Origin of the sequence: Microbacterium sp. NPDC055910 (genome assembly GCF_042271185.1) — a bacterium.
Classification (GTDB): Bacteria; Actinomycetota; Actinomycetes; order Actinomycetales; family Microbacteriaceae; genus Microbacterium.
On sequence record NZ_JBHJZS010000002.1, the window covers coordinates 1 to 50506 of the forward strand.

Below are 50506 nucleotides of genomic sequence, written 5' to 3' on the forward strand. Positions count from 1 at the left end.
GCGGCCGAGACTGGGGGTTTCACCCGCAGTCTCGGCGCTCCGTTGCAGTCTCGCGGACGATCAGGGCTTGATGATCGGGATGGCCGAGGTCTCGACGGCGACCTTGCGGCGGTGCAGGGCGCGCTGCTCGGGCAGCGAGATGTCGAAGACGACGGCGAGCAGGCGGATCACCGCCGTCACGACCATTCCGGCGATGGATGCTGCGATGAGCGGCGCGCCGAGCGCATGCGCCCCCGCGAGCACGACGCATCCGGCTCCGGCGGCCACGGCGTACAGCGACCCCACGTGCATGATCGCAACCGGCAGGCCCATGATCATGTCGCGCAGGATGCCGCCGCCCACCGCCGCGCACACCCCGACGAAGATGGCGGGGATCTCGGGAAAGCCGAGCGCGAGCGCCTTGCTCGTGCCGAGCGCCCCGAACATGCCGATCACGAGGGCGTCGAGCCCGACGATCACCCGGTTCAGCCGCTGGAAGATGCCGGCGAGGAGCATGCCGACCAACGCGGCCCCCGTCGCTGTGATCAGGTACCAGTTGCTCTGCAGCGTCGCCGGCGGGACGTTCAGGAGCATGTCGCGGATGAGACCGCCGCCCATGCCCATCACGATGCCGATGATGGCCACGCCGAGCAGGTCGAGGCGGCGCTGGCCGCGGAAGCCCGAGGCGAACAGGGCGCCCTGAACGCCTCCAAGACCCACGGCGGTGAGGTCTGCCCAGAGCGGGATCACGAAGAGCGGCTCGTTCACGCGTCCATTCTCTCGCCTGGACGGGATAATCGAGTGGTGCCCACCTACCGCGACGAGGTCGTGATCCTGCGCACCCACAAACTGGGTGAAGCAGACCGCATCCTCACGATGCTCAGCCGCCGCCACGGCAAGATCCGCGCGGTCGCGAAGGGTGTCCGGCGCACGTCGTCGCGGTTCGGAGCACGTCTCGAGCCCTTCATGGTCGCCGATGTGCAGCTCTACCAGGGCCGGTCGCTCGACATCGTGCAGCAGGCCGAGTCGCTCGGATCCTACGGCGCCGACATCGCCGCTCACTACGACCGTTACACATCCGCCCACGCGATGGTCGAGGCCGCCGACCGGCTCAACGAGGCCGACGCGACACGCCAGCAGTACCTGCTCCTCGTCGGTGGCCTGCGCGCGCTCGCGCGCGGCGAGCATGCTCCGCGCAGCATCCTGGATTCGTACCTGCTGCGCGCGATGGCTCTGTCCGGGTGGGCGCCGGGTCTGTCGGAGTGCGCTCGATGCGGCAGACCGGGCCCGCACGACGCCTTCGTCGCTCAGGCGGGCGGCACGGTGTGCACCGGGTGCGCTCCCGTCGGCTCGGCCCGTATCGGCTCGGCGACCTCCTCCCTCCTGCGGTCGCTCATGGCGGGGGAGTGGGAAGCGGTGGATGCCGCGACGCCGGCCTCGACCGCCGCGGCGTCCGGCCTCATCGCGGCGTACGCGCAGTGGCATCTCGAGCGCGGCATCCGCTCGCTCGCGCATGTCAGCTCGGAGGGAGCCCGATGAGCCCGAAGCCGTTCACGCACCGCGACGCCGTGGCGTATCGTCCGCTGGATTGGACCGGACAGCATCCGCCCGAGTTCCCGAAGGGCGCCGTGCCGAAGCATGTCGCGATCGTCATGGACGGCAACGGCCGGTGGGCGAACCGGCGCGGCCTCACCCGCGTCGAAGGGCACAAGGCGGGCGAGGCGGCTCTGCTCGACGTCGTCGCCGGCGCCGTGCAGGCGGGCGTCACGCATCTGTCGGTGTACGCCTTCTCGACCGAGAACTGGTCGCGCTCGCCCGACGAGGTGCGCTTTCTCATGGGGTTCAATCGCGATGTGCTGCACCGACGCCGCGACCAGCTCAACGAGTGGGGGGTGCGCGTACGGTGGGCGGGCCGCAAGCCGCGCCTGTGGGGCTCGGTCATCAAGGAGCTGCAGTTCGCCGAGCAGCTCACCCGCGACAACGACGTGCTCACCCTCACGATGTGCGTCAACTACGGCGGGAGGATCGAGCTCGTCGACGCGATGCGATCGATCGCGCAGGACGTCGATGCGGGGCGCCTGCGTCCGTCAGCCGTCACCGAACGTCTGATCCGCAGCCGTCTCTATCAGCCGGATATGCCGGACGTCGATCTCTTCATCCGCTCGAGCGGCGAGCAGCGCACGTCGAACTTCCTGCTGTGGGAGTCCGCGTACGCGGAGTTCGTGTTCCTCGACACACTGTGGCCCGATTTCTCGCGCACCGACCTGTGGCAGGCGATCGGCCTGTATCTCGACCGCGACCGTCGCTTCGGTGGCGCCGTCGACACCCCGCGAGATTCCCAGAAGCATTCGCCGGAATAGACGCCGCACGGGCGCCGTTGCACCGTGCTGTGAGTGAATCCATCAAGATCGACGTCTGGTCCGACATCGCGTGCCCCTGGTGCTACATCGGAAAACGCAACCTCGAGAACGGTCTCGCGGCGACCGCCGCCGACGACGACGCGCCGCGAGTCGAGGTGACCTTCCACTCGTACGAGCTCTCGCCCGACACCCCCGTCGACTTCGACGGTGACGAGGTCGACTTCCTCGCGAATCACAAGGGGATGCCGGCCGACCAGGTGCGTCAGATGCTCGATCGCGTGACCGGTGTGGCCTCCGAGGTCGGACTCGAGTACCGCTTCGACCTGCTCCAGCACACCAATACGCTCAAGGCGCACGAACTGCTGCACTTCGCCAAGGAGCAGGGCCGTCAGCCCGAGCTCGCCGAACGGCTGATGGCCGCGTACTTCACCGAGGGCCGGCACGTGGGGCGCGAGGACGAGCTCGTCTCGCTCGCCGCCGATGCGGGTCTCGACGCGGATGCCGCCCGCGAGGCGCTCGAGTCGGAACGGTTCGCCGAGGCCGTGCGGGCCGACAAGGCTCAGGCTGCCGCCTACGGCATCACCGGCGTGCCCTTCTTCGTCATCGACGGCAAGTACGGCATATCGGGGGCGCAGCCGGCCGAGGCGTTCAGCCAGATCGTCCGCCAGGTGTGGACCGAGTCCCGCGGCGGCGCACCCGTCGCGGGCGCCTGATCAGCGCGGCAGGTTCTCTTCGATCACGGCCACGACGGCCGGGTCGTCGGGCTTCGTGGTCGGGCGGAACCGGTGCACGTCGCCCGAGGGCGTGATGACGAACTTCTCGAAGTTCCAGGCGATGCGCCCCTTCTTGCCCTCGAGGTCGCGCGCCGCTTTGAGCGCCTGGTAGAGGGGTGCGGCATTCTTGCCGTTCACCTTCACCTTGTCGTGCACGGGGAATGTGACGCCCCACGTGGTCGCGCAGTAGTCGAGGATCTCGTCCATCGACCCCGTTTCCTGCCCCATGAACTGGTTGCACGGAAAGCCGACGACGGTGAACCCTCGGTCGCCGTAGGCCTTCTGCAGCTGCTCGAGCTGCGCGTACTGCGGGGTCAGCCCGCACTTCGATGCGACGTTGACGACCATGACGACGTCTCCCTCGTACTCCGCGAGCGTCGAGGTGCCGCCGTCGGCGGTCTGGAAGGGGATGTCGCGCAGGTCAGGCGTGGTCTCATCGGTCATATCCCCAGGCTAGAGCCTGACCGAGCAGCGGGATCGAAAGGGATGGGAGAATGGTCGACGTGACGACTGCCCTCGCTCCCGCACGGACGCTGCGCATCGGGCCCATCGAGCTCGATGCGCCCGTCGTGCTCGCGCCCATGGCGGGGATCACCAACACCGCCTTCCGGCGCCTGTGCCGCGAGTACGGTGCGGGGCTGTACGTCAGCGAGATGATCACGACGCGAGCGCTCGTCGAGCGCAACGCCGTGACGATGCGCCTCATCACGCACCACGAGTCGGAGACGCCGCGCTCGATCCAGCTCTACGGTGTGGACCCCGCGACGACCGAAGCCGCCGTGCGCCTGCTCGTCGACGAAGACCGGGCCGACCACATCGACCTGAACTTCGGATGCCCCGTGCCCAAGGTCACCCGCAGGGGCGGGGGAGCGGCTCTCCCGTGGAAGCTCGGCCTGTTCCGCGACATCGTTACGCGCGCCGTGCGCGCCGCGGGCGATGTGCCGTTGACGGTCAAGATGCGCAAGGGCATCGACGCCGATCACCTGACGTATCTCGACGCGGGCCGCATCGCCGAAGACGCGGGTGTCGCTGCCGTCGCCCTGCACGCGCGGACGGCGTCGGAGTTCTACTCGGGTCAGGCCGACTGGTCGGCCATCGCGGCGCTCAAGCAGGCCGTCACGAGCGTGCCGGTGCTCGGCAACGGCGACATCTGGTCGGCCGACGACGCGGCGCGCATGATGGTCGAGACCGGATGCGACGGGGTTGTCGTCGGACGCGGCTGCCTCGGGCGGCCGTGGCTGTTCGGAGACCTCGCGCGCACGCTCGGCACCCCCGATGCCGCGGCGGGTGACCCGGTCGATGCGACGCTCGCGTTCGTCGCGCGCGCCTTCCGCCGTCACGCCGAACTGCTCGTCGACTTCTTCGATGACGAAGGCCGAGGCTGCCGCGACATGCGCAAGCACGTCGCGTGGTATTTCAAGGGCTACCCCGTCGGCGGTGAGACCCGGGCGGCGCTCGCAGCCGCCTCGACGCTCGCCGAGATCGACGACCTGCTGGCCACGCTCGACCTGACCGCACCGTACCCCGGCGCGGGGGCCGAGGGTCAGCGCGGTCGCGCCGGTTCGCCCAAGCGACCCGCGCTGCCCCAGGGCTGGCTCGACTCGCGCGAGCTCGGCTCGGCTGCGACCAGCGCCCTCGCCGAAGCGGAGCTCGACCACAGTGGCGGGTGAACGGACCCCGGTCGAGCCTCTCGCGCGACCGCTGGGGTACGACGACCGCGACGCCGAACGCCTCTTCACCGAACGCCACCGGTCGCTGCGCGACGATTTCGCGCGCGATCGTGCCCGCGTGCTGCATTCCGCGGCCCTGCGACGGCTCGCGGCCAAGACGCAGGTGCTGAGTCCCGCGAGCCCGGCCGACTTCGCGCGCAACCGGCTGACGCATTCGCTCGAGGTCGCGCAGGTCGGGCGCGAGCTCGCGACGGCGCTGCAGCTGTCGCCCGACGTCGTCGACACCGCGTGTCTCAGCCATGACCTCGGGCATCCGCCGTTCGGACACAACGGCGAACGCGCGCTCAACGACTGGGCAGAGGACATCGGCGGCTTCGAGGGCAACGCGCAGACACTGCGCATCCTGACGCGTCTCGAGCCGAAGACGATCGACGCCGACGGAACGACGTTCGGCCTCAACCTGACGCGTGCCAGTCTCGACGCGACGTGCAAGTACCCGTGGACGGCCGCGCACCCCCTGCCCGATCCCGGCGGCCGGCTGAAGTTCGGCGTGTATCCCGACGACGAGCCCGTCTTCCACTGGATGCGCGCCGACGCCCCCGGCCGCGTGCGCTGCATCGAGGCCGAGGTCATGGACCTCTCCGACGACATCGCCTACTCGGTGCACGACTTCGAGGACGCCATCGTCAACGGATACCTCCGCCCCGACTGGCTCGCCGATGCCACGCAGCACGAGGCGCTGCTGAACGGCATCCAGGCGTGGGTGGGCTTCGACTTTCCCCGCGATGCGCTCGCGGACGCGCTGTACCGACTCATGCGGATGCCGGAGTGGATCACGTCGTTCGACGGCACGCGCGGCGACCTGGCCCGGCTGAAGAACCTCACCTCCGACCTCATCGGCCGGTTCGCGCGCGCCGCGACGGCGGCGACGCGCGACGCGTACTCGGCCAGCGCCCTGACCCGCTACCGTGCGCACGTCATCGTTCCCCCCGTCGTCGAGGCCGAGATGGCGGTGCTCAAGGGCATCATCGGCACCGCGGTCGTGTCGATCGAGGGGCGCAAGGAGCTCTACCGAGAGCAGCGGCGCGTGCTGAAGCGGCTGGCGACGGCGCTGTGGGATTCGCCGGACGCGCTCGACGCCCTGCACGCGGCCGACTTCGCCGCCTGCGACACGGATGCCGCCCGGCGACGGGTCGTCGTCGACCAGGTCGCGAGCCTCACCGACCAGCTCGCGATCGCCTGGCATGGGCGTCTCGTCGGAGACGTCGATGCGGCATCCATCGGAGTGTGGGCGCCCGGTGCGAACGCGCCGTCGACGCGCGCCGAGGCGACCTGATGGCGGGACGCATCCGTCAAGCCGACGTCGACGAGGTCAAGGCCCGCACCAACATCGCCGACATCATCGGAGAACGCGTCGCCCTCAAGAACGCGGGCGTGGGGGCGATGAAGGGGCTCTGCCCCTTCCACGACGAGCGCAGCCCCAGCTTCAACGTGCGCCCGCAGGCGGGCTTCTACCACTGCTTCGGATGCGGCGAGTCGGGCGACGTCTACTCGTTCCTGCGCGCCATGGACCATGTGTCGTTCCAAGAGGCCGTCGAGCGGCTCGCGGGGCGCATCGGCTTCACCCTGCACTACGAAGACGGCGGTGCCGCCCCCGAGACGAGTGGCCGCGCACGCCTGTATGCCGCCAATGCCGCGGCGGCCGAGTTCTTCCGCGAGCAGCTCATGACGCCCGAGGCCGAGACCGCACGCCGGTTCCTCGGAGAGCGGGGCTTCGACGCGGGAGCGGCGGCGCATTTCGGGGTGGGCTACGCGCCACGGGGCTGGTCAGGCGTCATCGCGGCGCTGCGACCCCAGGGGTACACCGACGAGATCCTGAGCCAAGCGGGCCTCGTCTCGCAAGGACAGCGCGGTGTCTACGACCGATTCCGCGGGCGCTTGGTGTGGCCCATTCGCGACGTGACGGGGCAGGTCATCGGCTTCGGGGCGCGGCGACTGTTCGACGACGACAAGGGGCCCAAGTACCTCAACACCCCCGAGACGACGATCTACAAGAAGGCGCAGGTGCTCTACGGTCTCGACCTCGCCAAGCGCGACATCTCGCGCCAGCACCGTGTCGTCGTGGTCGAGGGCTACACGGACGTCATGGCATGCCACCTCGCCGGCATCACGACCGCGGTCGCCACGTGCGGCACGGCGTTCGGCACCGACCACATCACGGTGCTGCGCCGCGTCATGGGCGACGATTCGACCGCCGGCGAAGTCGTCTTCACGTTCGATCCGGATGCCGCCGGCCAGAAGGCGGCGCTGCGCGCCTTCGCCGACGCGAAGCGCTTCAACGCGCAGACCTACGTCGCGACCGGACCGGAAGGGCTCGATCCGTGCGATCTGCGCCTCGAGCGCGGTGACGGTGCGGTGCGCGCCCTCATCGAGCGCAAGACGCCCATGGTCGAGTTCGTGCTGGACCAGCGCATCGGCGGCTTCGATCTCGCCGCCGTCGAAGGTCGCGTCGGAGCACTGCGCGCCGCCGCACCGGTCGTGGCGGACCTGCGCGACGCGCTGCTGCAACCGGAGTACATCCGCGTGCTCGCGCGGCGCCTGGGGATGGACACGGAAGACGTGCGCCGTGAGGTGGAACGCGCGGGTCGGAGCGCACGACGCGGCGAGGAACAGGTCGCGACGCGCGCGGGTGGCCGACCCGACGCCGAGCCGCCCGTCGAGCGCGTGACGATCGCCTCGCTCCCGCGTGTGAAGGACGTCACGCTCGAACGCGACGCGCTGATGGGCTTCCTGCAGTTCGGCCACCGCCTCGACGAAGCGCTCGTCGCACGGGCGACGGCGCTGGAGTTCCGGCATCCGGCGCTGGATGCGGTGCGGCAGGCGATCGCGTCGGCACCGGATCGACAGCGGATCGGATGGGCTGCCGAAGCCGTCGCCGCCGTGCGCGAGCCGTATCGCTCACTCGGGGCCGAGCTTCTCGCCGCCGACTTTCCCGCGCTCGACGACGACGTGGCCGTCGCCTCGGCCGCCGACCTCGCGCGTCGCCTCATCGGCCGCGCGCTGGAGTCGGAGAAGAGCGAGCAGCTCGGCGCGATCCAGCGTGTGCCGCCGGACTCCGAGGCCGGTCGGGTGATCCGGCTGCGACTGCGCGAGATCGATGCGGAGCGCCGCCGGCTCGCAGAGGAGTCCTGACCTCTCAGTCGTGTCCGCTGGCCGCTCGCGCGCGCAGCGGGCAAGATGGCGTCATGAGCTCCCACCGAGAAGCCGACGTCGCCATCAGGGCCGGCGATCTCTCGATCGCCCAGGCAGGCCGACTCGGCTCGGAGCGGCTCGTCGACGGGGTCTCGTTCACTCTGCAGCACGGCAGCACTCTCGCGCTCATGGGGCCGACCGGCTCGGGCAAGTCCAGTGTGCTCGGAGTGCTGGCCGTCGATTCCGCAACGGGATTGGCGATCGTCGGGGGCGACGCCTGGATCGACGGCATCTCGGTTCGTCGCCCCGGTCGTTCGCAGCGGCTGCTCGACTACATGACGGGATATCTGCCGCAGTCAGCCGGCGCGGGGCTGCCCGCCCGCCACACGGTCGCCGAGGTGATCGGCGAGCCGATCACGAGCCGTGACCGGCACATCAACCAGCGCGCCCTCGCCGTGCGGGTCGCCGCGCTGCTGGACGAACTCATGCTCCCGCTCGGAGCCGCCGGCAAGTACCCCTATGAGCTCAGCGCCGGAATGCGCCAGCGCGTGGCGTTCGCGCGCGCCCTCGTGCTGCAGCCCAAGGTGCTGCTGGCCGACGAGCCGTTCGCCAATATGGACGTCGAGGTGCGCGTCGCGGCGCGCGAGGCCATCATGCGCCGTCGTGACGAGTACGGCATGTCCACGCTCGTCGTGACGAACGAACCGGATGTCGCGACGGAACTGCGTGCCGATGTGCTCGTGCTGCACTCGGGTCACCCCGTCGCATACGGACCGAGCCCGGACGATCTGCTGTGGACGCCGGGCATCGAATCCGATCGGCGATTGATCGCCACCTGATGTCAGAATCGGGCCCGGAGTTTTGGTAAGCTATCGGAAGTGCCTCGCGAAAGCGGGGCTCTTCCTCGGTAGCTCAATTGGCAGAGCAATCGGCTGTTAACCGATAGGTTCTTGGTTCGAGTCCAAGCCGGGGAGCGAGGACCTTCGCGCTATCTACGCGGAACCTCACCAAGACCCGGGCTTCCACCCCGGGTCTTACCTTTTTCCCGGGTGCCGGGTCTGGTGTTCACCCCTCGAGGTCGTCGATCCCGGGCGTCCATGCCTGACCCGGACGGCCCCACCCGCGCTTGCGGGCGATCTTCTGCACGGTCTTCCAATCGCCGTCGTCGAGTCGATCGATGTAGAGGACACCGTCGAGGTGGTCGAACTCGTGCTGCACGATACGGGCTCGCCAGCCGTCGACCTCGATGCGGACGGGCTCGCCCTCGAGATCCGTGCCCGTCACGAGAACGGCGTCGGAGCGGCGCAGCGGAAACCGTTCACCCGGGAAAGACAGGCAGCCTTCGGATTCCTCGTCGGGATCGGGGTGCCCGGGCAGCGGAGGACGGATCCACAGATCGGGGTTGATGATCACGCCGCGCCAGGGGAGACCCTCGTCGTCTTCGTAGTTGTAGGTGAAGATGCGCAGCGCCACGCCCACCTGCGGAGCGGCCAGCCCCACACCGGGTGCGGCATCCATCGTTTCGTACATGTCCGCGACGAGGGTGCGGATCTCGTCGGTGATGTCGGCGACGGGGGCGGCGGGGGAGTGCAGGACGAGATCGCCCATGATGCGAATCGGGAGAACAGCCACGCCTTGAGCCTATCGAGCGACGGCGGCGGCTAGTGTCGAGGGGTGATTCTGATGGACGGGATGATCGGCGACGTCACCGACGAACTCCTCGGTGTCTTTCGTGACCCGGCGATCCTGATCGGAATCCCGCTCGCCCTGCTCGGCGCCGTCTTCATGTCGTTCGGAGCGCAGTATCAGCACCGCGGCGTCGTGAAGGTCGAGCGTCTCACCGGGTCGTCCGGAAGCGGCGGCCTGTCGGGCAGGCAGCTCGCAAGCCTGCTGAAGAGACCGTCCTGGGTGTTCGGCTCGGCGATGCTGGGCGCGGCGATCCTCTGCCAGCTCGGGGCACTGGCGTTCGCTCCGCTCATCCTCGTGCAGCCTCTCGGGGCGATCTCGCTCGTGATCACGACGCTGCTGAACGCTCGCGTCAGCGGGCACAAGCCCACCCGCCAGTCGATCCGCTCGATCATCGCGTGCGTCGGGGGAATCTTCATCTTCGTCACGATCGCCGCCTTCGTCGCGACCGAGCAGGAGATCGACGAAGGCGAGCTCGTGACGATCCTCGGCCTCCTCGGCGTCGTGATCGTCATCTTCGGCGTGCTGTGGGCGTGGTTGCGCAAGCGCGGACAGGCACTGTTCTACATCGTCGCTTCCGGCGTGATCTACGGGTTCGTGGCCACCCTCGCCAAGGTGGTCATCAAGCGGGTGCAAGCCGGCGACTTCGAGTGGCTCACACTGCTGTGCCTCGTCGCGCTCATCGCCGCGACCGCCGCGGGTGCCTACTTCGTACAGACGGCATACTCGGTCGGCCCTCCCGATCTCGTCATCGCGGGTCTCACCGTGATCGATCCCATCGTCGCGGTGCTCATCGGCCTGATCATTCTGCAGGAGGCCGCGACCGCACCCGTAGGCGCGTTCATCGGGTTCGCCGTTGCAGGGGCGATCGCGATCTACGGCGTCATCACGCTCGCGCGCAATCATCCTCAGATCATCAACGACAGCCAGGAGCTGCCCTTCCGACGCGGCAGCACGGGCACGCCCAAATCCGGTGCCGGTGAGGACCCGCTCGTCTGACACCGGGGCGATCGCGGGGCGCGCGTGCACGAAACCGGTATCCGCGTGTGTTTCCGTCGTGCGCGAATGCAGGCTTCTTACGCGGACGCGTGAGCGATGCCGGTAGGCTCGATGCTCGTCAGGGGGCGGTGGCCAAGCTGGTCAAGGCAGCGGGCTCATAACCCGACGATCGTGGGTTCAAGTCCCACCCGCCCCACAAACGAGGGATGAGCCGCCGTTTCGCGGCTCATCCCTTTTCGTCGCCCGGACATCGGCGCACGCGGCCCGATGACGCCGTCTCCGCCTTCCCGGCGAAGCCCCAGCGCGTCTCCCTGTCGCCGGCGGGACTCGTCCGAACCCGCGACACCCGGCATGCGAAACGCGACCCCGCCGAAGCACCGCTTGACACGCGGGAAACTGCGCCGTCTATACTTTGATTGAACGCTCGTTCAAATCTGAGTGGTCATCAACGAGTCAAGGGAGATCTTCGGTGACAGGTAAAGCTTCGCGTACGACAATCGGGGTCGCGATCTCCGTGCTGGCGCTGCTCGCAGTGGGCTGCAGCAGTTCTTCGGGCGGCGCGTCCGAGGGGCAGCTCACGTTCGTCTCCTTCGGCGGCGCACTGCAAGAAGGCGGCGAGGTCGCCTACTCGGAGCCGTTCACGGCCGAGACGGGCACCCGCGTCATCAGCGACGGCCCGACCGATTACGCGAAGCTGCGCTCGATGGTGGAAGCAGGACAGGTGTCCTGGGATGTCGTTGAGGGCGATCCGTTCTTCGCCATCCAGGAATGCGGCACCCTCTTGGAGCCGATCGACACCGAGATCGTAGACACCTCGGCGATGCCGGCTGCATTCGTCTCCGAGTGCTCTGTGCCATCCATCGGCGTCGCCGACGTCCTGCTCTACGACGAGACCGCCTACGACAGTGCCCCGCAGGGGTGGGCGGACCTGTTCGACACGGAGAACTTCCCCGGAAAGCGCGCACTGTGGAGTGACGTCTATGCCGGCAACCTCGAAATCGCTCTTCTCGCCGACGGTGTCGCGCCGGAGGACCTCTATCCTCTCGACGTCGATCGTGCCATCGCGAAGTGGGACACGATCAAGGACGACATCGTCTTCTGGGACTCGGGCGCCCAGTCCCAGCAGCTGATGGCATCCCAAGAGGTCTCGATGCTCTGGGCATGGAGCGGCCGCGCCTACGACGCGATTCAGAACGGCGCCCCGTTCGCCGCGGTCTGGGATCAGAACCTCTTCGTCCCCAACGCGTGGATGGTTCCGAAGGGGTCCGACAACGTCACCGCGGCGATGGAGTTCATCGCCTTCGCCACCTCCGCACAGGCCCAGACCGCCATCGCAGAACTGATCCCTTACGCTCCCACGAACGCGGATGCTTCTCCGCAGCTCGATGAGCTGGGCATGGCCTTCCTGCCGTCTGCGCCGGCCATCCAGGAGACGCAGGTCTCGGTGGACTTCTCCTGGTGGGCGGACAACTACGAGGCGACCCAGAAGCTCTGGGACGCTTGGCGCATCGGCTGATCGGACATGTCAACGGACACGAAGAGCCGGATCTACGCCGAGGCGGTACGCCAGTTCGCGCTCCTGGGCTACCACGGCACCAGCATTCGGAGCATCAGCTCCGAGCTGAAGATCCAGGTGGCGGGGATCTACTACTACTACCCGAGCAAGCAGGAGATCCTGCTCGAGATCATGTCGAGCTTTCTGGATTTCCTCTCCGAGCAAGTCGGCAGCGCGCTGCACGAGGCGAGTCCCGATTCAGGGGCCGCTGCCCGTGAGACAGCGACGGATGTTCTCCGGCGGGCGATCACGACGCACATCCTCTGCCACGCCGAGCGCCAGCCGGAGGCGTTCATCGCCGACACGGAGCTGCGCTCACTGATGCCGGAGAACCGCGCGGCGATCGTCGAGAAGCGCGACCGGTACGAGCTGCTGTTCCGCGGCCTGATCACTGCGGGCGCCGACGCGGGAGAGTTCACCGACATCGACGAGTCGATTGCGGCGAAGGCGATCATCACCATGTGCACCGGCGTGTCCGGCTGGTTCCGACCGGACGGCGCTCGCTCGATCCAGGAGGTTGCGGCCGACCACGTCCGGATCGCCCTCAACGGCCTGGTCCGCACCACACCTCAGAAGGACTGACGTGCTGCACCACCTGTACAGATACCGGTACTACCTGGCGCTCCTGCCTCTGCTGATCTTCCTGGCCGTCTTCTTCCTCATCCCCTTGGTCGAAGTACTGTCGATGAGCGTTCGCGAGGGCGACGGCGGACTCAGCAACTATGCCGAGTTCTTCTCCACGCCGGCGTACGTCGGAGTTCTGCTGCGGACCGTGGGCATGTCGCTTCTCGTCACGGCGGTCTGCTTGCTGCTCGCGTTCCCCTACGCGTACACGATGAGCATCGCAACACCGAACTGGCGCAAGGTGCTCATCGCTCTCGTCCTGCTGCCTTTCTGGACCAGCCTGATGGTGCGCAGCTATGCGTGGGTGATCCTCTTGCAGGACACAGGGGTCGTGAATTCGCTTCTCGAACTCGTCGGGCTGGGGCCCATCCCGCTCATCCGGAACAACACCGGTGTCGTCATCGGCATGGTGCAGGTTCTCCTGCCGTTCCTGGTTCTGCCGCTCTTCTCAACGCTCAGCAACATCGACCGCCGCTACGTGACCGCCGCCATCAGCCTCGGCGCTCGGCCCATCTCGGCCTTCCGCAAGGTCTACCTTCCCCTGGCCGCACCGGGGATCGCAGCCGGAAGCCTCATCGTGTTCGTCCTGAGCCTGGGCTTCTTCGTCACGCCGCAGCTGCTGGGGTCGACGCAGAACATCCTCCTCTCGCAACTGATCCAGCAGCAGACGAACAGGCTCCTGAACTTCGGGATGGGCGGCACGATGGCCGCCGTGCTCCTTCTCAGTACGCTGCTCATCCTGCTCGTCGCGTCGCGATTCGTGAACCCGATCCAGGCATATGCCAGCACGACGACGCCGAAGGGAGCCGGCAAATGAAGGCCCATATCGTCCTCACCCGCGTCCTGACGGCCCTTGTCGCGGTCTTCCTCGTCGCGCCGTCGCTCGTTCTGATCCCGCTGAGCTTCACCGGGAAGAAGTCTCTCGCGTTCCCTCCCGACTCCTGGTCGCTCCAGTGGTACGAGAACCTCTTCGCCCGGCCGATCTGGATCGACTCGATCATGACGAGCCTGCAGGTATCCCTGCTCGTCGCGCTGCTCTCGCTGCTGCTCGGAGTCCCCGCGGCGTTCGCGCTCGCCCGCGGGGGATTCCCGTTCACCACGGCGATCTACGGAATCGTCATCGCGCCGATGATCGTGCCGGTGATGGCCCTCGCCGTCGGAATGTTCTCGCTCTTCCTCAACTGGAAGCTCACGGGATCGGTCGCCGGCTTCGTGCTGGCACACACCGTGCTCGCTGTCCCGTTCGTCGTGGTGACCAGCAGTGCCGCCATCAGCGGCTTCGATCAGAACCTGGAGCGCGCAGCTTCCAGCCTCGGAGCCTCACCCCTGCGCGTCTTCCTGAAGATCACTCTGCCCGGAATCGCCGGCGGCGTCATCGCGGGCGGACTCTTCGCCTTCGTCACGTCGTTCGACGAAACGGTCATCGCGCTGTTCCTGCAGGGTCCGACGGCGCGGACTCTTCCGGCGACCATGTACGCCAGCGTCGTCAACGAGGTGGACCCCACGATGGCCGCCGTCGCCACGCTGCTCATTCTGGCCACCGCGCTCGTGATCGGCGCGACGTTCGTTCCCTGGAGGAAGAAGAAGTGACTACTGTTCTGAAGACGACCGGGGCCTCACTCGACCTCGTCGGCCTGTCGAAGCACTACGGAGACTTCGCTGCCGCCAGCGATGTCTCGCTGTCGATCCAGCCCGGCGAGTTCATCACGTTCCTCGGCCCGTCGGGGTCGGGCAAGACCACGACCCTCAGCATGATCGCGGGATTCATCTCACCGGACAGCGGCACGATCGACATGGACGGAAGCGGGATCCTGAAGCTCGCGCCGCACAAGCGCGACCTCGGTGTCGTGTTCCAGAATTACGCGCTGTTTCCCACCATGACCGTGTTCGACAACATCGCCTTTCCGTTGCGCGCACGCCGCGCTGCGAAGGATGAGGTCGCGAAGAAGGTCGCCGCCGTCCTCGAACTCGTCGGCCTCGACCACCTCGGTGCGCGCTATCCGAAGGAGCTGTCCGGCGGGCAACAGCAGCGTGTCGCGTTCGCGCGCGCCATCGTGTTCTCGCCGCGTGTCCTCCTGATGGACGAACCCCTCGGCGCTCTGGACAAGCGACTGCGCGAGCGTCTCCAGGTCGAGATTCGACGCCTGCACCGCGAGCTCGGGATCACTTTCGTCTACGTCACGCATGATCAGGACGAGGCGCTCGCTCTCTCGGATCGAATCGCGGTCTTCAACGAGGGCCGCATCGAGCAAGTCGGCACCCCCGAAGTCATGTACTCGCGCCCGGCGACACCCTTCGTGGCGAGCTTCATCGGCGAGTCGAACATGCTCGATGCCGTCGTCGACCACGTCGACGGGCACACCCTCCGCGCGCGCACCGATTTCGCGACGTTCGAGCTCGACTCTCGGCGCACGCCGCGGTTGGACGTCGGCGATCCGATCAGCGTCCTGATCCGTCCGGAGAAGATCACCGCCGCCCTCACGGAAGGTCCCGGCTCGTTCGACATCCTGGTGAGCGAGACCTTGTTCCTCGGCACCCATTACCGGGTACGCGGGACCACCACGACGGGCCAGACGATCCTCGTGGACGGCGCGGTGGCCGCAGGGCTGCTGCCTTCCGAGGGCGACCGCTTCCGGGTTCGGTTCGACCCGGCTGAGGCTCATGTGCTCGTGCGCGAACCCGCCACGGAAGGAGCGGCTCGATGAGTGCCGGCGAATCTCGGTCCGTCGCGATCGTCGGCGCGGGCACGATCGGCCTGAGCTGGGCCACTCGATTCGCGTTCTACGGATGGGACGTCCGTGTCTTCGACACGAGCGAGTCCCGCCGGGAGAGCGCTCCGCGGGAGATGGCGCCGATGCTCGCCGAGCTCGAAGCCGTGACCGGTGCCCGCGCCGGCGAGCGTGTCTCGCTGCTGCAGGTTTCCCCGTCGCTGGCAGAGGCCACGAGCGGTGCGAGTCTGGTCCTTGAGAATCTTCCCGAGCGCCTCGATCTGAAACGGGCCTTCTACGCGGAACTGGCAGACCTCGTTCCCTCGAACGCCGTCGTCGCCTCCAGCACGTCCGCGCTGCTGCCCAGTGCGCTGTTCGGGGGACTCGCCATCGCCGAGCGCGCTCTCGTCGCGCATCCGCTGAATCCGCCGCATCTGCTGCCGGTCGTGGAGCTGGTGACGCATCCCACTCTGTCATCGACCGCGCTCGAAGCTGCACGGGAAGTGTTCGCCTCCCTCGAGATGACGGCGGTGGTGTGCGAGAAGGAAGAACCCGGCTTCCTCGCCAACCGACTGCAGTACGCATTGTTCGGCGAGGCACTGCGTCTTCTGCAGGATGGCGTCGCCTCGCTGCACGACATCGATGCGGTCATACGCGACGGACTCGGTCCCCGCTGGGCCCTGCTGGGTCCGTTCGGCGTGGAGGCTTCCAACGCCGAGAGCATCGAGGACAACTACGGCAAGTACGGCAACACGATCCGCGAGCTCGTCCAGGCGGTCGCGAGCACGCAACCCGCGCTGGACGATCCGTCTCTCGCCGCCGTCGTTCCGCTCACGGTGGACGCCATGGCGTTGAGCGGCGCGCCCCTCATCGCGTATCGCCGTGCGGCGCTCGTCGGGATCCAGGCGCAGAAGCGTCGCGCACCCCAGCCCTACCGCGGGGGCACCACAGCACCGACAGGCCGCGATATGGAACGGCGCTCTGAACGAATCGCAGATCCGAAGGAAGACATGACCCTCGCCGTCACTCAGAAGCACTACGTCCCCGATTCCGCCGCCCACTACGGCGGAGGGGTGATTTCCGGCGGCTACATCATGACCTGTTTCAGCGATGTCGCCACGGAAGTGTGCATCCGTCACGACGGGACGGAAGGCCTCTTCGCGTCCTACAGCGGTGTCCAGTTCGGCGCTGCACTGTTCGCGGGTGATCTTGTCGAGGTCTCGGCACGCATCACACGGGTGGGCACGCGCAGCCGTGATCTCGCATTCGAGGTCCGCGTGCTCGCGCGGCGGGAGAACCGCGACTCGGATCGCTCCACGCTCCTGGAAGAGCCGATCGTGGCGGCCACCGCGAACGGGACCGTCGTGATCCCCGTGCGTGAGAAGGCCTGACCGATGACGAACCAGAAGACTCTGATCACGGCGGCGATCACGGGCGGCGAGATCGACAAAGCGGACGTTCCGCACCTTCCGGCAACGCCCACTGAGATCGCGCGCGCGGCCGAGGAATGCGAGGCTGTCGGCGCGGCGATGATCCACATCCACGTACGCGATGAGTCGGGCGCACCGACGCTCGATCTCGCGCGCATCACGGAGACGGTCGCGGCGGTGCGAGAAGCGTCATCACTCGTCGTGCAGCTTTCGACCGGCGGCAGCATCACCGACCCCTTCGAGGAGCGACTGGGTGTGCTCGAAGCGCGCCCTGAATCGTGCTCGATCACGCTCGGGACGGTGAACTTCGGCGACGGCGTCTTCTCGAACCCCTGGGGATTCATCGTCGAGCTGTTCCAGGAGGCGAAGCGTCAGGAGGTCGTCCCCGAATTCGAGATCTTCGAACTCGGCCATATCGCCACCCTGCGCCGGCTGATCGACGCTGAGGGCCTGCCCTTCGGAGGCAAGGTGCATTGCGACCTCGTCCTGGGAGTGCCCGGTGCAGCTCCCGGCTTGCCGCGGATCGTGCAGACCGCGGTGGACATGTTCCCGGAGGAGGTCACGAGCTGGAGCGCGACGGGCATCGGGCGCTCCACCCTCCCCGTCGCACTGGCATCCTTGGCACTCGGCGGCAATCTCCGTGTCGGCATGGAGGACACGCTGACTTTCGCGCGCCACCGACCGGTCCGGGACAACGCTGAGCTGGTAGAGCGGGCGCGCGATCTCGCAGTGCTCGCTCAGCGGCCGCCGCTCACTCCGGACGAGGCACGGTCGCTCCTCGCTGTACGAACGGCCAGGTGAGTCGAAGACTCTCGCCGTGCGAGCGAGGACGCGAGTCCCACCCGCTTGCGACGCAAGGGCCGCCCACCGGGCGGCCCTCCCGTCGTTCCCGGGGAACTACGCGAACGTCAACTGGCCCCGCACGATCGAGTCGCCCGAGTGCGCGGGATCCCCGTCGAGGGGCTCGAACGAGATGTCGACGAGGTCGTAGTCGGCCAGGTCGATCCCGCTCGGGATGTCGAAGCGACCAGTCTCGCCGGTCAGCACGCCGAGGCTCACGAGTGCCTGACCGTCGTTGCGGATCAGCCACACTTCGCGATACGAATCCGGCTCGTCGGCTCGATCGAGGCTCACGGTGAGGAACCGTGCACCGTCACGATCCCGCTCGACCGCGGCCGACCCGACCGAATCCGGGTGGTCCGGGAAGGGGTCGAGGGCGGCGGTCGCGATCGATGTCGGTGCCATACGCACGTTGACCACACCCCAGGTGCCGGCTCCCACCACGGCGATTCCCGCGAGGGATGCCGCCAGGACCCAGGCGGTCCGCCAGCCGGCTCTTCGCGGTCGACGCGGCGGGGAAGCCGCGGCATCCGGCTGGGCAGGAGCGATATCGCTGAGCGGGGGAGTCGCGGTCGGCGCGGGTCGTTCCAGCAGAAGCTCGTCGGCGATTCTCGCCCACACCCGCTCGGGCGGAGCCTCGAGGTCGCCGTCGTCGATCGTGGAGCGCGCGATCGCCGTGACTCGGATCATCTCCGACACTTCCCCCGCACACGCGGGGCAGGAGGCGAGGTGTTCGGTCTGCTCGTGGTCCTCGAGCGGTTCGCCCAGCGCGATGAGCGCGAGCTGTTCAGGATCAAGATGCGACATGGTTCACCTCCAGACGATCGCGCAGGCGATTCAGGCTGCGTCGGATATGGCTCTTCACGGTACCGAGTGGCATCGCCAGTCTTCGGGATATCTGGTCGTGCGTGAGGTCGTCGAAGAATGCCAGACGCATGACCTGCTGTGCGTCGGGTTCGAGATGCTGGAGTTCATCGGCCACGAGGATCTGCTCGGACAGGTCATCATGATCCTGCACGAGGTCATCCGGCCGCGTGAATCGCTCCATCTCCTGTTGGAGTGCCCGCACCTTCGAGCGGGACTCGAGAGTGTCCGCGATCCTCCGACGGGCGATGGCGACGAGCCAGGTCGACAGCTTCGCCTTGCGCGGATCGTAGGACGCGCGTGATGTCCAGGCCGAGACGAATGTGCGCTGCGTGATGTCCTCGGCGTCGCCGCGATCCCCGACCGACCGCAACGCGAGCGTGAAGACGACGGGGGACCACCGACGATACAGCTCTGCCAGTGCGCGCTCATCTCCCGCGACGAAGCGGGTGTTGAGGGCCTCTTCGGCATCCGGATGCGTGTTCACGATCTCCTCGTCGGCGCTCACGGGTCATACCTCCCGGGCGACCGCGACGACATTCTCGCGGTAGCGGCCCGTGGCACTGTCGTAGGCACCGCCGCACGTGATGATCACCACGGCGGGATCACCGTCTCTGCGGAAGAGTTCGGCGGTGGGAAGCCCTGTCTTGTCGTAGTTGACGACGGATTCGACGACGTAGCTGCGTGTCGTTCCGTCGGGTGCGACGAGGTCGACCTGTTCTCCGACGCCGGCGTCACGAAGACGGGCGAGCGGACCGATCGGATAGTCGGGGGCGTCGACATGGGCTGCCAGGACGATGTTCCCCGCGTTGCTGGCGGCGTGGGGGCCGTAGCGGTACCAGCCGGCGACAGCGGGATCCACCGGGAGCTCCATCTGGCCGTTCCCTTCGATCCCCACCGGAACGATCGGCATGTCGACTCCGAGTCCGGCCATGACCAGCCGTTCAGGCTGCACGTGGGGCGTGGGAGCCTGCAGCGCCCCGGATCGAACCGGAACGCTGACGGCGGGGGTGGGAGCGGGCGACGACGTGACCGCACGGTCGTCGCTCGGGGGACGCGACCGGGTCGCGTCGCCCGCCCCCACGGGGGTGCATGCGACGAGGCATGCCGCGGCGGTCACAGCGAGGAGTCCGCGAGCGAACACCGCGCCGATCGGTCGCGACATGCCCCTGCTCATCAGCGGCCCGCCTGCTGACGCGTGCGCATGGTGACGACGGCTCCGGCAGCGATCACGATCGCGCCGATCGCCGCGATCCAGCCGACGCTCGCCGCGGTGTCACGAGCGGCGAGGTAGCCGGCCGAACCCGACGGCACGCCGTCCGGGGTGGAGTGCAGACCCGAGATCGTCTGCGAGGCCAGTGCGAGGTTGCCGTCTTCGGCGCTGCCCCAGGCGTAGACGATCGTGAGGACGCCTTCCTGGATCTGCACGTCGGCCGGGCCGATGACGGGGTCCGTCGTGCCGGTGAGCGCGACGGCTGCGGGCACGGTCCCGGCGGCGAGGTTGAGCGTGGCCTCATCGGGGTTCGAGAGGTCTTCGATGACGGGGCTGCCGCCCGCGAGGACGTCCACGGCCGGCGCCGCGGCGACGTGGCGGACCGTGAGGCGACCTTCGCCGGCTGCGGTGGTGGCGGTGTCGTTCGTGAAGAGGTTCAGCCCCGGGTCACCGGCCTCGGTGAGGTGGGCGACGGCGGTGTAGTTGCCTCCCGCTGCGAGCGTGATCGTCGCGGGACCGAGCACCGGTGAGCTGGCGTCTGCGGCATCCGGCGCGGTGAGGGCGACCTCGTAGTCTCCGGCAGGAAGGTCGAGCGGCCCGGCGAGATCACCCGGCTGGAAGTCATCGAGCGTGAGCTCACCGTTCACATAGACGTCCACCGGCGTCGCGGGAATGCCGTGCAGCACCGAGAGCTGGGCGGAATCGGCGGTGGATGCCGTGGCGGGGCTTGCGAGGCCGAGGGCCGCGATGATGCCGACGGTGACGCCGGCAGCTGCTGTCTTTCGCACTGTCTTCCTCCTTATGAGAAGGCGGTGATTTCCGCCTATGAAAGTGCTTTCTCCTCGAACAGCAGTTTTGGATGCACCTGAATGGAACTTTCTGGAAGAATTTTCACGGCGTCCCCTCTCGCGCGCCTCGACGCGGCGTCGTGTCCGCCTCGGCGGCTGCCGTGATGTGGTTGGCCATGCCCCGGAAGATCACGCCATGGAAGGGCAGGACAGCCAGCCAGTACACCCGGCCGGCCAGGCCGCGGGGAAAGAAGATGGCGCGCTGCCGATAGCGGGACCCGTCGTCTTCCGCGCTCGCCCGCATCTCGAGCCACGCTTCGCCGGGCACCCTCATCTCGGCCCGCAGGCGCAACAGCGAACCGTGCTCGACGGCTTCGACCCGCCAGAAATCCAGCGCGTCGCCGACCTGCAGACGAGACTGGCTGCGTCGACCCCGTGCGAGTCCGACGCCGCCGACGAGCTTGTCGAGCCATCCCCGCAAAGCCCACAGCACCGGGCTCGAATACCAGCCGTTCGCGCCGCCGATTCCCGAGATGACCCGCCACAGGGAGTCGACCGGGGCGCTGGAGGTCGCCGACCGCTCATCGAGGTAGGCCGTGCGCCCCGCCCATTCGGGGTCACTCGGCAGCAGGTCTCCGGGCGCTGTCAGGACTCCCGCATCCTGCCAACTCGTCTCCACACCGTCCTCACCCAGCCGCCGCAGCGCCAGGCGCACGGCCTGACGATACGGCGTCAAGCCGCCCTCGGGCGGGGGGATGACCGCGTCGATGCGGTGGTCCGCCATGACGCAGTCGTTCTGCAGGGACTCCACGAGTGGCCGCGCCAGCGCCCGCGGAATAGGTGTGACGAGGTTCACCCAGTGCGAGGCCAGACGTGGAGTGAGCACCGGCAGCGCGGCGATCGCACGCTGCGGCAGGCCCGCTTCGACCGCGTAGCCGTTCATCATCTGGCCGTAGCGCAGGACGTCGGGGCCGCCGGTGTCGAACGGGCCGCTCACGGGGGTCGGAAGCCGGGCGGCGCTCAGCAGATAGTGCAGCACGTCGCGGACGGCGATCGGCTGGATTCGGTTGCGCACCCAACGCGGAGCGGGCATGTACGGCAGCACGTCGGTGAGGTGGCGCACCATCTCGAACGACGCGGAGCCGGAGCCGATCACGGTTCCCGCCTGTAGAACGAGCGTCGGCACCCCACTGGCCCGCAGGATCTCGCCCACCTCGACCCGCGAGCGAAGGTGCGGCGAGAGGTCTGCCGCCGGATGCAGGCCGCCCAGGTACACCAACTGTCCGACCCCCTCTTCGGCGGCCGCGGTGGCGACCGTTCGCGCGATGACCCGGTCGGTTTCCTCGAAGTCACGGCCGGCTCCGAGCGAATGCACGAGGTGGAACGCGACGTCGGCTCCTCGCATCGCGCGCGAGACGGCCGGGCGGTCTTGCGCGGCCCCCTCGATGACCTCGACGTCGGCGCCCCATGGGAAGGCGAGGGCGCGCTCCCGAGAGCGCGCGAGGACGCGCACGCGGTACCCGGCGTTGAGGAGGCGGGGCACGAGTCGACCGCCGATGTAGCCGGTGGCTCCCAGCACGAGGACGAGCGGGGGCGGAGTGCGGCCGTCAGGCGCGCGAAGGTGACGTTCTCGGCCGGAGGGTGACGAAAGATCCATGGTGATCCATTGGTTGATTGCTAGCCAGGCTAGCTATCTCGCCCCCGAATCACCACCCGCACGCGCGGTCGCTACATCGCGGCAGCGATATAGGAGTATTTGACGAAGACCTCGTGAGCGATGCCCGCCTCCTCGAGGACGCCCTGCACCGCTGTGAGCATGTACTTCGAATCCCACCCCATGTACAGGTGGGTGTCGTCGTCGAGCTGGTCCCACTGTCCGTTCCACGAACGGGTCGGATAGAGGGGGCCGCCGCGGCGGGCGCTGAAGGCGATGACGCTCTCGCGGGAGTCGGCCCACAGCCGCTTGAAGACGCGGTTGAACAGATACTTCACGTCGTGCACTTCCCAGTGCTCTCCGCGGTACTCGGTGTAGTCGAACTCGCGCTCCCAGCCGCGCGGCCAGCCGCGTCTGCGGACGGCGTCGAGGATCGGCGTGAGACCGTCGTCGTCGATGAGCACCGAGGCGGGCCGCGCCCAGATCTCGAGGAACAGGGCGCCGAGCCGCGCGGTGCGCGCCGTAATCGCAGCGGTGTCCCAGGATGCCTCGTGGGCGAGGGCGCGAGTGTCGTCGATGCCGCTCGCGCGATAGAGCTCGCGCTTGGCCGGGAAGTCGCGATCCAGTGCGCGCTCCGCGAGCGGCTCCTCGAGCAGTGCGAGGTTGCCGAGGGTCTGCGCGAGGGCGCGGTGACTGTTCTGCTCGTCTTCGGAGTACTCCGCCCATGTGCGGGCGCCGTCGCCCGTCCACGCGTCCGAGGGGGACAGCGGGAAGAGATGCTCGACGTCGAGTGCGTGCGCAGACGAGATGCCGGCGATTCTGCCGAGGACATAGTGGGCGTGAGGAAGATCGCCGTACTTCAGCGCGACGCGCACCCGCTCGTCCGAGGGCGTGATGCGAGCGATGGCGTGCACGAGCGCCTGCGCACTCTCGTCGCGCGCACGGCAGAGCCGCGCGACGAGGCGTTCGTTCGGGAGGCCCACGATCGTGCGACGCAGCAGGAGCGCCTGCATGTGCTCGAGGGTTGCCAGCAGGTCGGAGCGTTCAGCCTGTCCCGTACTCGCTTCGCGGTAGGCGCGCAGGATCAGGGGATAGGCGATGCGGCCGAAGGTGTTGATGTAGGTCAGGTGGCGCGAGACCTCGGGGTCTTCCTCGAGCGAGGGGTCGAGGAACGTCCGATAGATCTCGGAGTGCGCCCGCCACTGCTCGGCATGCGTGCGCAGGGTCGCGACGTCGATGCGCGGGAACTCCTCGCGAAACGCGCTGTAGACGCCGTGCTCACCGGCGACGGCGACCTCACGACCCGTGAGCATGATGAGGTAGTGGCGCCAGAAGGCGCCGATCGCCGAGCCGGTGTTCTGCTCGATCGGCACCCAGTAGTCCTGCTCGATCTCGGTCTGCTCGTCGTGCGTCAACCCCATCAGCACGTAGTTGTGGATGAGCTCGTGGTCTCGCAGCGGCTCACCCGTCGAATTGAGGCTCGCGAAGATCTGCTGGGCGTTCGCGCCGGCCCCGAGAGTGATCGCGACGTGCTCGAGTCGCTGCAGACCGCGCCAGATGCTCGGCGCTTCACCCGGACTGATCTGGCTGCGGAAGAAGGCGTAGTTGTCGTCGAAGCGCGAGTCGCGCTCGCCGATGTCGGTCGAGCGACGGTCCAGGACGACGTCTTGGAAGACACCGGCCCACGCGCGGTGCGGGCGCAGCTTCGTGCGGGTCGGATCGTCGGCGCGCACGAGCACCGCCTGGAGTTCGGCGGCGAGATCCGGGTCGCTCTCGGCGATCGTGTGGTGCAGCGCCGCGACGAGCAGCATGAGCGTCGTGACGCGCTGCTGGCCGTCGATCAGCACGAGGTCGGCGGTATCGCCGGCGGAATCGGCGTCGACCGACGAGAGGATCGATCCGATGAAATGCATCGTGCGCGACTCGGAGTCGGCGACGGCCCGGATGTCGGCGAGCAGCTGCTCGCACCCGCCGATATCCCAGCGGTACTGCCGCTGATAGACGGGGACGACGATCGTGGTGTCCGGTGCCGAGAGCCACGCGATGGTGTTGACCGCGGTCGCATCGATGTTCGTGGCTGTGGCCATCACGTCGCTTCGTCTCCTGCTCGTCGGCTGTGCAGCATCCGCGGAAGAATCGTCGCGGCCCCGCCGCCGTCGAGTTTAGCCCGGCGCCGCCAGTGCGACTCGGAGGACCCCACCCTCCCGCTTGTCCTCCGGGAATCACGCAGACCGCGGAGGTAGGCTTGCCTAAGTTGGGCCTGTTAAAACGTGCTGGCCCCCTACGAAAGGCTGATCCACCTCATGGGTTACATCACCTCCGCCGCTCTCGAAGAGACCGGCTATGTCGTCCTCGACAGCTACAACCAAGAGCTCGACCCCAAGGAATGGCTCGACATCGAGTACAACGATTGGAAGTCCTCGGGCGACACGCGCTTCGCGCCGCTCGCGAGCGCGTTCGGAGAGATCGAATGCAACGGCTTCTGGAACCACAAGCCGCCGCGCACCGACAAGGACGGCGTCTGGATCGACTCGCAGGTGGCCAAGGCGCCCAACCTCGCCCGTCGCGCGCAGGAGCCCGGTGCCAACGTCGGTCGCTGCCGCGTCATCGAACTGCAGCCGACCCCGTACGGGGAGTGCCTCTACAACCTGCACCAGGACGACAACAACCGTCTCAACCCCGACGGCACGGGCTGGGTCGTCCGCGGGTTCTTCAACCTGACCGACGACGCGACCAGCTACTTCGTCCTGCGTGAGAACCGCACCGACCCCGAGGGCGAGGTGCGCATCGCGCTGCCGGCCGGCGCGCAGCTGATCGTGGACACGCAGCGCCTGTGGCACGCGGCCACGCACAACGGCGACGAGCCGCGATACTGCCTCATCACCTCGTGGACCTCGGGGCCCGAACTCGACGCCTACATCGAGAAGTACAACGGCGTGAACCGCGTCGACAACGTCGAGGTCCCGCAGGACGTGCTCGAGGCCGGCTACGCCGAGCAGGCGCGAAAGGATGCCGCGCGCGCGGCCTACTACGCCGCGAAGGGCCAAGCCATGCGCAATGTCATGAGCGAGGCCTGAGTTCTCGTCTCTGCAATGCCCCCGACCGCCTTCTGGTCGGGGGCATCGCTCATGACACGCCGGAATGACACGGTTGTCATTCATGCCGCGTTCGGGTGATAATGACCACAGCACAACAGAACAAGCCACGATGAACCGAGTCAGGTCGTAGGGGAAGACGCACCTGACGAAACGGAGAACATCATGGCGACACCGCAGGCGCGTGGAGTGGTTCTCATCCACTCTGCGCCACGAGCGTTGTGCCCCCACCTCGAGTGGGCAGTCGGTCGCGCCCTCGGGCGCGCCGTCAACTTCGAATGGAGCGACCAGCCCGTTCTCGAGGGCAGTCGTCGGGCCGAGTTCTACTGGGACGGCACGGCCGGCACGGGGGCTGCGCTGGCGACCGCGATCCGCGGGTGGGAGCACCTGCGTTTCGAGGTGACCGAAGACCCCACTCCGCGCAGCGACGGAGGCCGGTGGATGCACACCCCCGGCCTCGGCATCCATTACGCGCAGACCGACTCCGCCGGCAACGTCGTGATCGGCGAGGATCGCATCCGGTACGCGATGGAGCTCGCCATCGGCGACGCGCAGGAGCTGCAGCGAGAACTTCAGATCGCGCTGGGCTCGGCGTGGGACGACGAACTGGAACCCTTCCGGCACGCCAGCGACGACGCACCGGTCGTGTGGCTGCACAAGGTGGGGTGAGATGTGGGCGGCGGCGAGGCGCGACTACCGGAAGCCGGTGACGTGACCCGGTGCTGAGAAGGCGAATCACCGCCGCCCGATATGAGAAACGCCCCCGTGATCCATCGATCGCGGGGGCGTTCTCGCGCGCTCAGGCCGAAGCGAAGGCGACGACCGCGTTGTGACCGCCGAAGCCGAAGGAGTTGCTGATCGCCAGCTGGTCGCCGTCGCCCAGGGGCGTCGGCGTCCCGGACAGCCGGAACGGCACCTCGGGATCCTGTTCGGTCAGGTTGATCGTGGGGGGAGCGGTGCGGTCGCGCAGCGCCAGCACCGTGAAGATCGCCTCGAGAGCTCCCGTTCCGCCGAGCAGGTGACCCGTCGAGGCCTTCGTCGCCGAGACCGGGATCTCATCGACACGGTCGCCGAAGACGCTGCGCAGCGCCTGGTACTCGTTCGGGTCGCCCACGGGGGTCGACGTCGCGTGCGCGTTGACGTGCGTCACATCGTCGGGGGCGGCATCCGCCATCTCCAGTGCCATCCGCACGGCGCGTGCCGCACCCGCGCCCTCGGGGTCGTTCGCCGTGATGTGGTACGAGTCTGCTGTCACGCCGCCCCCGACGACGGCGCCGTAGATCTTGGCGCCACGAGCCTTGGCATGCTCTTCGGTCTCGAGGATGAGCACGCCGGCGCCTTCGCCCATGACGAACCCGTCACGGTCGATGCTGCCGGGCCGGGATGCCGTGCCGGGCGAGTCGTTGCGCCGCGAGAGGGCCTGCATCGACGCGAACGAGGCGATCGTGATCGGGTGGATGGCGGACTCGGTGCCGCCGGCGATCACGACGTCGGCCAGCCCTGCGCGCAGATGCTCGACGGCGTTGACGATCGATTCCGTGCTCGACGCGCACGCGCTGGCCACCGTGCGCGCGTAGGCGCGTGCACCGAAGTGGAGCGAGAGGTTCCCCGCGGCCGCGTTGGGCATGAGCATCGGCACCGTCATCGGCATGACCCGGCGCGGTCCCTTCTCACGAAGCGTGTCCCAAGCGTCCAGCAGCGTCCAGACGCCGCCGATGCCCGTCGCGAAGTCGACACCGAGACGCTCCGGGTCGACTTCGGGACTGCCGGCGTCAGCCCACGCCTCGAGTGCGGCGACGAGCGCGAACTGCGACGACGGGTCGAGCCGCTTGGCAATCGGACGCTCGAGGACTGTGTCGGGGCGCACGAGCGCCTCGGCCGCGAAGGTGACCGGCAGCTGGTACTGCTCGACCCACTCGTGCTCGAGGGAGCGGGCTCCCGAGACGCCGGAGAGCAAGGCGGACCAGCTTTCGGGTGCCGTGCCGCCGAGGGGCGACGACGCTCCGATGCCGGTGACGACGATGCGTGACATGGTCATAGAGGGATGTTCCTCGCAAATTGATCCGGTGGGGGCCGAGGCCCCCACCGGTGATCGTGCTACGCCTGGTTCGACGTAATGAAGGTGACGGCGTCGCCGACGGTCTTGAGGTTCTTGACCTCGTCGTCGGGGATCGTGACGCCGAACCTCTCTTCCGCGTTGACGACGATCGTCATCATGGAGATCGAGTCGATGTCGAGGTCATCGGTGAACGACTTCTCGAGGGCGACCTCATCGGCCGAGATTCCCGTCTCGTCCGTGATGAGCTCAGCGAGCCCGGCGAGGACCTCGTCGTTGGTGAGTGCCATGGTTTCTCCTGTTGTTTCGGGATTCGCGGACCGGCCGGCCCGGATTCAGTTTAGAGCGGGGGCCGCTCGCGTCACGGAAGCACGACGACCTGCGCGCCGAACACGAGGCCGGCGCCGAAGCCGATCTGCAGAGCGAGTCCGCCGCTGAGTTCGGGATGCTCCTCGAGCAGACGATGCGTCGCGAGAGGAATGGACGCGGCCGACGTGTTTCCGGTCGTCTCGATGTCGCGACCGACGACGACGCTCTCGGGCAGCTTCAGCTGCTTGGCGAACTCGTCGATGATGCGCATGTTGGCTTGGTGGGGAACGAAAGCGGCGAGATCGGATGCCTCGATCCCGGCGGCCTCGAGTGCTTGGCGGGCGACCTTGACCATCTCCCACACCGCCCACCGGAACACGGTCGGCCCCTCTTGACGGAGCGTGGGCCACGGCACTTCGCCGTCGCGGAACTGCGTCAGCGTGGCGTTCATGGTGACGGCATCCGCTTTCGAGCCATCCGATCCCCACACCGTGGGACCGATGCCGGGCGTGTCGCTGGGTCCGATCACGACGGCGCCGGCGCCGTCGCCCAGGAGGAACGAGATGCTCCGGTCCGTCGGGTCGACGACGTCGCTCAGCTTCTCGACGCCGACGACGACGGCGTAGTTCGCGAGGCCGCCGCGGATCAGCGCATCGCCCTGCCCGACGCCGTAGGCGAAGCCCGCGCACGCGGCGTTCAGGTCGTAGGCCGCCGCGGGGTTGGCTCCGATGCGATCGGCGACGATCGCCGACACGGACGGCGTCTGCCGGGGGTTCGAGATCGTCGCGACGAGCACGGCGTCGATCTGGGCCGGGTCGATGCCCGAGCGCTCGACCGCCTCACGCGCGGCATCCGTCGCCATCTCGATGGCAGTCGTCTCCTTGACGGCGCGCGTGCGTGTCACGATGCCCGTGCGCTGGCGGATCCATTCGTCGCTCGAATCGATCGGGCCGATGAGGTCCTCGTTCGGCACGGAGATCTCACCGCGTGCGGCGCCGTACGCGTAGATGCGCGTGTGGGCCGGTCCGGTCTGCTGGACGATCGTGCGGGTCATGCGTTGCCTCCTGAGAGCAGGGCGACGGCGGCGTCGAGGTCACCGGGGGTCTTGAGCGCTACCGTCGGCGTACCGCGCAGTGCGCGCTTGGCGAGCCCGACGAGGGTGCCGGCGGGAGCGAGTTCGATGATGCCGGCAGCGCCCGCGTCGCCGAAGGCCTGCATGCAGAGGTCCCAGCGCACGGGAGAGGCGACCTGGTCGACGAGCAGGCGAGTGAAGTCCGATCCCGCCGCGACCGCGGATCCGTCGTGGTTGGTCCACACGGTGCGGGCGGGATCCGTCGCGTCGACGCCCTCGATCGCAGAGCGCAACGCCTCGACGGCCGGTGCCATGTAGCGGGTGTGGAATGCGCCGGCGACCTGAAGTGGAATGACGCGCGTGCCGGCGGGCGGCTCGGCAGCGAGGGCGGCGAGAGCGTCGAGCGCACCGGCCGCCACGATCTGGCCGCCGCCGTTGTAGTTGGCGGGGGTCAGGTCGAGTTCGTCGAGGCGGGCGACGACGGTCGCCTGGTCGCCTCCGATCACGGCGCTCATCCCGGTCTGCTCGAGCGCGGCGGCCTCAGCCATGGCGCGGCCTCTGATGCCGACGAGGCGCAGGGCGTCTTCTTCCGAGAGGATGCCGGCGGCGGCGGCGGCCGCGAATTCACCGACGGAGTGCCCCGCGAAGCCGTGGATGCCGTCCGTCGCGCCGAGCGCGGACCAGGACAGCAGGCTCGCCGCGACGATGAGCGGCTGCGCGACGCGCGTGTCACGGATGCGATCGGCGTCCCACTCCGTCCCGGCGGCGATGAGGTCGACCTCGGCCCATTCGGAATACGCGGCCAGACGGGCGGCGACGCCGTCGAGCTCGAGCCATGGAGCCAGGAAACCGGGGGACTGAGAGCCTTGACCGGGGAAGACCGCAATGATCACTTACTCATCCTGCCAATCATCGTTGAGGCGGATCTGGCGAGTCTCGCACAAGAATCCCGCGATGGTTTGTGTGCGTCGTACAGATCGTCGACGCCGGTCATGAGGCCGTGCGTCGGGCTGCGGGGCGTCGGCGCACCGAATCCGAGCCGATCGAACCGAGAATGAGCGAGGTCTGGAGGATGAGGGCCTCGCGCGGGCCCGTCGCGTCCCAGCCGATCACTTCGGAGACGCGTTTGAGCCGGTACCGCACCGTGTTGGGGTGCACGAACAGCTCGCGGGCGGTCGCTTCGAGCGAGCGACCGTTGTCGAGATAGCTCCACAGGGTCGCGACGAGATCGGGGCTGTGTGCCTGCAGGGGACGGTAGATGCGCTCGACGAGGGTGATCTTGGCCAGCGGGTCGCCCGCGAGGGCGCGCTCGGGCAGCAGATCGTCGGCCTCCACGGGCCGGGGCGCATGCCGCCAGGCGCGCGCGACGGCGAATCCCGCAAGCGCTGCGCGGGCGCTCTGGCTCGCGTCGACGAGCGCCGGCACGGTCGGCCCGAGCACGAGGTGTCCGGGACCGAATCCGGGCTCCAGGCGTTTCGCGATCTCGACGAACGGCAGATCCATGGGGACGTCCTCACGGCCCGCGGCATCCGCTCTTCCCACGACCAGCACGAGGCGCGAGCCCTGCACGCCGATCAGCACGTCGATGCCGAGTTTGCGCGCGACGCGGCGCAGCTGATCGACATCGAGCTGCGGGGGAGTCGTGCCCACGAGCACGGCGACCTCGCCGTGACCGTGCCAACCCAGAGCCGCGATCCGACTGGGCAGTTCCTCATCGGCCTCGCCCGTGAGGATCGAGTCGACGACGAGCGCCTCGAGCCGCGCATCCCACAGCCCGCGCGCCTCGGCGGCTCGCGCGTACACGTCGGCGGCGGCGAAGGCGACATCGCGCGAGTAGAGCAGGATCGCCTCGCGCAGATGCTCGCCCTTGCCCGCGACGCGCTCCTCGGTGACACCGACCGTGACGCGGATGAGCTGCAGCGTCTGCTGCAGGCTGACGCTGCGCAGCAGCTCACGCGGCGCGGCGGCGAAGATGTCCGCCGCGATCCACGGCGTCGACGTCGGGTCCTCGTACCACTGGATGAACGCCGTGATCCCGGCTTGCGCGACGAGTCCGACGGCAGACCGCCGCGCGGGCGGCATGTCGGCGTACCAGGGCAGGGTGTCATCGAGGCGCTGGATCGTCGCGGTCGCGAGATCGCCCGAGATGCGCCGCAGCCAGGCGAGCGTCTCGGTCTTGTCTCCTTCTTCGGAGGCGGCCATCGCGCGGGTCAGCTCTCGCCGCCCGCGTTTCCGCTCGTGCCCGCGTTGACGTCGTGCAGACGGTACTTCTCGATCGCCTGCGCCGCGAGCGACGCGTCGACCGTGCCTTCGGCCGCGAGGGCCTGCAGGGTGCGGACGACCATCGAGGGCCCGTCGATCTTGAAGTAGCGACGCGCCGCCGCACGCGTGTCCGAGAAGCCGAATCCGTCGGCGCCGAGCGTCCAGTAGTTGTGCTCGACCCAGGGCCGGATCTGGTCCTGCACGGCGTTCATGAAGTCGCTCACAGCGACGACGGGGCCGGGCGTGCCGCGCAGCTTGTCGGTGATGTACGCCGTCTTCGGCTCGTCGGCGGGATGCAGGAAGTTGTGCTCGTCGACGGCGAGGCCGTCTCGACGCAGCTCGGTCCACGACGTGACCGACCAGACGTCGGCCTGGACGCCCCAGTCCTCGCGCAGCAGTTCCTGCGCCTCGAGCGCCCACGGCACGCCGACACCCGACGCCAGCAGCTGCGCGCGGGGCCCGTCGCCCTCGGACGACGAGATGCGGTGGATGCCGCGGCGGATGCCTTCGACATCGACGCCTTCGGGCTCGGCGGGCTGCACGAGCGGCTCGTTGTACACCGTGAGGTAGTACATGACGTTGGGATCGGGGTGCGCACCGCCGTACATGCGCTCGAGTCCGTCGCGCACGATGTGCGCGATCTCGTAGCCGTAGGCGGGGTCGTACGACACCGTCGCGGGGTTGGTCGAGGCGAGCAGGTGCGAGTGCCCGTCCGCGTGCTGCAGGCCTTCACCCGTCAGGGTCGTGCGCCCGGCCGTCGCGCCGATGATGAAGCCGCGCGCCATCTGGTCGCCGGCCGCCCACTGCGCGTCACCGGTGCGCTGGAAGCCGAACATCGAATAGAAGACGTAGACGGGGATGAGCGGCTCGCCGTGCGTCGAGTACGAGGTGCCCGTCGCGGTGAACGCGGCGACCGCACCGGCCTCGTTGATGCCGACGTGCATGATCTGCCCCTGCGGGCTCTCCTTGTAGGCCAGGAGCAGCTCGCGGTCGACCGAGGTGTAGTTCTGGCCGTGCGGGTTGTAGATCTTGGCGGTGGGGAAGTACGCGTCCATGCCGAACGTGCGGGCTTCATCGGGGACGATCGGCACGATGCGGTGTCCGAAGTCCTTCGAGCGCAGCAGGTCCTTCAGCAGACGCACGAACGCCATCGTCGTGGCGATCTCCTGCGTGCCCGAGCCCTTCTTCGGCAGCGCGTACGCCTCGTCTCCCGGCAGCTGGAGGCCCACGTGGTGCGTGCGGCGCTCCGGCAGGAATCCGCCGAGTTCGCGACGACGCTCGCGCAGGTATTGGATCGTCTCGTCCTGCTCGCCGGGGTTGTAGTAGGGCGGCAGGTACGGGTTCTCTTCGAGCTGCTCGTCCGAGATCGGGATGCGCATCGAGTCGCGGAACTGCTTGAGGTCCTCGAGCGTCATCTTCTTCATCTGGTGGGTCGCGTTCCGACCCTCGAAGTGGTGGCCGAGACCGTAGCCCTTGATGGTCTTGGCGAGGATGACGGTCGGCTGCCCCTTGTGCTCGGTCGCGGACTTGTAGGCGGCGTACACCTTGCGGTAGTCGAGCCCGCCGCGGCGCAGCTTGCCCCAGATGTCCTCGTCGGACCAGTCCTTCACGAGAGCGGCCGTGCGCTCGTCGCGCCCGAAGAAGTGGTCGCGGATGAACGCACCGTCTTCGGCGCGGTAGGTCTGGTAGTCGCCGTCGGGCGTCGTGTTCATGAGACGGACGAGGGCACCGTCGGCGTCCTGCGAGAGCAGTTCGTCCCATCCGCTGCCCCAGACGACCTTGATGACGTTCCAGCCGGCACCGCGGAAGAAGCTCTCGAGCTCCTGGATGATCTTGCCGTTTCCGCGCACCGGACCGTCGAGGCGCTGCAGGTTGCAGTTCACGACGAACGTGAGGTTGTCGAGCCCCTCGTTCGCGGCGACCTGCAGCTGACCGCGGCTTTCGACCTCGTCCATCTCGCCGTCGCCGAGGAACGCCCAGACGTGCGAATCCGACACGTCTTTGATGCCGCGGTTCGTGAGGTACTTGTTGGTCATCGCCTGATAGATGGCGTTGATAGGACCGAGGCCCATCGAGACGGTGGGGAACTGCCAGTAGTCGCCCATGAGCCGCGGGTGCGGGTAGGAGGGGATGCCGTGCGGCGCCCGCGACTTCTCCTGGCGGAACCCGTCGAGCTGCGCTTCGGTGAGGCGTCCTTCGAGGAACGAACGCGCGTAGATGCCGGGGGAGGCGTGGCCCTGGATGAAGATCTGGTCTCCGCCGCTCGGGTGATCCAGTCCGCGGAAGAAGTGGTTGAATCCGACTTCGTACAGCGACGCCGACGACGCGTAGGTCGAGATGTGGCCACCGACCCCGATGCCGGGGCGCTGCGCGCGATGCACCGTGACGGCGGCGTTCCACCGGATCCACCGACGGTAGCGCCGCTCGAGCTCTTCGTCGCCGGGGAACTCGGGCTCGTTGTCCGGAGCGATCGTGTTGATGTAGTCCGTCGTGGGGACCTGCGGCACGTTGAGCTGCAGTTCACGCGAGGTGTGCAGCAGGCTGAGCATGATCTCGCGACCACGTCCGTGCCCCTTGGCCTGCACGAGCTGCTGAAGGGACTCCTGCCACTCCGAGGTTTCCTCGGGGTCGCTGTCCTGCGGCTCCTGGGAGTAGGGGTCCTGGTCGTTGACAGTCACGCGAGACCTTTCGTCGTTCTGGCGGGTCATGCCAGGTATTCGCTACTGATGGACGCACGACGTTGTCGCTCGTGCACAATCACCGTCTCTCAGCCTAGCGCGGTTGGGGTGCGCGGAGCCGGGGATGCGTGCACCCTAGAATCGACGAGCAAGGGCCTTTAGCTCAGCTGGTAGAGCGCCACGTTTACACCGTGGATGTCGTCGGTTCGATCCCGGCAGGGCCCACCGACATTCCCGCGGCGGTTCTGCGATGATGCGGCAATGGATGACGAGTTCGAAGAGCTGCGTTCGAGGATCGAACCGGTGCTGCGCGATCGTGACCTCGCGGGCCTGGGCGGGCTCCTCGCCGAGCAGGATGCGCACGAGATCGCGCGCCTGCTCGAACGCGAAGACGCCGCCGACCGCGCCGTGCTCTATCGACTGCTGCCCCGGGCGAAGGCCCTCGAAGTCTTCGAGCTGCTCGACAACGGCATCCGTGCGGAGCTGTTCCGGGGACTCCGCGATGAGGACGTCACGCGCGTCTTCGAAGAACTCGATCCCGATGATCGGGCCCAGCTCATCGACGAGCTCCCCGCGGGCGTCGCGCAGAAGCTCATGAGCGGGCTGTCGGCGCGGGAGCGCGAGCTCACCGCGCCCATGCTCGGCTACCCGGGCGGCAGCATCGGTCGCTTCATGAGCACGGAGTACGTGCGCCTGCAGCCCCAGCTCACGGTCGGCGACGCCCTGAGCCACGTCCGACACCGGGGGCGCGATGCCGAGACGGTCTACACCCTGCCCGTCACCGACGCCGAGCGGCGCGTGCTCGGTGTCGTGGGCCTGCGCGATCTCGTGATGGGCCCGTCCGACACGCTCATCTCGGACCTCATGACCGATGCCCGTCACGTGCACGCGAGCGACGATGCTGAAATCGCCGCGCGCTCGCTCGTCGACGCGCAACTGCTCGCAGCACCCGTCGTCGACGGCGAGGACCGGCTGCTCGGCATCCTCACCGTCGATGACGCCGCGCGCATCCTCGAGCGGGCAGAAGACGAGGATGCCGCCCGCCAGGGTGCATCCGAACCGCTCGGCCGCCCGTACCTCACGACACCCGTGCTCGGCATCGTGCGCTCGCGCGTCGTCTGGCTTCTCGCCCTGGCGGTGTCGGCCCTGCTGACAGTCGGCGTGATCGACGTCTTCGAAGCGACGCTCGAGCAGGTCGTGACGCTCGCCCTGTTCATTCCGCTCCTCACCGGCACGGCCGGCAACACGGGCGCGCAGGCGGCGACCACGGTGACGCGCGCTCTGGCCGTCGGCGAAGTGTCCACGCGGGACGTGCTCGCCGTCGCCTGGCGCGAAGTGCGTGTCGGCGCGCTGTTGGGCGGCATGCTCGGCGTGCTGGGCTTCGCAATCGCGGGTCTCGTCTTCGGCGCGGCCCTGGGCCTCGTGATCGGTGCAACGCTGTTCGCGATCTGCACGCTCGCGGCGACGGTCGGCGGCATCATGCCGATGCTCGCGCGCACGCTGCGGGCCGACCCTGCCGTCTTCAGCACACCGTTCATCTCGACGTTCTGCGATGCGACGAGCCTCATCATCTACTTCCTGGTGGCGACCTGGGTCCTGCAGCTCTGACCCGCGAGGCGCCGATCGGGCGGGGTAGGTTTGAGGGGTGAATGCCAGCCCCGCAGACCAGCGTCGCCTCTTGGATCTCGCCGACCTCGACGTCCGCATCCGCCAGTCCGAGAACCTGCGCCGCAATCCGCCGCAGGCGGCGCGCGTGAAGGAGCTGATCGCCCGTCGGCAGGAACTGTCTCAAGAGCTCACGACCCGCCTCGGCGTCCGCGACGACGTGCGCACCGAGATCTCGCGGCTGGAGTCCGATGTCGCCATCGTCGACGCGCGGGCCGCACGCGACTCCGAACGGCTCGGGGCAACCTCGAACGTGAAAGAGGCGCAGGGTTTCGAGAGCGAGCTGCAGGCGCTCGCACGCCGCAAGAGCGAGCTCGAGGACGCCGAACTCGAAGCGATGGAACGTCTCGAGCAGGCCGACGCCGCCGTCGCGGAACAAGAGGGCCTCATCGATGCGACCAACGCCGAGGGCGCCGAGCTGAGTGCCGAGGCCAAGCGAGTCGTCGCCGAGGCGACGGCCGCGTTCGATGCCGCGACGCGCGATCGCGCCGCGGTCGCCGGCGATGTTCCGGCAGACCTCCTCGCCCACTACGAACGGCTGGCCTCTCGCGGGATCGGTGCGGCGCTCGTGCACGCGCGCACGTGCGAAGGATGCCGCATGGTGCTCTCCGGCACGGATCTGCAGACCCTGCGCACCGCGCCCGATGACGCCGTTCTCACCTGCCCCGAGTGCGGCTGCATCCTCGTGCGCACGGAGGAATCCGGCCTGTGAGCAGTGACGGGCGCTGACGCCCCCGCCTGGATCGTCGTCGGCCGCGCGGGCGACGACGTCGGCATCGTCACGCTCGACGCCGGGGGAACAGAGCTCGAACGGCTCACCCTGGCCCGGTCCGAGTTGGGCACGTGGGTCGCCGCGCAGGAGCGTCTGGGCCATCCGCGCTGGGTGTGGAGCGACACGCCTGCCTGGTACGCACCGCTTCTCGGGAGCGGCGTGCGCGTCGAGCGCTGTCACGACCTGCGCCTGTGCCGCGCGATCCTGCGGGACAGCGAACTGGTGACGGATGCCGCTTCGCGGGCACCGTCGCCATGGGATGCCGCCCCGGTGCCGGTCGATGACACACCGGCGCTCTTCGACGTCGTCGACACGGCGGCATCCGCCCTGCCCGACCGGCTCGACGCGGCGCGCGACGAGCTGCTGCGTCAGCGCGCCGCGATGGCGACCTCTACCGACCCCGCGCGCCTGCGCCTGCTGACCGCCGCGGAATCGGCCGGGGCGCTCATCGCGGTCGAGCTGCGTGCCGCGGGAGTTCCGTGGGACGCCGCCGAGCACGATCGCATCCTGACGGGAGTGCTCGGCCCGCGCCCCGCGAGCGGCGGATCGCCCGCCCTCGTCGTGCAGGCGGCGCAGCGCGTGCGTGAGGGTCTCGGCGATCCGCACGCGAACCTCGACTCGCATCCCAAGCTGCTGCGGGCCCTCCACCGCGCGGGTGTGCTCGTCACGTCGACGAGCCGCTGGGAGCTGGCCGAGCACACGCATCCCGTCATCGAGCCGCTGCTGGAGTACAAGAAGCTCACCCGGCTGCTGTCGGCCAACGGCTGGGCGTGGCTGGACGAGTGGGTCGCTGACGGCCGCTTCCGGCCGGTCTATGTGCCCGGGGGCGTCGTGACGGGCCGGTGGGCGTCATCGGGCGGGGGAGCGTTGCAGCTGCCGCGGCAGCTGCGCGCCGCTGTGCGCGCCGATCCGGGCTGGAAGCTCATCGTGGCCGACGTCGCGCAGCTCGAGCCCCGCGTGCTCGCCGCGATGTCGCGCGACACCGCCCTGGCGGCTGCGGCGAACGGTCGCGACCTGTACGAGGGCATCGTCGACGGCGGCGCCGTGCCGACCCGCGCCGAGGCGAAGCTCGCGGTCCTCGGCGCGATGTACGGCGCGACGACGGGGGACTCGGGCCGTCTCGTGCCGCGACTGCGTCGCGCATACCCGCGAGCGATGGGGCTCGTCGACGCGGCAGCCGCGACGGGCGAGCAGGGCGGCGTCGTGTCGACGTGGCTCGGCCGCACGTCACCGCGCCCGTCGGCCGAGTGGGCCGATGCGCAAGCGCGCGCGAGCGATGACGGCGCGTCCGCCGGTCAGCAGTCGCACGCTCGCCGAGCGGCGCGCGACCGCGGGCGCTTCACGCGCAACTTCATCGTCCAGGGGACGGCCGCCGAGTGGGCGCTGGCCTGGCTGGCCGAGATCCGCCGGCGCCTCGCGGCGATGCCCTCGGCGACGCACGCTCCGGCTCCGCGGTCCGGCGCCGTGTTCGCGCGCACACCGCACCTCGCCTTCTTTCTGCACGATGAGGTCATCGTGCACGCGCCCGCGGCGATGGTGGACGACGTCTCCGTGGCCGTCACGGATGCCGCGGCTGCGGCGACCCGGCACCTCTTCGGCGACTTCCCGCTGGATTTCCCGTTGGATCTGCGCGTCGCCGACTCGGCGCAGGAGTAGGGCCGGGTCAGCGGCAGGTGGGGGTGTAGTCGCTCACGACGAGCTCTCGCATGAGCGGCGTGTGCAGCACCGTCGGCGATGAGGCGTGCGCATCCTCCGCGATGAATCGGAATTCCACAGCGCTCGATTCGCCGGGCGCCACGGTGATCCTCGCTCTGCTCGCCGCGTAGGTGTCATCCTCGGCCTCGACCGAGGGCACGATCTCGCCATCGACGGTCACACCTCCGAAGAACGCCGTTCGTGGTGCCGCCGCCGTGACGTCGGTCGCGATATGACCGGGTGGTACGCCTTCGATGCCGCCGCCCGTGACCCACCACGGCCAGTCCGCGGCTGTCGGCGGCGCCGTGTTGGTGAGCGTGACGGCGATCGAAGTCTCTGCACGACCGTCGCTGCGACACATGACCTCGCCCGCCTGGATATCGACGTCGAGGTTGCTGCTCATCTTTCCCGTCGTCGCATCGTTGAGCCAGACGGCGTACGCGGCGTCGCCGGCTGAAGCCAACCGCGAAGACGGCCCCCCGAACTCCGTGCCGGCGATCACAGCCTGCTCACCGGGATCCGGGCTCCACAGCGAGATCCGTCCGTCGCGAAGCGGCGACATGAGTCGCTCGGCCCACGAGATCGGATCCGCGCCCTGCGTGAGCGCACGCGAGATCGCCGCGCCCACGACGACCCTGTGGAACTCCGTCTGCGCGTCACGGTCGAGCTCGAAGTAGCTGTCGACGAGCATCTTCTGCACGAGGTCTTCGCTGGCAAGCTCCGATCCATCGGCGAGGACGAGTGGATCGGACGTGAGGAGGGCCGCGACCGCGGGTACGTCCAACGACAGCACGAGGTCGGGAGCCTCGCCCGAGTACTCCTCCCACCACGCGCTCGCGAGCTCCCCGGTCAGGGCGAAGTCCGGCGTCATCGAGATGTTCTGGACGTAGCGCTCGAAGACATCGCCGTAGAGCTCGCCCGACGGATCCGACGCCTCGATGACCGGCTTCGACCTGCCCTCGAAGGAGGACGAGTCCGCTTGATCCACAACGGTGATCTCGCCGCCGTCCGATCGCAGGAGGACGAACGACCCGGCGACACCTCCGGCGGTCCGCAGCTCCGCACTGTTCTGCAGCATGACGAGGATGGTGCGCGGCTGATCGGCACCGAGGGCGCGGGGCAGCACGTCAGCGCTCTGGGCCAGCGTCGTGACGAGCGGCACGGCGGCTCGGGTGAAGCTCCGGATCGCCGTGACGCCTTCCGTGACCTGGTCGATCAGGTCGTCGCCCGGCACCGCACGCAGGTCGCCATCGGCCCTGGTGAAGGCGTCGGCCGCGTCACGCAGCGGTTCCCGCGCCTGCGCGAGCAGCTTGACGGAGGAGACGGTCGAATCCGAGGCGGTCGCCGACGCCAATTCGAGCAGCGGCTGCCCTGTGCGCGACATCTCGGCGAGGCTGTGCGAAACGAGACGGACCGCCGTCATGTTCGGGCCGAGCATCGGCACGGCCTCTGCCAGTCGCCACACCGGATCGCCCGTCAGAGACTGCGCGTGGGCGGAGTGGGTGTGAACACGGCCGACGAGCTGCTCCAGGCGATCGACATCACGTGCGTCCGCGGCTTCGCCAACCGGACCCATGAGCTCCATCATCGATTCGAGCTCGTCCTTGACCAGGACTGCGCGGACGCCGACCCACACGACTGCCCCGACGAGAAGCACCGACACGGCGACGCATGCTCCGACGATCCAGCGTCGCGAACGAGACGGCGTCCGCGTGCGCGACGACCGTCCGGAACGCTCAGGCACGCGCGCGGCGCCGGTGGATCGCCAGCAGGCCGAGCCCGGCGATCGCGACGAGCGCCCCACCGATCCCGAGGGGGATCACCGCGGCGCCGACTCCCGTCGCCGGCAGCCCCGCAGAGAAGACGGCAGGTCGCGGGCCGAGCACGCAGTTCGGTGACGCATCGGGGTAGGACAAAGGCACCGCCAGTTGCGGATTGACCTCGATGTACGCCGTGATCGGGCCACGTGTCCAGCCGAAGTTCGCGTCGGTTTCCCGCCACTCGCCGCCGGGCAGCTGCTCCCAACCGGGCCATCCGGTCGCCGTGCCATCCGAACCGACGGATGCCCCAGGCCACAGGACTCTCCCGGCGAGCCTGTCGTCGACCAGCTCTCCGAGTGGAATCTCGACGGTGTTCCCGCCCCCGGCCAGAACCATCGTGGCGGTCTTGTCCGTTGCGAGATCGTCCGGATCCGTGAGCGCGATCGAGAAGTTGATCCACGGCACGTCCGCCTCGCATTCGCCCACCGCGGTGGAACCTGCAAGCGTCGGCGCCGTGGGTTCATCCGGCGTGTATCCGTCGGCGTCTGCGACCGGCGCTGGACTCGCTTCGGAGTCCTGGGCGGCCGCAGTGAGTGGTCCGGTGATGATGAGTGCCGCTGCGATCGTCGCTGCAGCCATGATCGTTCGCATGGTCGCCTCCCCAAAGGCTTCGCGACCGCAACGCGTTTCCCCTCCGCGCGCGGTGCACCACAGGCTACTCCTGTTCGGCGCGATTGTGGCTGTGACTTCGCCGTACGAGCTGGTCCGTCGCGGCGCGGTGTGCGAAGACGTCTCAGACGCGACGGCGGCGCTGCATCACCAAGAACCCCACGCCGGCCAGGAGCGCGATCCCACCGACGATCGCGATCGGCATGACCGCCGCGTCGAGCCCCGTCAGGGGAAGCTGCGCGGGGGATCCGTCGCCGTCGGTGAGCGGCAGGCTCAGGCACTCCGGAGTCGACAGCGGGTACGACAGCAGCACGGCGAGTTCTGCATCGGCACGGATCACCGAGCGGATGTCATCGCGGGTCCAGGCGTAGTTGCCATCGGTCGCGACCCATGCGCCGTCGGCATTCTGAACCATTCCGGTCCAGCCTGTGACGGCACCCGACGCGTCGACGGTGGTTCCGGGCCAGAGCACGCGACCGCTCACACGGTCGTCGACGAACTCACCGAGATCCAGGGTGACCCGTTCGACGCCGTTGGTGATCTCGAGTTCCGCCGCGGTCGTCGTGGCCACACCCTCAGGGTCGTGCCGGACGACGTCGTAGCCGATCCACGGCACACCCTGCACGCATTCACCGGTGACGACGGTTCCCGCGAGCGAGGGCTCCGTCGGCACACCCGGCGTGTAGCCCGCATCGATGTCGACAGTGATCGTGACCGGCGCGTTGCTCTCGGGTTCATCGGCGAAAGCCGCGAGAGGTCCGACCAGAATGAGTGCTGCTGCGACCGTCGCAGTAGTCATGATTTTTCGCATGCCTGTTATGCCTCCCCAAAGGCTGACGACCACGGGGCGATCCCAGTTCGCTTCCGTGGTGACCCACAGGCTATCGGATTCGGAGCCGGTGAATCGGCATTTTCACGAGGAAGGTAGAATCATTCCTGCGAATGGGTCGGCTGGACGGTCGCGTCGCGCACGGTTCGCCGTGTCGCGCCGAGGAACGTCCGGGCTCCACAGGGCAGGGCGGTGGATAACACCCACCCGGAGTGATCCGCGAGACAGTGCCACAGAGAGCAGACCGCCCCGGCGCGAGCCGGGGTAAGGGTGAAAGGGTGGAGTAAGAGACCACCGGGTTCGCGGTGACGCGAATCGCACGGCAAACCTCGCCCGGAGCAAGGTCATACAGGGGATGATGACGCGGCCCGCCGAGTCCCCGGGTAGACCGCTGGAGCGGCACGGCAACGTGTCGCCGAGAGAGATGACCGTCCACGGGGCTTCGGCCCCCGGACAGAACCCGGCGTACAGGCCGGCCCATTCGCACCTGAACTGCCCACCGGTCCCTGAGCACGCACCGGTCCCTGAGCGCGCACCGGTCCCTGAGCGCGCACCGGTCCCTGAGCTTGCACCGGTCCCTGAGCGCGCAACCGGTCCCTGAGCTTGTCGAAGGGTCGTCAGCCCAGCGCGAGCGCAGCCGCGCCGATGATTCCGGCGTTGTTGCGGTGCACGGCCGGCACGATCGGCGTGTCGAGATCCAGCAACGGCAGAAAGCTGTCGGCGTGCTTCGACACGCCTCCGCCCACGATCAACAGGTCCGGGCTGAAGAGGGACTCGATGTGGCCGTAATACCACTGCAGCCGGCTCGCCCATTCCTTCCAGCTGAGGTCGTCGCGCTCCATCGCCGAATAGGCGGCATACGCCTCGGCATCCTTGCCGTGCTTCGCACGCTGGACATGCCCGAGCTCGGTATTGGGCACGAGCACGCCGTTGTAGAGCATGGCGGTGCCGATACCTGTTCCGAGCGTCGTGAGGATCGTGAGTCCGGCTTGCCCCTTCGCCGCGCCGTAGCGCAGCTCTGCGACCCCGGCGACGTCGGCGTCGTTCGCGAAGTGGATCTCGCGACCGAGTCCGTCCTCGAAGAACTTCTCCGCCTCGAACCCGATCCAGGCATCGGACACGTTGGCGGCAGACAGGGTGCGCCCGTGCTTGACGACCGCGGGGAAGGCCACGCCGAGCGCGGTGTCCTCGTCTCCGATCCCGAGCCGGTCGAGCACCTCACGAACGGCGGCCAGCACATCATCGGGCTCGGCTCCCGCAGGCGTCGAGACCTTGATGCGCTCGCTCGCGAGCGCTCCACGATCGAGATCGACGACGCCGGCCTTGATCCCGGTGCCGCCGATGTCCACGCCGACGGCCCGTGTCGCGAGTTCTGCCATGCCTGCCAGCCTATCCAGCAGCATCCGCCGCATCAGTAGGATCGACCATGGCGGATCCGTCCACACACGCCCGGGAATCCGGGCGCGGCCGCCCCATGGGAGGAGCCACGGTGTCCAGCGAGAACGAGAAGTACTGGTACAACCTCACGACGGGTGACGTGGAGAAGGGCTTCGAGTCTCCCGCGATCGACCGGGCAGGTCCTTTCGACACGGCCGAAGAGGCCGCACGGGCACCTGAGGTCCTGCGTGAGCGTTCGCGCGCGTGGTCCGAGGACGAAGCCCGCGAGGACGGCTGGGGTTCGGGGCAGAGCGAGTCCTCCGAGGACACCGGCAAGTGACATTGGACAAGCAGCGCGACTTCGTCCTGCGGACGATCGAGGAGCGCGGCGTCAAGTTCGTCCGGCTGTGGTTCACCGATGTGATCGGAACCCTCAAGTCGGTCGCCATCGCACCCGCCGAGGTCGAGGGAGCCTTCACAGAGGGTCTGGGGTTCGACGGGTCGGCCATCGAGGGTCTCACCCGTTCGTACGAGTCGGATCTGCTGGCACACCCCGACCCCTCGACGTTCCAGACGTTGCCCTGGCGCGGCGAGATCGATCCGACGGGGCGGATGTTCTGCGACATCACGACCCCCGACGGCCAGCCCGCCGTCGCGGATCCTCGGCACGTTCTCAAGCGTGCGCTCGCGAAGGCCGCCGATGCGGGCTTCACCTTCTACACGCACCCCGAGATCGAGTTCTACCTGCTGAAGTCCTCGTCCTTCGGGCCGGAGGGACCGGTTCCCGTCGACTCGGCGGGCTACTTCGACAACGTCCCCGGCGGCACGGCGCACGATTTCCGTCGCCGCTCCGTGCGCATGCTCGAAGACCTCGGCATCTCGGTGGAGTTCAGTCACCACGAGGGCGGCCCCGGCCAGAACGAGATCGATCTGCGCTATGCCGATGCCCTCGCGACCGCCGACAACATCATGACTTTCCGCACCGTCGTGAAAGAGGTCGCGATCGAGCAGGGCGTCTACGCGACGTTCATGCCGAAGCCCCTCGGCGGCAAGCCCGGCAGCGGCATGCACACGCACATGTCGCTGTTCGAGGGAGACCAGAACGCCTTCTACGAAGAGGGAGCGCAGTACCAGCTCTCCCAGGTCGGCCGACAGTTCATCGCGGGCCTGCTGCGTCACGCCAACGAGATCTCCGCCGTGACCAACCAGTTCGTCAACTCGTACAAGCGGCTGTGGGGCGGTGACGAAGCGCCGAGCTTCATCTGCTGGGGTCACAACAACCGGTCCGCACTCGTGCGGGTGCCGATGTACAAGCCGAACAAGGGTCAGTCCTCGCGCGTGGAGTATCGCGCGCTCGATTCGGCGGCGAACCCGTACCTCGCGTACGCGCTGCTGCTGGCCGCCGGACTCAAGGGCATCGAAGAGGGCTACGACCTTCCGCCCGAGGCCGAAGACAACGTGTGGTCCCTGACGGACGCCGAGCGACGCGCGCTCGGATTCGCGCCGCTGCCGCAGAGTCTCGACCATGCCCTCAGCTACATGGAGGAGTCCGAGCTCGTCGCCGAGACGCTCGGCGAGCAGGTGTTCACTTACGTGCTTCTCAACAAGCGCAGGGAATGGCAGGAGTATCGCGCCCAGGTGACGCCGTTCGAGCTCAAGAACAACCTCGAGATGCTCTGACCGGTCACGCATGTCCGCGAGCGCACGCACATCGTCTCTGACCGCTCTCGCCCGGCAGGGGTTCGCTCGGCTCGCCGAGACGGATGCGCTGCTGCGCGAGCTGCAGGCCGAGACGGGTCTCACGCGCGACGCGCTCACCTCGGCGGCGTCCGCCGCGGCCGATCCGGACGCCGCGCTCGCGGCGATCGCGAGCATCGGGCGCCGAGATCCCGACTCGGTGCGCGCGCTCATCGTCGACGAACCCGGCTGGCGTGCCCTGTGGGCGGTCGTCGGGGCGTCCACGGGCTTCGGGGACTTCTTCTTCCGGCATCCCGAAGAGATCCTCCACCTGGCCGGGGGCGCATCCGCCCTGCCGACGGCGGACGAGCTGCGTGCCGATCTGCTCGATTCCGTGGGCGACGTCGACGGCTTCGCAGCCGACGGCGACGAGGCGTCGTGGGTCGCGCTGCGCGTGCGCTACCGCCGGCAGCTCGCCCGGATCGCCGCATTCGATCTGCTCGACGAGAGCCCCGTCGATGCGGTTCCGGCGGTCGCGGCGACGCTGGCGGATGCCGCGGGTGCAGCGCTCGAAGCATCACTGTCCGTTGCCCGCACCCGGATCTCGACGGGGATCGCCGGTGCCGGGCTCTTTCCGCGCGAGCAGGTCGCCGCGACAGCGCTCGCGATCATCGGCATGGGCAAGGCCGGTGCGCGTGAGCTGAACTACGTGAGCGACGTCGATGTCATCTTCGTCGGCGGTGCCGACGACGACACGCTCGCCGAGGCGGGGGAGAGCCGCGTCGTCGACATCGCGACGCGGCTGGCCGTGCAGACGATGCGCGGCATCTCGGGCTTCGAGATGGAGCCGCCCCTGTGGGAGGTCGACGCCAATCTGCGCCCCGAGGGCAAGCAGGGGGCACTCGTGCGCACGCTCGAGTCCCACCTGTCGTACTACGACCGCTGGGCCAAGAGCTGGGAGTTCCAGGCCCTTCTGAAGGCACGCCCACTCGCGGGCGACGCGACGCTGGGCCAGGCCTACGTCGACGCCGTGCTGCCGAAGGTGTGGACGAGCGCTGCGCGCGAGAACTTCGTCGACAGCGTGCAGCGCATGCGCGAACGCGTGACCGAGCACATCCCGCCCGCCGAAGTGCCTTTTCAGCTCAAGCTCGGGCCCGGCGGCATCCGCGATATCGAGTTCACGGTGCAGCTGCTGCAGCTCGTGCACGGGCTTGCCGATGACCGCATCCGTCAACGCGGCACGCTCGAGGCGCTCGAGGCCCTCGTCACGGAGGGCTACATCGGCCGGGCCGAGGCCGCCGCGTTCTCTCGCGACTATCGCGAGCTGCGCCTGCTCGAGCACCGCGTGCAGCTGCGTCAGCTGAGCCGCACGCACCTCATGCCCGATGACCCCGACGATCTGCGCATCCTGGCACGATCGTCACGCCTGGCCGCGAGCGGTGACGCGCTGTGGAAGCGCTGGGAGGCCATCAAGCGCGAAGTGCGCGACATCCACGTTCGGCTGTTCTACCGGCCGCTGCTCTCGGCCGTCGCCGCACTGCCGGCAGACGAGCGGATGCTGCCCGAAGAAGGGCGCGCACTCTCGATCTCCCAAGCACACGACCGTCTTGCCGCGATCGGCTTCGCCGACCCCGCGAGTGCCCTCCGCCACATCACGGCGCTCACGAGCGGGCTCAGCCGCAAGGCGACGATCCAGCGTCACCTCATGCCCGTCATGATCCGGTGGTTCGCAGACGGCGTCGACCCCGATTACGGCCTGCTCGCTTTCCGGCGCCTGAGCGAAAGACTCGGGTCCACGCACTGGTTCCTGCGGATGCTGCGCGACTCATCGGGGGCGGCAGAGCATCTCACACACGTGCTCTCGGGATCGCGCTACGTGGCCGACCTCATGGAGTGGATACCGGAGTCCGCCGCGTGGCTCGACGACGCCGCTCTGCTGCGCCCGCGTTCGGCAGCGGTGCTCTTCGAGGAGGCGCGAGCGATCCAGACGCGACACGGCACGATCGCTGCCGCGATGCGCGCCGTCCGGGCGCTCCGCCGCCGAGAGCTGCTGCGCACCGCGATGGGCGCTCTCCGAGCCGATTCCGACGTCGCCGACGTCGCCGCGGCGCTCACGAACATCACCGACGTGACGATCCAGGCGACCTTGCGCGCCGTCCGTCGCGAGGTCGTGTCCGACGAGGACGACGCGTTCGAGTTCGCCGTCATCGGGATGGGACGCTTCGGCGGGGGTGAGCTCGGCTTCGGCTCCGACGCCGACATCATGTACGTCTACCGGGCCAACGGCGTCGACCCGCAACGCGCCCAGTCCCTGGCCGTGCGGATCGTCACGGCGCTGCGTCAGCACTCCGAGGATCACCGCATGCCCCTCGATCTCGACGCGGGCCTGCGACCGGAGGGGCGCAAGGGGCCCGTCGCGCGCTCCCTCGACTCGTACGCCGAGTACTACCGGCGCTGGTCGCTGTCGTGGGAGGCTCAGGCCCTCCTGCGCGCGCGCGGTGTGGCAGGCAGTCCCGACCTGCTGGCGGACTTCATGACGCTGGCCGACGACGTCCGGTATCCGGCATCCGCGGATCCGCAGGGTATGCGCGAGATCAAGCGGATCAAGGCGCGCGTCGAAAGCGAGCGGCTGCCTCAGGGAGCCGACCCCGCGCGGCATCTCAAGCTCGGCCCCGGCTCGCTCAGCGATGTCGAGTGGCTCGTCCAGCTGTTGCAGCTCGAGCACGCGCATGCCGTTCCCGGCATGCAGACGACGTCGACGCTCGGGGCGCTCTCTGCGGCGCGAGAGGCCGGTCTCGTGAGCGCGGTCGCCGCAGAACGACTCACGGCGGCCTGGCGACTGGCGAGCCGCCTGCGCTCGGCGAACACGCTGCTGTCAGGACAGACGAGCGATCTGCTCCCGACCGACCGCAAGAAGCTCGACGGGATCGGCCGTCTGCTCGGCTACCCGCCCCGCGCGGCGACCGAGGTCGAAGAGGACTACCTGGGCGTCACGCGCCGCGCGCGCCGTGTCTTCGAGAAGCTCTTCTACGGCTGATCCGACGCCGTGAGCTCGGCGAGCCACGCGATCGTGTCATCCAGCGCCTGCTGTGCCTCGGGCATGTCGAGATGGAACTGGTATTCGTGGGGGAGCGCCGGAGTGTGATCGGCGGGCCAGAACAGCTCGGTGACCTCGACACCGGCATCCTGCAGTGCCGTCGACATCGGGATCGACTGCAGCCACGTGAGGCCGTCGCCGTTGCCTCCGCTGATGTACGTCGGCGGAAGGTCCTCGGTGACGAAATCGATCGTCGACATCGTGGCGCCTTCGTAGGTCGCCGACCAGCTCTTCGTGCCCGTGTAGGCCCATAGGGAGACCTGCAGGCCCCACGCGATCAAGCCGTCGAGCTCGGCCATCGCCGGCATGTCATAGACGCCGCAGTTCAGGATGACCCCGATCAGCTGCGACGCGTCGAGCGAGGGCTCGATGCCCAGCAGCTGGGCATAGCGGTCGTTCGTCGTGAGCGTCGTGAGCTGGCTCGCGAGCTGGGCGCCGGCGGAGTCACCGGCCAGAATGATGCGGTCGGGATCGATCCGCAGCTCGGCCGCGTGCTCGTCGAGGTAGGCGAGCGCGTCATTGAGCTGCCTCACGGCCGTGGGGTAGGTCGCCTCCGGGCCGAGCCCGTAGTTCAGGGCGACGGCCGTGTAGCCCTCGTCGGCGAGGATGCGCAGGTAGGGGTCGACGTTCGCGGAGGATCCCGAGATCCATGCGCCACCGTGGATCCAGACGATCGTGGGAAGGGCCTCGCCTTCAGCCGCGACCGTGAAGACGTCGAGTGTCGTCGTCTCATCGCCCGGCTCGCCGTAGTGGATGTCGAGTGTCTCGTCGACGGGGCCGACGGGCTGGTGCCGCTCCATCTCTGCCGCGGTCGCTGTCCCGCCGCGCTCGAACACGGCGCGGATCAGCATGGCCGAGGGCCACGGTGTGATGGAGCCGACGACGCCGACGACGACAGCGATCCCGACGATGACCGAGAGCGTGATGAGGACGATGCGTCGGCCCCGCCTGCGTGGACGCGTCGGGGCAGCGGCGACGTCTGTCATTGTTCCTCCGGAGTAGGCTCCGGTCAGTCTGGCAGAGCCGAACGCACGAACCCGCCTTCCCCGGCCGTGTCAGGCGGGAAAGGCGGGTTCGATGACGTTCAGACGCCGAAGTACAGTTCGAACTCGAACGGGTGCGGCCGCGCGCTGATCGGGCGGATCTCGTTCTCGATCTTGTATTCGATCCACGTCTCGATGAGCTCGGGCGTGAAGACGTTGCCCCGCGTCAGGAATTCGTGGTCGGCGCGCAGCGCCTCGAGCGAGTCCAGCAGCGAGTTCGGCACCTGCGGGATGTTGACGGCCTCCTCGGGCGGGAGCTCGTAGAGGTCCTTGTCGACCGGCTCGTGCGGCTCGATGCGGTTCAGGATGCCGTCGAGACCGGCCATGAGCTGTGCCGCGAAGGCGAGGTAGGGGTTGCTCGACGCGTCGGGCGCGCGGAACTCCACGCGCTTGGCCTTCGGGTTCGCACCCGTGATCGGGATGCGGATCGCGGCGGAGCGGTTGCCGGCGGAGTACACGAGGTTGACGGGGGCTTCGTAGCCCTTCACGAGTCGCTTGTACGAGTTGAGCGTCGGGTTCGTGAACGCCAGCACCGCGGGTGCGTGCGCGAGCAGGCCGCCGATGTACCAGCGAGCCGTGTCCGAGAGCCCTGCGTAGCCCTTCTCGTCGTAGAACAGCGGCTTGCCCTCGAGCCACAGCGACTGGTGCGTGTGCATGCCCGAGCCGTTGTCACCGAACAGGGGCTTGGGCATGAAGGTCGCGACCTTGCCCCATTCGAGCGCCGTGTTCTTGACGATGTACTTGAACTTGAGGATGTCATCCGCCGAGCTGACCATCGTGTCGAACCGGTAGTTGATCTCGGCCTGACCACCCGTGCCGACCTCGTGGTGTGCGCGCTCCAGGTGCAGACCGGCGTCGATGAGGCGCAGGCTGATGTCGTCGCGCAGATCCGCCTGCTTGTCGACGGGGGACACGGGGAAGTACCCGCCCTTGTAGGGGGTCTTGTTCGCGAGGTTGCCCCCCTCTTCGACGCGGCCGGTGTTCCACGCACCCTCTTCGGAGTCGACGTGGTAGAAGCTCTGGTTCGCCGTCACGTCGTAGCGCACGTCGTCGAAGATGTAGAACTCCGCTTCAGGTGCGAAGAATGCCGTGTCGGCGATACCGGTCGATGCGAGGTACTTCTCCGCCTTCTTGGCCACCTGACGCGGATCCTTGCCGTACACCTCGCCCGTGCGCGGGTTGTAGATGTCGAAGACCATGATGAGCGTCTTCGCCTCGCGGAACGGGTCGAGGTACGCGGTCCCGACGTCCGGGATCAGCTGCATGTCCGACTCATGGATGCTGGCGAAGCCGCGGATCGACGAGCCGTCGAACAGCTGCCCCTCGGTGAAGAACTCCTCATCCACCGTCGAAGCGGGGATGTTGAAGTGCTGCTGCACACCCGGGAGATCCGTGAAACGGATGTCGAGGAACTTGACGTCCTCATCCTTGATGAAAGTCAGGACCTCGGATGGATCTTTGAACATTGACGCTCCAGAGTTAGGGCTTCGTTTCGTACCGCGAACGGGCCGGGCACGTCTGGCACGGTACCGCGCAGGAGTTGCCCTGCCATGACACCGGTGTTTCCGGCATGTTACGCGGTGCTCGGTAGGCTGGGGGCATGCCCGACGCACTTCCTGCCACTTCCTACCCCGGCGAAAGGCTCGGTCTTCCCGCCACCGGGCCCGGCAGTATCGCCAAGCTCGGTCGCCGCGTTCTCGCGCTTCTCATCGATTACGTCACGGCGACGATCATCGCCATCGCGTTCTTCGGATACGACCAGTTCGCACTGCCCGCCGAAGCCGGACTCACGATGTTCGCCCCCATGATCGTCTTCGCCGCCGTGCAGGTGCTGTTCATCCCCACGATCGGCGGCAGTCCCGGACACCGACTGCTGGGCATGCGCCTTCAGCTCGCGACGGGCGGGTGGACCGGACTGTGGCGTCCCATCGTGCGCACGCTGCTGCTGCTGCTGGTCATCCCGGCAGCGATCTGGGATGCCGACAATCGCGGGTTGCATGACAAAGCAGCCGGCACGGTGCTCATCCGCGCCTGACCCACCCCGCACGGATCTCGATACGCCGCATTCGCGGCTACTCGATCTCTCGCCGACGCGGCTCGACAAAGCAGCGGGCA

45 protein-coding genes, 3 tRNA genes and 1 other RNA gene are annotated in these 50506 nt (G+C 68.4%); 28 read left to right on the forward strand and 21 right to left on the reverse strand.

Translation table 11 applies throughout. The features are described 5' to 3' along the window. Positions 1–60: 60 nt before the first annotated feature. Positions 61–747: a trimeric intracellular cation channel family protein gene (locus ACFC3F_RS01385; protein ID WP_376125630.1), complete on the reverse strand. Its 687-nt coding sequence runs from the start codon at positions 745–747 to the stop codon at positions 61–63. A gap of 36 nt (positions 748–783) precedes the next feature. Here ACFC3F_RS01385 and recO point away from each other — a divergent pair, with 36 nt between their 5' ends. From recO to ACFC3F_RS01400, 3 genes are read left to right on the forward strand one after another with little or no spacing between them, the layout of a single operon-like run. Continuing rightward, positions 784–1518, forward strand: coding sequence for a DNA repair protein RecO (gene recO, locus ACFC3F_RS01390; protein ID WP_376125632.1), 735 nt, complete (start codon positions 784–786; stop codon positions 1516–1518). Then, positions 1515–2339: an isoprenyl transferase gene (locus tag ACFC3F_RS01395; protein WP_376125635.1), complete on the forward strand. Its 825-nt coding sequence runs from the start codon at positions 1515–1517 to the stop codon at positions 2337–2339. Before recO ends, ACFC3F_RS01395 begins: the two co-directional genes overlap by 4 nt. Before the next feature lie 29 nt (positions 2340–2368). Further along, positions 2369–3052: a DsbA family protein gene (locus ACFC3F_RS01400; RefSeq protein ID WP_376125637.1), complete on the forward strand. Its 684-nt coding sequence runs from the start codon at positions 2369–2371 to the stop codon at positions 3050–3052. Here the strand turns inward: ACFC3F_RS01400 and ACFC3F_RS01405 are convergent, their stop codons facing one another. Then, complete coding sequence (locus ACFC3F_RS01405) at positions 3053–3556, reverse strand: glutathione peroxidase (RefSeq protein ID WP_376125639.1); 504 nt, start codon at positions 3554–3556, stop codon at positions 3053–3055. A 50-nt stretch (positions 3557–3606) separates the two neighbouring features. Between ACFC3F_RS01405 and dusB the strand changes: the two genes are divergently transcribed. The 5 genes from dusB to ACFC3F_RS01430 all read left to right on the forward strand — a co-directional run bounded on the left by dusB (position 3607) and on the right by ACFC3F_RS01430 (position 8948). After that, the gene (dusB, locus tag ACFC3F_RS01410; protein ID WP_376125642.1) at positions 3607–4782 is read left to right on the forward strand and encodes a tRNA dihydrouridine synthase DusB; all 1176 of its coding nucleotides are present in this window, start codon (positions 3607–3609) and stop codon (positions 4780–4782) included. Continuing rightward, a complete protein-coding gene (locus ACFC3F_RS01415) occupies positions 4772–6118 on the forward strand; it encodes a deoxyguanosinetriphosphate triphosphohydrolase (protein ID WP_376125645.1) in 1347 nt (448 codons plus the stop codon). The genes dusB and ACFC3F_RS01415 overlap by 11 nt, the downstream gene beginning before the upstream one ends. After that, positions 6118–7974, forward strand: a complete 1857-nt coding sequence (gene dnaG / locus ACFC3F_RS01420; RefSeq protein ID WP_376125648.1) for a DNA primase — start codon at positions 6118–6120, stop codon at positions 7972–7974. The genes ACFC3F_RS01415 and dnaG overlap by 1 nt, the downstream gene beginning before the upstream one ends. 53 nt (positions 7975–8027) lie before the next feature. Further along, positions 8028–8813 (forward strand): ATP-binding cassette domain-containing protein, encoded by a 786-nt coding sequence (locus ACFC3F_RS01425; RefSeq protein ID WP_376125651.1) that lies wholly within the window; start codon positions 8028–8030, stop codon positions 8811–8813. Positions 8814–8875: 62 nt separating this feature from the next. Then, a tRNA-Asn gene (locus ACFC3F_RS01430) sits at positions 8876–8948 on the forward strand. Between the two features lie 91 nt (positions 8949–9039). Here ACFC3F_RS01430 and def read toward each other — a convergent pair. Beyond that, positions 9040–9606, reverse strand: a complete 567-nt coding sequence (def, locus tag ACFC3F_RS01435) for a peptide deformylase (protein WP_376125653.1) — start codon at positions 9604–9606, stop codon at positions 9040–9042. 51 nt (positions 9607–9657) lie between these two features. Here def and ACFC3F_RS01440 point away from each other — a divergent pair, with 51 nt between their 5' ends. The 9 genes from ACFC3F_RS01440 to ACFC3F_RS01480 all read left to right on the forward strand — a co-directional run bounded on the left by ACFC3F_RS01440 (position 9658) and on the right by ACFC3F_RS01480 (position 17777). After that, positions 9658–10659, forward strand: a complete 1002-nt coding sequence (locus tag ACFC3F_RS01440; protein WP_376126114.1) for a DMT family transporter — start codon at positions 9658–9660, stop codon at positions 10657–10659. Between the two features lie 122 nt (positions 10660–10781). Continuing rightward, positions 10782–10855: transfer RNA gene (locus tag ACFC3F_RS01445), tRNA-Ile, on the forward strand. Between the two features lie 273 nt (positions 10856–11128). Beyond that, the gene (locus tag ACFC3F_RS01450; RefSeq protein ID WP_376125656.1) at positions 11129–12175 is read left to right on the forward strand and encodes a polyamine ABC transporter substrate-binding protein; all 1047 of its coding nucleotides are present in this window, start codon (positions 11129–11131) and stop codon (positions 12173–12175) included. A 6-nt stretch (positions 12176–12181) separates the two neighbouring features. Further along, positions 12182–12796, forward strand: a complete 615-nt coding sequence (locus tag ACFC3F_RS01455) for a TetR family transcriptional regulator (RefSeq protein WP_376125659.1) — start codon at positions 12182–12184, stop codon at positions 12794–12796. 1 nt (position 12797) lies between these two features. Then, complete coding sequence (locus tag ACFC3F_RS01460; RefSeq protein WP_376125662.1) at positions 12798–13655, forward strand: ABC transporter permease; 858 nt, start codon at positions 12798–12800, stop codon at positions 13653–13655. Further along, positions 13652–14428 carry an ABC transporter permease gene (locus tag ACFC3F_RS01465; RefSeq protein WP_376125665.1) on the forward strand — a complete coding sequence of 259 codons (777 nt, stop codon included), beginning with the start codon at positions 13652–13654 and terminating at the stop codon, positions 14426–14428. The genes ACFC3F_RS01460 and ACFC3F_RS01465 overlap by 4 nt, the downstream gene beginning before the upstream one ends. After that, positions 14425–15543: an ABC transporter ATP-binding protein gene (locus ACFC3F_RS01470; RefSeq protein WP_376125667.1), complete on the forward strand. Its 1119-nt coding sequence runs from the start codon at positions 14425–14427 to the stop codon at positions 15541–15543. Before ACFC3F_RS01465 ends, ACFC3F_RS01470 begins: the two co-directional genes overlap by 4 nt. Continuing rightward, positions 15540–16937, forward strand: a complete 1398-nt coding sequence (locus ACFC3F_RS01475; protein ID WP_376125669.1) for a 3-hydroxyacyl-CoA dehydrogenase NAD-binding domain-containing protein — start codon at positions 15540–15542, stop codon at positions 16935–16937. Before ACFC3F_RS01470 ends, ACFC3F_RS01475 begins: the two co-directional genes overlap by 4 nt. Before the next feature lie 3 nt (positions 16938–16940). Then, on the forward strand, positions 16941–17777 hold the full coding sequence (locus tag ACFC3F_RS01480) for a 3-keto-5-aminohexanoate cleavage protein (protein WP_376125671.1): 837 nt from the start codon (positions 16941–16943) through the stop codon (positions 17775–17777). Between the two features lie 96 nt (positions 17778–17873). Here ACFC3F_RS01480 and ACFC3F_RS01485 read toward each other — a convergent pair whose 3' ends face one another. The 6 genes from ACFC3F_RS01485 to ACFC3F_RS01510 form a co-directional block, all read right to left on the reverse strand. Then, positions 17874–18623: an anti-sigma factor gene (locus ACFC3F_RS01485; protein ID WP_376125673.1), complete on the reverse strand. Its 750-nt coding sequence runs from the start codon at positions 18621–18623 to the stop codon at positions 17874–17876. Further along, a complete protein-coding gene (locus ACFC3F_RS01490) occupies positions 18610–19188 on the reverse strand; it encodes an RNA polymerase sigma factor (RefSeq protein ID WP_376125676.1) in 579 nt (192 codons plus the stop codon). Before ACFC3F_RS01490 ends, ACFC3F_RS01485 begins: the two co-directional genes overlap by 14 nt. Positions 19189–19191: 3 nt before the next feature. Beyond that, positions 19192–19845: a class F sortase gene (locus tag ACFC3F_RS01495; protein ID WP_376125679.1), complete on the reverse strand. Its 654-nt coding sequence runs from the start codon at positions 19843–19845 to the stop codon at positions 19192–19194. 11 nt (positions 19846–19856) lie between these two features. Then, a complete protein-coding gene (locus ACFC3F_RS01500) occupies positions 19857–20681 on the reverse strand; it encodes a DUF4397 domain-containing protein (RefSeq protein WP_376125681.1) in 825 nt (274 codons plus the stop codon). Between the two features lie 103 nt (positions 20682–20784). Next, positions 20785–22338: an SDR family oxidoreductase gene (locus tag ACFC3F_RS01505; protein WP_376125683.1), complete on the reverse strand. Its 1554-nt coding sequence runs from the start codon at positions 22336–22338 to the stop codon at positions 20785–20787. Between the two features lie 71 nt (positions 22339–22409). Continuing rightward, entirely contained in the window at positions 22410–24422 is a 2013-nt protein-coding gene (locus ACFC3F_RS01510) for a DUF262 domain-containing protein (protein WP_376125686.1), read from the reverse strand. Positions 24423–24638: 216 nt separating this feature from the next. On the opposite strand from ACFC3F_RS01510, the gene ACFC3F_RS01515 reads away from it, so the two are divergent. Together ACFC3F_RS01515 and ACFC3F_RS01520 are read left to right on the forward strand one after the other, a co-directional pair. Further along, positions 24639–25412 carry a hypothetical protein gene (locus ACFC3F_RS01515; RefSeq protein WP_376125688.1) on the forward strand — a complete coding sequence of 258 codons (774 nt, stop codon included), beginning with the start codon at positions 24639–24641 and terminating at the stop codon, positions 25410–25412. A gap of 183 nt (positions 25413–25595) precedes the next feature. Further along, positions 25596–26099: a DUF3145 domain-containing protein gene (locus tag ACFC3F_RS01520; protein ID WP_376125691.1), complete on the forward strand. Its 504-nt coding sequence runs from the start codon at positions 25596–25598 to the stop codon at positions 26097–26099. Between the two features lie 130 nt (positions 26100–26229). Here ACFC3F_RS01520 and ACFC3F_RS01525 read toward each other — a convergent pair whose 3' ends face one another. From ACFC3F_RS01525 to aceE, 6 genes are all read right to left on the reverse strand, one after another. Next, positions 26230–27468 carry a beta-ketoacyl-[acyl-carrier-protein] synthase family protein gene (locus ACFC3F_RS01525; RefSeq protein ID WP_376125693.1) on the reverse strand — a complete coding sequence of 413 codons (1239 nt, stop codon included), beginning with the start codon at positions 27466–27468 and terminating at the stop codon, positions 26230–26232. 59 nt (positions 27469–27527) lie between these two features. Further along, positions 27528–27776: an acyl carrier protein gene (locus tag ACFC3F_RS01530; protein ID WP_376125695.1), complete on the reverse strand. Its 249-nt coding sequence runs from the start codon at positions 27774–27776 to the stop codon at positions 27528–27530. A 71-nt stretch (positions 27777–27847) separates the two neighbouring features. Next, the gene (locus tag ACFC3F_RS01535; RefSeq protein WP_376125698.1) at positions 27848–28849 is read right to left on the reverse strand and encodes a beta-ketoacyl-ACP synthase III; all 1002 of its coding nucleotides are present in this window, start codon (positions 28847–28849) and stop codon (positions 27848–27850) included. Then, the gene (locus tag ACFC3F_RS01540) at positions 28846–29760 is read right to left on the reverse strand and encodes an ACP S-malonyltransferase (protein ID WP_376125700.1); all 915 of its coding nucleotides are present in this window, start codon (positions 29758–29760) and stop codon (positions 28846–28848) included. Before ACFC3F_RS01540 ends, ACFC3F_RS01535 begins: the two co-directional genes overlap by 4 nt. A 97-nt stretch (positions 29761–29857) precedes the next feature. Beyond that, positions 29858–31069: a PucR family transcriptional regulator gene (locus ACFC3F_RS01545; protein WP_376125703.1), complete on the reverse strand. Its 1212-nt coding sequence runs from the start codon at positions 31067–31069 to the stop codon at positions 29858–29860. A gap of 8 nt (positions 31070–31077) precedes the next feature. Further along, on the reverse strand, positions 31078–33807 hold the full coding sequence (gene aceE, locus ACFC3F_RS01550; protein WP_376125706.1) for a pyruvate dehydrogenase (acetyl-transferring), homodimeric type: 2730 nt from the start codon (positions 33805–33807) through the stop codon (positions 31078–31080). Between the two features lie 152 nt (positions 33808–33959). Here aceE and ACFC3F_RS01555 point away from each other — a divergent pair. The 4 genes from ACFC3F_RS01555 (at position 33960) to ACFC3F_RS01570 (ending at position 37900) form a co-directional block, all read left to right on the forward strand. Next, positions 33960–34032, forward strand: a tRNA-Val gene (locus ACFC3F_RS01555). Positions 34033–34068: 36 nt separating this feature from the next. Then, entirely contained in the window at positions 34069–35415 is a 1347-nt protein-coding gene (gene mgtE, locus ACFC3F_RS01560) for a magnesium transporter (protein WP_376125709.1), read from the forward strand. 37 nt (positions 35416–35452) lie between these two features. Further along, on the forward strand, positions 35453–36184 hold the full coding sequence (locus ACFC3F_RS01565) for a zinc ribbon domain-containing protein (protein ID WP_376125711.1): 732 nt from the start codon (positions 35453–35455) through the stop codon (positions 36182–36184). Positions 36185–36187: 3 nt separating this feature from the next. Further along, positions 36188–37900 (forward strand): bifunctional 3'-5' exonuclease/DNA polymerase, encoded by a 1713-nt coding sequence (locus ACFC3F_RS01570; RefSeq protein WP_376125714.1) that lies wholly within the window; start codon positions 36188–36190, stop codon positions 37898–37900. Positions 37901–37907: 7 nt separating this feature from the next. Here the strand turns inward: ACFC3F_RS01570 and ACFC3F_RS01575 are convergent, their stop codons facing one another. The 3 genes from ACFC3F_RS01575 to ACFC3F_RS01585 form a co-directional block, all read right to left on the reverse strand. Continuing rightward, positions 37908–39602, reverse strand: a complete 1695-nt coding sequence (locus tag ACFC3F_RS01575) for a DUF4012 domain-containing protein (protein ID WP_376125717.1) — start codon at positions 39600–39602, stop codon at positions 37908–37910. 73 nt (positions 39603–39675) lie between these two features. Continuing rightward, entirely contained in the window at positions 39676–40350 is a 675-nt protein-coding gene (locus tag ACFC3F_RS01580; protein WP_376125720.1) for an LPXTG cell wall anchor domain-containing protein, read from the reverse strand. 142 nt (positions 40351–40492) lie between these two features. Then, the gene (locus ACFC3F_RS01585) at positions 40493–41167 is read right to left on the reverse strand and encodes an LPXTG cell wall anchor domain-containing protein (protein ID WP_376125723.1); all 675 of its coding nucleotides are present in this window, start codon (positions 41165–41167) and stop codon (positions 40493–40495) included. 144 nt (positions 41168–41311) lie between these two features. Here ACFC3F_RS01585 and rnpB point away from each other — a divergent pair. Further along, an RNA gene (gene rnpB, locus ACFC3F_RS01590) (RNase P RNA component class A) lies at positions 41312–41681 on the forward strand. A 133-nt stretch (positions 41682–41814) separates the two neighbouring features. On the opposite strand, the gene ppgK is transcribed toward rnpB, so the two are convergent. Further along, positions 41815–42576, reverse strand: a complete 762-nt coding sequence (ppgK, locus tag ACFC3F_RS01595) for a polyphosphate--glucose phosphotransferase (RefSeq protein ID WP_376125726.1) — start codon at positions 42574–42576, stop codon at positions 41815–41817. A gap of 110 nt (positions 42577–42686) precedes the next feature. On the opposite strand from ppgK, the gene ACFC3F_RS01600 reads away from it, so the two are divergent. Genes ACFC3F_RS01600 through ACFC3F_RS01610 form a run of 3 tightly spaced genes read left to right on the forward strand, consistent with a single transcriptional unit; the run spans position 42687 to position 47288 of the window. Continuing rightward, positions 42687–42914, forward strand: a complete 228-nt coding sequence (locus ACFC3F_RS01600; RefSeq protein WP_376125729.1) for an SPOR domain-containing protein — start codon at positions 42687–42689, stop codon at positions 42912–42914. A gap of 2 nt (positions 42915–42916) precedes the next feature. Then, positions 42917–44254 (forward strand): type I glutamate--ammonia ligase, encoded by a 1338-nt coding sequence (gene glnA / locus ACFC3F_RS01605; RefSeq protein WP_376126117.1) that lies wholly within the window; start codon positions 42917–42919, stop codon positions 44252–44254. A gap of 10 nt (positions 44255–44264) precedes the next feature. Then, on the forward strand, positions 44265–47288 hold the full coding sequence (locus tag ACFC3F_RS01610; RefSeq protein WP_376125732.1) for a bifunctional [glutamine synthetase] adenylyltransferase/[glutamine synthetase]-adenylyl-L-tyrosine phosphorylase: 3024 nt from the start codon (positions 44265–44267) through the stop codon (positions 47286–47288). On the opposite strand, the gene ACFC3F_RS01615 is transcribed toward ACFC3F_RS01610, so the two are convergent. Continuing rightward, positions 47279–48334: an alpha/beta hydrolase gene (locus ACFC3F_RS01615; RefSeq protein ID WP_376125735.1), complete on the reverse strand. Its 1056-nt coding sequence runs from the start codon at positions 48332–48334 to the stop codon at positions 47279–47281. The genes ACFC3F_RS01610 and ACFC3F_RS01615 overlap by 10 nt on opposite strands. Positions 48335–48432: 98 nt before the next feature. Beyond that, a complete protein-coding gene (glnA, locus tag ACFC3F_RS01620) occupies positions 48433–49857 on the reverse strand; it encodes a type I glutamate--ammonia ligase (RefSeq protein WP_376125738.1) in 1425 nt (474 codons plus the stop codon). Positions 49858–49991: 134 nt separating this feature from the next. Here glnA (ACFC3F_RS01620) and ACFC3F_RS01625 point away from each other — a divergent pair, with 134 nt between their 5' ends. Next, complete coding sequence (locus tag ACFC3F_RS01625; RefSeq protein WP_376125741.1) at positions 49992–50426, forward strand: RDD family protein; 435 nt, start codon at positions 49992–49994, stop codon at positions 50424–50426. Positions 50427–50506: the final 80 nt, after the last annotated feature.

What these genes read in the sequence shown, in the direction of transcription:
- ACFC3F_RS01510 (WP_376125686.1), bottom strand. Translation starts at nt 24,422, where the DNA reads ATGGCCACAGCCACGAACATCGATGCGACCGCGGTCAACACCATCGCG.
- ACFC3F_RS01495 (WP_376125679.1), bottom strand. Translation starts at nt 19,845, where the DNA reads ATGTCGCGACCGATCGGCGCGGTGTTCGCTCGCGGACTCCTCGCTGTG.
- ACFC3F_RS01475 (WP_376125669.1), top strand. Translation starts at nt 15,540, where the DNA reads ATGAGTGCCGGCGAATCTCGGTCCGTCGCGATCGTCGGCGCGGGCACG.
- ppgK (WP_376125726.1), bottom strand. Translation starts at nt 42,576, where the DNA reads ATGGCAGAACTCGCGACACGGGCCGTCGGCGTGGACATCGGCGGCACC.
- dusB (WP_376125642.1), top strand. Translation starts at nt 3,607, where the DNA reads ATGGTCGACGTGACGACTGCCCTCGCTCCCGCACGGACGCTGCGCATC.
- ACFC3F_RS01530 (WP_376125695.1), bottom strand. Translation starts at nt 27,776, where the DNA reads ATGGCACTCACCAACGACGAGGTCCTCGCCGGGCTCGCTGAGCTCATC.
- ACFC3F_RS01405 (WP_376125639.1), bottom strand. Translation starts at nt 3,556, where the DNA reads ATGACCGATGAGACCACGCCTGACCTGCGCGACATCCCCTTCCAGACC.
- ACFC3F_RS01515 (WP_376125688.1), top strand. Translation starts at nt 24,639, where the DNA reads ATGGGTTACATCACCTCCGCCGCTCTCGAAGAGACCGGCTATGTCGTC.
- ACFC3F_RS01480 (WP_376125671.1), top strand. Translation starts at nt 16,941, where the DNA reads ATGACGAACCAGAAGACTCTGATCACGGCGGCGATCACGGGCGGCGAG.
- ACFC3F_RS01625 (WP_376125741.1), top strand. Translation starts at nt 49,992, where the DNA reads ATGCCCGACGCACTTCCTGCCACTTCCTACCCCGGCGAAAGGCTCGGT.
- ACFC3F_RS01580 (WP_376125720.1), bottom strand. Translation starts at nt 40,350, where the DNA reads ATGCGAACGATCATGGCTGCAGCGACGATCGCAGCGGCACTCATCATC.
- ACFC3F_RS01535 (WP_376125698.1), bottom strand. Translation starts at nt 28,849, where the DNA reads ATGACCCGCACGATCGTCCAGCAGACCGGACCGGCCCACACGCGCATC.
- ACFC3F_RS01465 (WP_376125665.1), top strand. Translation starts at nt 13,652, where the DNA reads ATGAAGGCCCATATCGTCCTCACCCGCGTCCTGACGGCCCTTGTCGCG.
- ACFC3F_RS01545 (WP_376125703.1), bottom strand. Translation starts at nt 31,069, where the DNA reads ATGGCCGCCTCCGAAGAAGGAGACAAGACCGAGACGCTCGCCTGGCTG.
- glnA (WP_376125738.1), bottom strand. Translation starts at nt 49,857, where the DNA reads ATGTTCAAAGATCCATCCGAGGTCCTGACTTTCATCAAGGATGAGGAC.
- ACFC3F_RS01425 (WP_376125651.1), top strand. Translation starts at nt 8,028, where the DNA reads ATGAGCTCCCACCGAGAAGCCGACGTCGCCATCAGGGCCGGCGATCTC.
- ACFC3F_RS01615 (WP_376125735.1), bottom strand. Translation starts at nt 48,334, where the DNA reads ATGACAGACGTCGCCGCTGCCCCGACGCGTCCACGCAGGCGGGGCCGA.
- ACFC3F_RS01520 (WP_376125691.1), top strand. Translation starts at nt 25,596, where the DNA reads ATGGCGACACCGCAGGCGCGTGGAGTGGTTCTCATCCACTCTGCGCCA.
- ACFC3F_RS01440 (WP_376126114.1), top strand. Translation starts at nt 9,658, where the DNA reads ATGGACGGGATGATCGGCGACGTCACCGACGAACTCCTCGGTGTCTTT.
- ACFC3F_RS01395 (WP_376125635.1), top strand. Translation starts at nt 1,515, where the DNA reads ATGAGCCCGAAGCCGTTCACGCACCGCGACGCCGTGGCGTATCGTCCG.
- mgtE (WP_376125709.1), top strand. Translation starts at nt 34,069, where the DNA reads ATGGATGACGAGTTCGAAGAGCTGCGTTCGAGGATCGAACCGGTGCTG.
- dnaG (WP_376125648.1), top strand. Translation starts at nt 6,118, where the DNA reads ATGGCGGGACGCATCCGTCAAGCCGACGTCGACGAGGTCAAGGCCCGC.
- ACFC3F_RS01525 (WP_376125693.1), bottom strand. Translation starts at nt 27,468, where the DNA reads ATGACCATGTCACGCATCGTCGTCACCGGCATCGGAGCGTCGTCGCCC.
- ACFC3F_RS01455 (WP_376125659.1), top strand. Translation starts at nt 12,182, where the DNA reads ATGTCAACGGACACGAAGAGCCGGATCTACGCCGAGGCGGTACGCCAG.
- ACFC3F_RS01610 (WP_376125732.1), top strand. Translation starts at nt 44,265, where the DNA reads ATGTCCGCGAGCGCACGCACATCGTCTCTGACCGCTCTCGCCCGGCAG.
- ACFC3F_RS01485 (WP_376125673.1), bottom strand. Translation starts at nt 18,623, where the DNA reads ATGTCGCATCTTGATCCTGAACAGCTCGCGCTCATCGCGCTGGGCGAA.
- ACFC3F_RS01505 (WP_376125683.1), bottom strand. Translation starts at nt 22,338, where the DNA reads ATGGATCTTTCGTCACCCTCCGGCCGAGAACGTCACCTTCGCGCGCCT.
- ACFC3F_RS01585 (WP_376125723.1), bottom strand. Translation starts at nt 41,167, where the DNA reads ATGACTACTGCGACGGTCGCAGCAGCACTCATTCTGGTCGGACCTCTC.